The 55,343-nt window shown below is 64.4% G+C and carries 58 protein-coding genes and 2 pseudogenes (1 of these 60 running past the window's edge); 23 read left to right on the top strand and 37 right to left on the bottom strand.

Annotated features, from left to right (window positions below; translation table 11 throughout):
* On the top strand, positions 1-927 hold the 3' portion of the coding sequence (gene ald, locus CB0205_RS0105650) for an alanine dehydrogenase (RefSeq protein ID WP_010315330.1). 207 nt of this gene lie to the left of the window's left edge; the window shows 927 of its 1,134 coding nt (coding positions 208-1,134); the start codon falls outside the window, past its left edge; the stop codon is at positions 925-927.
* Here the strand turns inward: ald and CB0205_RS0105645 are convergent.
* From CB0205_RS0105645 to CB0205_RS0105580, 14 genes are all read right to left on the bottom strand, one after another.
* Positions 924-1,343, bottom strand: a complete 420-nt coding sequence (locus tag CB0205_RS0105645) for a YchJ family protein (RefSeq protein ID WP_010315329.1) — start codon at positions 1,341-1,343, stop codon at positions 924-926. The genes ald and CB0205_RS0105645 overlap by 4 nt on opposite strands.
* On the bottom strand, positions 1,343-2,389 hold the full coding sequence (locus CB0205_RS0105640) for a DUF3326 domain-containing protein (RefSeq protein ID WP_010315328.1): 1,047 nt from the start codon (positions 2,387-2,389) through the stop codon (positions 1,343-1,345). Before CB0205_RS0105640 ends, CB0205_RS0105645 begins: the two co-directional genes overlap by 1 nt.
* Positions 2,386-2,589, bottom strand: a complete 204-nt coding sequence (locus CB0205_RS14305) for a hypothetical protein (RefSeq protein WP_010315327.1) — start codon at positions 2,587-2,589, stop codon at positions 2,386-2,388. Before CB0205_RS14305 ends, CB0205_RS0105640 begins: the two co-directional genes overlap by 4 nt.
* Positions 2,586-2,909 carry a 2Fe-2S iron-sulfur cluster-binding protein gene (locus tag CB0205_RS0105630; protein ID WP_010315326.1) on the bottom strand — a complete coding sequence of 108 codons (324 nt, stop codon included), beginning with the start codon at positions 2,907-2,909 and terminating at the stop codon, positions 2,586-2,588. The genes CB0205_RS14305 and CB0205_RS0105630 overlap by 4 nt, the downstream gene beginning before the upstream one ends.
* Positions 2,910-2,950: 41 nt before the next feature.
* On the bottom strand, positions 2,951-3,664 hold the full coding sequence (locus CB0205_RS0105625; protein ID WP_029626144.1) for a putative 2OG-Fe(II) oxygenase: 714 nt from the start codon (positions 3,662-3,664) through the stop codon (positions 2,951-2,953).
* An 85-nt stretch (positions 3,665-3,749) separates the two neighbouring features.
* Positions 3,750-4,703 carry a F0F1 ATP synthase subunit gamma gene (locus CB0205_RS0105620; protein WP_010315324.1) on the bottom strand — a complete coding sequence of 318 codons (954 nt, stop codon included), beginning with the start codon at positions 4,701-4,703 and terminating at the stop codon, positions 3,750-3,752.
* A gap of 31 nt (positions 4,704-4,734) precedes the next feature.
* The gene (atpA, locus tag CB0205_RS0105615; RefSeq protein ID WP_010315323.1) at positions 4,735-6,252 is read right to left on the bottom strand and encodes a F0F1 ATP synthase subunit alpha; all 1,518 of its coding nucleotides are present in this window, start codon (positions 6,250-6,252) and stop codon (positions 4,735-4,737) included.
* Between the two features lie 52 nt (positions 6,253-6,304).
* Positions 6,305-6,853, bottom strand: a complete 549-nt coding sequence (gene atpH / locus CB0205_RS0105610) for an ATP synthase F1 subunit delta (protein WP_010315322.1) — start codon at positions 6,851-6,853, stop codon at positions 6,305-6,307.
* Positions 6,853-7,371: a F0F1 ATP synthase subunit B gene (locus CB0205_RS0105605; protein ID WP_010315321.1), complete on the bottom strand. Its 519-nt coding sequence runs from the start codon at positions 7,369-7,371 to the stop codon at positions 6,853-6,855. The genes atpH and CB0205_RS0105605 overlap by 1 nt, the downstream gene beginning before the upstream one ends.
* Positions 7,368-7,829: a F0F1 ATP synthase subunit B' gene (locus tag CB0205_RS0105600; protein ID WP_010315320.1), complete on the bottom strand. Its 462-nt coding sequence runs from the start codon at positions 7,827-7,829 to the stop codon at positions 7,368-7,370. The genes CB0205_RS0105605 and CB0205_RS0105600 overlap by 4 nt, the downstream gene beginning before the upstream one ends.
* 129 nt (positions 7,830-7,958) lie before the next feature.
* Positions 7,959-8,207 (bottom strand): ATP synthase F0 subunit C, encoded by a 249-nt coding sequence (atpE, locus tag CB0205_RS0105595; RefSeq protein ID WP_010315318.1) that lies wholly within the window; start codon positions 8,205-8,207, stop codon positions 7,959-7,961.
* A 170-nt stretch (positions 8,208-8,377) separates the two neighbouring features.
* A complete protein-coding gene (gene atpB, locus CB0205_RS0105590; RefSeq protein WP_010315316.1) occupies positions 8,378-9,106 on the bottom strand; it encodes a F0F1 ATP synthase subunit A in 729 nt (242 codons plus the stop codon).
* Positions 9,107-9,156: 50 nt separating this feature from the next.
* Positions 9,157-9,579, bottom strand: a complete 423-nt coding sequence (locus tag CB0205_RS0105585) for an ATP synthase (RefSeq protein ID WP_232197248.1) — start codon at positions 9,577-9,579, stop codon at positions 9,157-9,159.
* A gap of 119 nt (positions 9,580-9,698) precedes the next feature.
* Positions 9,699-10,919 (bottom strand): methyltransferase, encoded by a 1,221-nt coding sequence (locus tag CB0205_RS0105580; protein ID WP_029626142.1) that lies wholly within the window; start codon positions 10,917-10,919, stop codon positions 9,699-9,701.
* A 162-nt stretch (positions 10,920-11,081) separates the two neighbouring features.
* On the opposite strand from CB0205_RS0105580, the gene CB0205_RS0105575 reads away from it, so the two are divergent.
* The 7 genes from CB0205_RS0105575 (at position 11,082) to CB0205_RS0105545 (ending at position 18,997) form a co-directional block, all read left to right on the top strand.
* A complete protein-coding gene (locus CB0205_RS0105575; protein ID WP_010315310.1) occupies positions 11,082-14,009 on the top strand; it encodes a phycobilisome rod-core linker polypeptide in 2,928 nt (975 codons plus the stop codon).
* 404 nt (positions 14,010-14,413) lie between these two features.
* On the top strand, positions 14,414-14,899 hold the full coding sequence (locus CB0205_RS0105570; protein WP_010315308.1) for an allophycocyanin subunit alpha: 486 nt from the start codon (positions 14,414-14,416) through the stop codon (positions 14,897-14,899).
* 43 nt (positions 14,900-14,942) lie between these two features.
* Positions 14,943-15,431, top strand: a complete 489-nt coding sequence (gene apcB / locus CB0205_RS0105565; RefSeq protein ID WP_010315306.1) for an allophycocyanin subunit beta — start codon at positions 14,943-14,945, stop codon at positions 15,429-15,431.
* Positions 15,432-15,463: 32 nt separating this feature from the next.
* Positions 15,464-15,664, top strand: a complete 201-nt coding sequence (locus CB0205_RS0105560) for a phycobilisome linker polypeptide (RefSeq protein WP_010315303.1) — start codon at positions 15,464-15,466, stop codon at positions 15,662-15,664.
* A 105-nt stretch (positions 15,665-15,769) separates the two neighbouring features.
* Positions 15,770-16,951, top strand: a complete 1,182-nt coding sequence (locus tag CB0205_RS0105555) for an FtsW/RodA/SpoVE family cell cycle protein (RefSeq protein WP_156797827.1) — start codon at positions 15,770-15,772, stop codon at positions 16,949-16,951.
* A 23-nt stretch (positions 16,952-16,974) separates the two neighbouring features.
* A complete protein-coding gene (locus CB0205_RS0105550) occupies positions 16,975-17,691 on the top strand; it encodes a cytochrome c biogenesis CcdA family protein (RefSeq protein ID WP_010315299.1) in 717 nt (238 codons plus the stop codon).
* Positions 17,692-17,716: 25 nt separating this feature from the next.
* Positions 17,717-18,997 carry a cytochrome c biogenesis protein ResB gene (locus CB0205_RS0105545; protein WP_010315297.1) on the top strand — a complete coding sequence of 427 codons (1,281 nt, stop codon included), beginning with the start codon at positions 17,717-17,719 and terminating at the stop codon, positions 18,995-18,997.
* On the opposite strand, the gene queF is transcribed toward CB0205_RS0105545, so the two are convergent.
* Positions 18,985-19,389: a preQ(1) synthase gene (queF, locus tag CB0205_RS0105540; protein WP_010315295.1), complete on the bottom strand. Its 405-nt coding sequence runs from the start codon at positions 19,387-19,389 to the stop codon at positions 18,985-18,987. The genes CB0205_RS0105545 and queF overlap by 13 nt on opposite strands.
* Positions 19,390-19,561: 172 nt before the next feature.
* Between queF and CB0205_RS0105535 the strand changes: the two genes are divergently transcribed.
* Positions 19,562-19,900 carry a P-II family nitrogen regulator gene (locus CB0205_RS0105535; RefSeq protein ID WP_010315293.1) on the top strand — a complete coding sequence of 113 codons (339 nt, stop codon included), beginning with the start codon at positions 19,562-19,564 and terminating at the stop codon, positions 19,898-19,900.
* Position 19,901: 1 nt separating this feature from the next.
* Here CB0205_RS0105535 and CB0205_RS0105530 read toward each other — a convergent pair whose 3' ends face one another.
* Positions 19,902-20,735, bottom strand: coding sequence for a TlyA family RNA methyltransferase (locus CB0205_RS0105530; RefSeq protein ID WP_010315291.1), 834 nt, complete (start codon positions 20,733-20,735; stop codon positions 19,902-19,904).
* Between the two features lie 140 nt (positions 20,736-20,875).
* Between CB0205_RS0105530 and CB0205_RS0105525 the strand changes: the two genes are divergently transcribed.
* Positions 20,876-21,082 carry a hypothetical protein gene (locus CB0205_RS0105525; RefSeq protein ID WP_010315289.1) on the top strand — a complete coding sequence of 69 codons (207 nt, stop codon included), beginning with the start codon at positions 20,876-20,878 and terminating at the stop codon, positions 21,080-21,082.
* Between the two features lie 52 nt (positions 21,083-21,134).
* Complete coding sequence (gene purB, locus CB0205_RS0105520) at positions 21,135-22,430, top strand: adenylosuccinate lyase (protein WP_010315287.1); 1,296 nt, start codon at positions 21,135-21,137, stop codon at positions 22,428-22,430.
* A gap of 1 nt (position 22,431) precedes the next feature.
* Here the strand turns inward: purB and CB0205_RS0105515 are convergent, their stop codons facing one another.
* Both CB0205_RS0105515 and CB0205_RS0105505 read right to left on the bottom strand, forming a co-directional pair.
* The gene (locus tag CB0205_RS0105515) at positions 22,432-22,866 is read right to left on the bottom strand and encodes a 23S rRNA (pseudouridine(1915)-N(3))-methyltransferase RlmH (RefSeq protein WP_010315285.1); all 435 of its coding nucleotides are present in this window, start codon (positions 22,864-22,866) and stop codon (positions 22,432-22,434) included.
* A 109-nt stretch (positions 22,867-22,975) separates the two neighbouring features.
* A complete protein-coding gene (locus tag CB0205_RS0105505; protein WP_010315282.1) occupies positions 22,976-25,786 on the bottom strand; it encodes an RNA helicase in 2,811 nt (936 codons plus the stop codon).
* Positions 25,787-25,855: 69 nt separating this feature from the next.
* Here CB0205_RS0105505 and CB0205_RS0105500 point away from each other — a divergent pair, with 69 nt between their 5' ends.
* From CB0205_RS0105500 to CB0205_RS16290, 5 genes are read left to right on the top strand one after another with little or no spacing between them, the layout of a single operon-like run.
* On the top strand, positions 25,856-27,016 hold the full coding sequence (locus CB0205_RS0105500; RefSeq protein ID WP_010315279.1) for an 8-amino-7-oxononanoate synthase: 1,161 nt from the start codon (positions 25,856-25,858) through the stop codon (positions 27,014-27,016).
* A complete protein-coding gene (locus tag CB0205_RS0105495) occupies positions 27,013-27,708 on the top strand; it encodes an alpha/beta hydrolase (protein ID WP_010315278.1) in 696 nt (231 codons plus the stop codon). The genes CB0205_RS0105500 and CB0205_RS0105495 overlap by 4 nt, the downstream gene beginning before the upstream one ends.
* Positions 27,695-28,471, top strand: a complete 777-nt coding sequence (locus CB0205_RS0105490) for an SAM-dependent methyltransferase (RefSeq protein WP_010315276.1) — start codon at positions 27,695-27,697, stop codon at positions 28,469-28,471. Before CB0205_RS0105495 ends, CB0205_RS0105490 begins: the two co-directional genes overlap by 14 nt.
* Complete coding sequence (bioD, locus tag CB0205_RS0105485; protein ID WP_010315274.1) at positions 28,468-29,145, top strand: dethiobiotin synthase; 678 nt, start codon at positions 28,468-28,470, stop codon at positions 29,143-29,145. Before CB0205_RS0105490 ends, bioD begins: the two co-directional genes overlap by 4 nt.
* Complete coding sequence (locus tag CB0205_RS16290) at positions 29,142-29,306, top strand: hypothetical protein (RefSeq protein ID WP_010315271.1); 165 nt, start codon at positions 29,142-29,144, stop codon at positions 29,304-29,306. The genes bioD and CB0205_RS16290 overlap by 4 nt, the downstream gene beginning before the upstream one ends.
* Here CB0205_RS16290 and CB0205_RS0105475 read toward each other — a convergent pair.
* Together CB0205_RS0105475 and CB0205_RS14300 are read right to left on the bottom strand one after the other, a co-directional pair.
* Positions 29,303-29,569, bottom strand: coding sequence for a DUF3143 domain-containing protein (locus CB0205_RS0105475; protein WP_010315269.1), 267 nt, complete (start codon positions 29,567-29,569; stop codon positions 29,303-29,305). The two genes, CB0205_RS16290 and CB0205_RS0105475, sit on opposite strands and share 4 nt — an antisense overlap.
* On the bottom strand, positions 29,511-30,023 hold the full coding sequence (locus CB0205_RS14300; protein ID WP_010315267.1) for a J domain-containing protein: 513 nt from the start codon (positions 30,021-30,023) through the stop codon (positions 29,511-29,513). The genes CB0205_RS0105475 and CB0205_RS14300 overlap by 59 nt, the downstream gene beginning before the upstream one ends.
* Positions 30,024-30,078: 55 nt before the next feature.
* Here CB0205_RS14300 and rsmG point away from each other — a divergent pair, with 55 nt between their 5' ends.
* Positions 30,079-30,807, top strand: a complete 729-nt coding sequence (gene rsmG / locus CB0205_RS0105465) for a 16S rRNA (guanine(527)-N(7))-methyltransferase RsmG (RefSeq protein WP_010315265.1) — start codon at positions 30,079-30,081, stop codon at positions 30,805-30,807.
* Here rsmG and CB0205_RS0105460 read toward each other — a convergent pair.
* The 14 genes and pseudogenes from CB0205_RS0105460 to rpsT form a co-directional block, all read right to left on the bottom strand.
* Positions 30,804-32,003, bottom strand: a complete 1,200-nt coding sequence (locus CB0205_RS0105460; RefSeq protein ID WP_010315262.1) for an aldo/keto reductase — start codon at positions 32,001-32,003, stop codon at positions 30,804-30,806. The two genes, rsmG and CB0205_RS0105460, sit on opposite strands and share 4 nt — an antisense overlap.
* Positions 32,003-32,398, bottom strand: coding sequence for a ferredoxin (locus tag CB0205_RS0105455; RefSeq protein ID WP_010315260.1), 396 nt, complete (start codon positions 32,396-32,398; stop codon positions 32,003-32,005). Before CB0205_RS0105455 ends, CB0205_RS0105460 begins: the two co-directional genes overlap by 1 nt.
* A gap of 9 nt (positions 32,399-32,407) precedes the next feature.
* Positions 32,408-32,800: a DUF1257 domain-containing protein gene (locus tag CB0205_RS0105450; protein WP_010315259.1), complete on the bottom strand. Its 393-nt coding sequence runs from the start codon at positions 32,798-32,800 to the stop codon at positions 32,408-32,410.
* Positions 32,800-33,012 (bottom strand): DUF2997 domain-containing protein, encoded by a 213-nt coding sequence (locus CB0205_RS0105445; RefSeq protein ID WP_010315257.1) that lies wholly within the window; start codon positions 33,010-33,012, stop codon positions 32,800-32,802. The genes CB0205_RS0105450 and CB0205_RS0105445 overlap by 1 nt, the downstream gene beginning before the upstream one ends.
* 65 nt (positions 33,013-33,077) lie before the next feature.
* Positions 33,078-33,878, bottom strand: coding sequence for a HEAT repeat domain-containing protein (locus CB0205_RS0105440; protein WP_029626139.1), 801 nt, complete (start codon positions 33,876-33,878; stop codon positions 33,078-33,080).
* 38 nt (positions 33,879-33,916) lie between these two features.
* The gene (locus tag CB0205_RS16610) at positions 33,917-34,042 is read right to left on the bottom strand and encodes a hypothetical protein (protein ID WP_010315253.1); all 126 of its coding nucleotides are present in this window, start codon (positions 34,040-34,042) and stop codon (positions 33,917-33,919) included.
* A 24-nt stretch (positions 34,043-34,066) separates the two neighbouring features.
* Positions 34,067-35,808 (bottom strand): annotated as a pseudogene (locus CB0205_RS14295) (sodium:solute symporter family protein).
* A 47-nt stretch (positions 35,809-35,855) separates the two neighbouring features.
* The gene (rlmN, locus tag CB0205_RS0105425) at positions 35,856-36,953 is read right to left on the bottom strand and encodes a 23S rRNA (adenine(2503)-C(2))-methyltransferase RlmN (RefSeq protein ID WP_010315251.1); all 1,098 of its coding nucleotides are present in this window, start codon (positions 36,951-36,953) and stop codon (positions 35,856-35,858) included.
* On the bottom strand, positions 36,953-37,108 hold the full coding sequence (locus CB0205_RS0105420) for a high light inducible protein (protein ID WP_010315249.1): 156 nt from the start codon (positions 37,106-37,108) through the stop codon (positions 36,953-36,955). The genes rlmN and CB0205_RS0105420 overlap by 1 nt, the downstream gene beginning before the upstream one ends.
* A complete protein-coding gene (locus tag CB0205_RS0105415) occupies positions 37,105-41,211 on the bottom strand; it encodes a DNA-directed RNA polymerase subunit beta' (protein WP_010315247.1) in 4,107 nt (1,368 codons plus the stop codon). The genes CB0205_RS0105420 and CB0205_RS0105415 overlap by 4 nt, the downstream gene beginning before the upstream one ends.
* 47 nt (positions 41,212-41,258) lie before the next feature.
* Positions 41,259-43,163, bottom strand: coding sequence for a DNA-directed RNA polymerase subunit gamma (locus CB0205_RS0105410; RefSeq protein WP_010315245.1), 1,905 nt, complete (start codon positions 43,161-43,163; stop codon positions 41,259-41,261).
* A gap of 78 nt (positions 43,164-43,241) precedes the next feature.
* Positions 43,242-46,532 (bottom strand): DNA-directed RNA polymerase subunit beta, encoded by a 3,291-nt coding sequence (gene rpoB / locus CB0205_RS0105405; protein ID WP_010315244.1) that lies wholly within the window; start codon positions 46,530-46,532, stop codon positions 43,242-43,244.
* A gap of 314 nt (positions 46,533-46,846) precedes the next feature.
* Entirely contained in the window at positions 46,847-47,668 is an 822-nt protein-coding gene (locus tag CB0205_RS0105400; protein WP_010315242.1) for a TatD family hydrolase, read from the bottom strand.
* Positions 47,669-47,702: 34 nt separating this feature from the next.
* Positions 47,703-48,005 carry a 30S ribosomal protein S20 gene (gene rpsT / locus CB0205_RS0105395; protein WP_010315240.1) on the bottom strand — a complete coding sequence of 101 codons (303 nt, stop codon included), beginning with the start codon at positions 48,003-48,005 and terminating at the stop codon, positions 47,703-47,705.
* A 108-nt stretch (positions 48,006-48,113) separates the two neighbouring features.
* Here rpsT and hisD point away from each other — a divergent pair, with 108 nt between their 5' ends.
* A complete protein-coding gene (gene hisD, locus CB0205_RS0105390; RefSeq protein ID WP_010315238.1) occupies positions 48,114-49,448 on the top strand; it encodes a histidinol dehydrogenase in 1,335 nt (444 codons plus the stop codon).
* Between the two features lie 4 nt (positions 49,449-49,452).
* On the opposite strand, the gene rpiA is transcribed toward hisD, so the two are convergent.
* The 3 genes from rpiA to CB0205_RS0105375 are packed head-to-tail and all read right to left on the bottom strand — an operon-like array spanning position 49,453 to position 52,095.
* Positions 49,453-50,166 (bottom strand): ribose-5-phosphate isomerase RpiA, encoded by a 714-nt coding sequence (gene rpiA / locus CB0205_RS0105385; protein WP_010315237.1) that lies wholly within the window; start codon positions 50,164-50,166, stop codon positions 49,453-49,455.
* Positions 50,167-50,204: 38 nt separating this feature from the next.
* Positions 50,205-51,299, bottom strand: a complete 1,095-nt coding sequence (locus CB0205_RS0105380) for a trypsin-like peptidase domain-containing protein (RefSeq protein WP_156797826.1) — start codon at positions 51,297-51,299, stop codon at positions 50,205-50,207.
* A gap of 22 nt (positions 51,300-51,321) precedes the next feature.
* Positions 51,322-52,095, bottom strand: a complete 774-nt coding sequence (locus tag CB0205_RS0105375; RefSeq protein ID WP_232197247.1) for a metallophosphoesterase — start codon at positions 52,093-52,095, stop codon at positions 51,322-51,324.
* Positions 52,096-52,165: 70 nt separating this feature from the next.
* On the opposite strand from CB0205_RS0105375, the gene CB0205_RS0105370 reads away from it, so the two are divergent.
* From CB0205_RS0105370 to CB0205_RS14285, 5 genes and pseudogenes are all read left to right on the top strand, one after another.
* The gene (locus CB0205_RS0105370; RefSeq protein WP_010315231.1) at positions 52,166-52,435 is read left to right on the top strand and encodes a hypothetical protein; all 270 of its coding nucleotides are present in this window, start codon (positions 52,166-52,168) and stop codon (positions 52,433-52,435) included.
* Between the two features lie 151 nt (positions 52,436-52,586).
* Positions 52,587-53,060, top strand: a complete 474-nt coding sequence (rimP, locus tag CB0205_RS0105365; protein WP_029626137.1) for a ribosome maturation factor RimP — start codon at positions 52,587-52,589, stop codon at positions 53,058-53,060.
* 42 nt (positions 53,061-53,102) lie between these two features.
* Positions 53,103-54,550: pseudogene (nusA, locus tag CB0205_RS14290) on the top strand (transcription termination factor NusA).
* Complete coding sequence (locus tag CB0205_RS0105355) at positions 54,547-54,828, top strand: YlxR family protein (protein ID WP_029626136.1); 282 nt, start codon at positions 54,547-54,549, stop codon at positions 54,826-54,828. The pseudogene nusA and the gene CB0205_RS0105355 overlap by 4 nt, the downstream one beginning before the upstream one ends.
* A 25-nt stretch (positions 54,829-54,853) precedes the next feature.
* Positions 54,854-55,343: translation initiation factor IF-2 N-terminal domain-containing protein (locus CB0205_RS14285; protein ID WP_304412081.1), on the top strand; the 490-nt coding region annotated here is incomplete at its 3' end.

Below are 55,343 nucleotides of genomic sequence, written 5' to 3'. Positions count from 1 at the left end.
GAGGCCTGGGGCGCACACCTAGTCGTGAAGGTCAAGGAACCCCAGACAGAGGAATTCCCCTTCCTGCGCGCCGATCAGGTGCTCTTCACCTACCTGCACCTCGCCGCCTACCCCGCCGTCGGCGAGGCCCTGATCGAGGCCGGCACCACCGCCATCGCCTACGAAACGGTCCAGCTCTCCGACGGCAGCCTGCCGCTGCTGGCGCCCATGAGCGAGATCGCCGGCCGGCTCGCCGCCCAGGTCGGTGCCCATCTGCTGGAGAAACCCCACGGCGGGCGCGGCGTTCTCATGGGCGGCTGCACCGGGGTGCGGCCGGCCCGAGTGGTGGTCCTGGGGGCCGGCAGTGTCGGCTGGAACGCCGCCCGGGTCGCCGCCGCGATGGATGCGGAGGTGCTGCTGCTCGATCTCTCCCCCGAGAGACTGCGGCAACTGGAGCCGGCACGCCAAGGGCGGATGGTGAGCCTGGTCAGCAGCGTTGGCCGCCTGGAGCGGTTGATCCCCAGCGCCGACCTGGTGATCGGCGCGGTGCTGCGTCCGGGCGATCGCGCCCCGACCCTTGTGAGCGAGGACCTCGTCAAACAGATGCAACCGGGTTCGGTCATCGTCGATGTCGCCATCGACCAGGGGGGCTGCATCGCCACCAGCCGGGAGACGACCCACACCGATCCGGTGGTGACCATCCATGGCGTGCAGCACTACGCCGTCGGCAACATGCCCGGCGCCGTGCCCTACACCTCCACCGAAGCCCTGGTCAGCGTCACCCTGCCCTACATCCTGGCGATCGCCGGTCGGGGCCTGATCGAAGCGGTGACCGACCGCCCCGAACTGGTCTCAGGCCTGAACACCGTCGGCGGCTCCGTCTGCCACCCCGGCGTGGCCAAAGCGCTGGGGGTGGGCAATCGTCACCCGATGGCCTGCCTGAACTAGGCCTCGCCGTCGAGATAGAGCCAACGCCCCTCGAGCACCCCACCCTCGCGGCCAAAGCGGGAGCACTCCCGCAGGACGTGCATCTGCCCCGCCTGGCGGTAGTGGGCCTCGAAGCTCACACGGCCGCTGAGGTCACCCTCGCCTCCGGCCTCCCGTGCGCTGATCCTCAGCTGGGTCCAGCGCACGCCGCGGTTGCTGGCCTTGAGGGCTTGGCGCCGCTCGGCCAGGGGCTCAGGGGAGGGGTGGGTCTCGATCAAGTAGTCGATCAGGTTGCGGCTGAAGGCGCTGTAGCGCGAGCGCATCAACTGCTCAGCCGTGGCCGGCAGGGACTGGCCCAGGTGGAACGGCTCACAACAGTCGGCGTAGACCCCGCCGCCGCAGGGGCAGGGGTCCTTGCGCACGCCAAAGCCCGCCATCAGACCAGCCGCCGCAGCGGACGCTGCAGCGCCTCAGGGTTGATCCCCTCCCGCAGCGCCAGCACCAGCCCAGCGGCCTCGCTGTAGCTCTTAGCCCGGAGCACCTCGATCCCCAAGGCCTCGGCCGTCACTGAGAGAACGCAGGGGTTCTCCACGGCGATCACCGGAATGCCCCGCTCAGCGCAGGCCAAGACTGCCGCGCCCCCCAGGGCCCCGGCCGGGGCCACCACAGCTCCGATCTGCTCAGCGCGGATCGATTCGGCGGGGGCCTGATCCGCTGGCCAGAGGGCTGGGGCGCGGCTCAGGCCCACCAGCACGCAGGGCAGGAAGGTGTAACCCAGCTCCTCGCCCGCCGCCCGGGGGTCCAACTGGGGATCGATCTCCAGGGGGCTCAGCGCCGGCGCATGGGCACAGGGCAGATTCAGCTGACGGCTCAGCCAGTGGCTGATCACCGCCTCAGCTCCAGCCAGGGCATCGACGCCGCCCCCCTGGCGGTAGGCCGTCAGGGCCTCGCTATCGGGGTCATCCGGAAAGCGGGCGATCACGGCAATGGCCGTGGCACCGGCATCGCGCAGGCGCTCCCCGGCCTCCAGCAAGACGTCGGGGCGCGCCAGCTGGCCCCAGCTGGCACCGCTCTCCCCCTGGCTCAGGGTCACGCCGATCGGAGCCGTAGTGGTTTCCACCGGACCCAGGCTCAGCCCAAGGCTGGCCCGGCAACCGTCGGCCACCTGGAGGTGCCGCAGCCGCAGGTCCTCCTCGATACCGGCATCCAGCAGCAGGCCAATGCGCTGAGAGCGAACCGGCTGGAGTGCCAGTTCTGCAGCCGCGAAACGATCGAGACTTGATCCCTCGACGTAGTGAATGCGGGGGTCACTCCAATAGAGCGAGGCCCCATTCATCACATTGGGATGGGTGATCAGGCAGCCACTGGCGGCCGCCAACAGCCGCGCCGCGGGCACCGCATCACCCGCGTAGCCACCCACCTCACAGCCGATGCCCGTGGGCACCACCATCACGGTGGGCAAGGGATCGCCAGGGCGGGTCATACGAGCAGGGCCGGCTGGTAAACCATCGCTTCGAGGGTCAGCTGGCGCTGGCCATCGGACCGGCAGAACGCCTGGGTGATCGCCCAGCGCAACGGGACCCCGTGCTGACGCAGTTCAGCCTCGATCTGCGGCAGCAGTGGACCGGGCTGGGCCACCAGGGTGAGCGCCAGGGATCGAAAGCCAGAGAGCCCTGGACTCACTTTTGGTATTGACCGAACTGCGCCTCATAGAGCGCGTCTTCTTGGCCGGCGAGCACCTTGAGGTCGCTGCGGGGATAGGCCACACAGAGCAGCGCAAACCCCTGATCCCGCAGGTCAGCCTTGACGCCCATGGCGTCGGGCTGATGCACGGATCCCTCTTTCACCACGGCAGCGCAGGTGGTGCAGACACCGGAGCAGCAGGAGCTGGGGACAGCCACACCGGCGGCTTCCGCAGCAGCGAGAACGGTCTGATCGGCAGCGCAGCTGAAGCTGTGGCTGGTGCCGTCGAGTTCACAGACAACGGTGTAGGTCTCGCCCATGGAGGGAGCAGCTCAGTCCAGAAGCTCCCCATTGTCCAGGATCACGGCCCGGGCAGGGCGCCCCACTGCTGCGGGTGCGGCGCCAGGTATTCCGGTGGGGCCAGCCCAGGCTGCTCGCAGAGCGGTGCACTCAAGGCCAGATCAAAGGCCAGGGACACCCGCAGATCGCCCTCGTCCTCATTGGCCGTCACGGCGTGGTCGATCTGAGCGGGGAAGAGCACCAGCAGCCCAGCCCGGGGAGCCAGATCGAAGTGGGGGGCATTCCAGTACAGGGCACCCTCGAGGGGACCGCCATGGCCCACCGATAACCCTGGCACCAGTTCATTGCTCTGCCGGGCGGGGTAGAGCCGAAGGCAACCACTGCGGCCAGATCCATCGCCATTGAGGTAGACGATGGCGCTCAGATGGGCATTGGGATGGTGATGACGGCCCACCGCCTGGCCCGGTTCACTCACCACCGGCCAGGACCGCTGAATGTGCAGGGCCACCTGGTCGCAGTGGAAGCCCAGTTGCTCCAGGTACGCCCAGGCATGCCGGCGCACCTGATCGCTAATGGCCGCAAAAGCCGGAAGCTGATGAACCCGCCAGACACCGTTGATGTCGCCGGTCCAGGCGCAACCGGGATGGGGGTTGCCGCTGTCCTCGCCCCGCAGAGCCAGGACATCTTGGAGCAGTAACACCGCATCCATCGGATCCAGGGCCAGATCTACGGTGCCCAGGGCCAAAGGGAAGAGCGGTTGCAGGGAAAGCGTCATGGCGCGCCGGCGCTTCCCTCATCCTGGAACAAGGCACAAAAAAAGCCCTCCACAAGGGAGGGCTTTGAGCGTCTGAGCAGCGTGCTCAGGCCATGGCAGAAGCACCGCCAACCACTTCCAGGATCTCCTGGGTAATGGCGGCCTGGCGGGCCTTGTTGTAGTCCAGGGTCAGGGACTTCGCGAGCGCCTTGGCGTTGTCGCTGGCGTTGTTCATGGCGGTCATCCGGCTGGCGAGTTCGGAGGCGGCCGCCTCCTGCAGGGAGCGCAGCAGCTGGTTCTGCAGATACAGAGGCAGCAGTGCATTCAGCAGCTGATCGGGGCTCTGCTCGAACACCAGATCAGAAGGCAGAGAAGGCTGGTCGTTGTTGACCGTGCCCGTTTCGACGCCCAGCTGACCGTCACGGGTGGTGAGACGGAAAATCTCGTCATCCGCGCTGGCGATGCCCTGGGGATCCAGGGGCAGCAAGGTCTGGGAAACAGGCTTCGAGCTCACCAGGTTGATGAACTTGGTGAAGATGATCTCGACACGATCCGTGGTGCCGGAGAGGAACTCGGCGAGCACCTCGTCGGCGATCTTGCCGGCCTCAGCAGCGCTGGGGACCTGCTCGAGCCCCATGAAGGTGGCGCGGATCGTGTACTGGCTGGCGCGGTTCTGGAAGTAGGTGGCGACCTTGCGGCCGATCAACACCAGATCCACGTCATAGCCCTGAGACTTCAGCTCAGCGTGACGCTGTTCCGTGCGCTTGATGATGTTGGCGTTGTAGCCACCGCACAGACCCCGGTCGCCAGTCACGGCAAGCAGGGTGATGGTGCGGACGTCGCGGTTCTCGAGCAGCGGCGCGTCAGCGGTCTCGAACTGCATCCGGGTCTGGAGATTCTCCAGAACGCGGGCAAGACGATCAGCAAACGGACGGCTGCGCAGAACCTGTTCCTGTGCCCGGCGGACCTTGGCGGCTGCCACGAGGCGCATGGCCTCGGTGATCTTCCGGGTGTTTTTAACGGAACTGATCCTGTCGCGGATCTCCTTCAGGTTGGCCATGGATTGGACTCTCCGGGGTAACCGTCAGGGATCAGGCCGCAGCCAGCATCGAAGACTTCACTTCGTTGATGGCTGCCTTGAGCATGGCCTCAGCGTCTTCGCTGAGCTGCTTCTCGGTCTGGATCTTGTTGATGAACTCGGGCTTGTTGGTCTTCAGGTACTCGCGGAGCTCGCGGCAGAACTGAACGACGGACTCGACGGGAACTTCGTCGATCAGGCCCTTGACGCCGGCGTAAACCACGGCGACCTGCTCAGCCAGGATCAGGGGGCTGAACTGGGGCTGCTTGAGGATCTCGCGGAGACGCTTACCGCGGGCCAGCTGCTGCTGAGTCGCAGCATCCAGGTCGGAGGCGAACTGGGAGAAGGCGGCCAGTTCATCGAACTGAGCCAGCTCAAGCTTGAGGGTACCGGCGATCTTCTTGATGGCCTTGGTCTGGGCAGCACCACCCACACGGCTCACGGAGATACCCACGTTGATGGCGGGGCGGAGACCGGAGTTGAAGAGGTCGGAGCTCAGGAAGACCTGACCGTCGGTGATGGAGATCACGTTGGTCGGGATGTACGCCGAGACGTCACCAGCCTGGGTTTCGATGATCGGCAGGGCGGTCATGGAGCCCTTGCCCATGGCGTCGCTCAGCTTGGCGGCGCGCTCGAGCAGGCGGCTGTGGCAATAGAACACGTCGCCGGGGTAGGCCTCACGACCGGGGGGACGACGGAGCAGCAGGGACATCTGACGGTAGGCCTGGGCCTGCTTGGTCAGGTCGTCATAGATGACCAGGGTGGCCTTGCCCTTGTACATGAAGGACTCAGCGATGGCTGCGCCGGTGTAGGGAGCCAGGTACTGCAGAGCAGCGGACTCGGAGGCGTTCGCAGCCACGATCACGGTGTAATCGAGGGCGCCCTTCTCGCGGAGCACCTCAACAACGTTGGCCACAGAGGCAGCCTTCTGGCCGACAGCGACGTAGACGCAGACGACGTCTTCGCCCTTCTGGTTGATGATCGTGTCGATCGCGATGGCGGTCTTGCCGGTCTGGCGGTCGCCAATGATCAGCTCGCGCTGGCCACGACCGATGGGGATCATCGCGTCGATGGCGGTGATGCCGGTCTGCATGGGCTCATGCACCGACTTGCGCTGGATGATGCCAGGCGCCATCGATTCGATCAGGCGGGTCTCGCTGGTGGGGATATCACCCTTGCCATCGATGGCCTGACCCAGGGGGTTCACCACACGGCCGAGCATGGCGTCGCCGACGGGCACCGAGGCGATCTTGCCGGTGGCCTTGACGGTGCTGCCCTCTTGGATGCCGCGACCCTCACCCATCAACACCGCGCCGACGTTGTCGTCTTCGAGGTTGAGAGCAATGCCTTCGGTGCCGTCTTCGAACTGGATCAGCTCACCGGCCATGACCTGCTCGAGGCCATAGACGCGGGCGATGCCGTCGCCGACCTGCAGCACGGTGCCGACGTTGCTGACGGAAACCGACTTGTCGTAATCAGCGATCTGTTGCTTGAGGATCGCGCTGATCTCGTCGGGGCGGATGGAAACCATGGGAGGCGTTGGGGTTGAGGACGAGGGGTGAGAAAGGGGTTCGGGTGCGGAGCTAGCTCACCTTGGCCAGCGCCAGTCCGAGGCGACGCACCTGACCCGCGAGGCTGGCGTCAATCACCTTGGAGCCGACCTTGACGACGAAACCGCCGATCAAAGTGGGGTCGACACTCAGATTGATCTCCAGCTTGTCGGTACCGGCCACGGCCTGAACCTTCTTGCTGAGCTCAGCCTGTTGCTCCTCAGTGAGAGCAGAGGCAGAGGTGACAGAGGCGAGAGCGATATTGCGCTGCTCGCGGTAGAGCTCGAGGGTGCGATCCAGCACCGCGTCGAGCATGCCGATGCGCTGGCGATCAGCCAGGAGCTTCAGCAGATTGAGGAAAGAGGGCTTGAGTTGCTCAGCGAACAGCTTCTCAAGGGCCGCCTTTTTGGCGTCAACCTCGATCACAGGAGAGCCCATGGCTTCCCGGAAATCAGCCGACTCATTCCAGAGGCCGAGAACGGCCTTGGCCTGATCCACCACCTCGTCGGTTTCCTTGCGGCTGTCAGCAACCTGCAGGAACGCTTCGGCGTAGGGGGTCGTAATGGTGTTGAGCAGCGGCATCAGGCGTTCCCCAACGTTTTGATGGACTGATCCACCAACCGCGCCTGGGCTTCAGCATTGAGCTTGCCGGGCAGGGTGGCGAGAGCCTTCTCAATGGCCAAGCGAGCCGCCTCACGGCGGAGCTGGTTGCTGACGCGGGACGCCTCAGCGTCGAGATCAGCGGCAGCACCTTGCTTGAGACGAGCCATCTCATCGATGGTGCGCTTCTCAGAATCAAGGCGGATCGCTTCAGCGCGAGCCTTGCCGTCAACACGAATCTGTTCGGCCTTCTGCTGAGCAGCGGCCAGATCCTGCTGGGCTTGAGAGAGGGCAGCGGTGGCTGAGCTGAGGCGCTCTTCAGCGTCCTTCAGGTCGGCCAGGATGATCGCGCGACGGCGCTCAAGGATGCTGCCCAGGAAGTTGGGCAGAAACTTGTAGAGGCCGAAGAGCACGATCGCCAGGTTGACGATGTTGGTCTCGAACACGTTGAGGTTCAGACCAAAGCCACCGTGGCTGGCGAAGAGGGAAGGAATGGTCATCGGGCGGCCAGCAGACGGTCGACGATCAGGTCACCGAGCTTGTCGGCGTCAGTCTTGAGTTGGCCCAAGGCCGACTCGCGCTGGGCATCGATCTCGCGGCGTGCCTGCTCACGGGAGGCGTTGGCGTCAGCGGTTGCTGCAGCCAGAGCCTCGCGATAAAGCTTGTCGGAATCAGCTTCCGCTTCTTGGATCAGCTTCGAGGCGGACAGACGTGCGTCCTTGAGCTGTTCCTTGAGGTCAGCTTCCAAGCGTTCGGCTTGGGCCAGCTTCTGCTTGGCCTCCGCACGGCTGGTGGTCACGTAACCCTCCCGCTCTTCCACGACCCGTCCAACGGGGCTGAAGAACAGGGAATTGAGGATGAAGGTGAGGAGAACCACCTGAACTGCCATGAGAGGCAGGGTGGCGTCGAGGTCAAAGAGACCTCCCTCCGTTGCACCTAGCAAAAGCCAGCTGGTCATGAGGCAGGGGTGCGGGCGGTTGAAGCGGGCCGCAAAACGGCGGCGGAAGCGAAAGGCTGAGGCAAAGGTTGAGGGGATGGGCGGTTCAGCGAACTGAAGGCCGCCCTTCCCTCGTCACCTCAAGCGCGATCAGCCAGCGAAGGGGTTGGCGAACAGCAGCACCAGAGCGACCACAAGGCCGTAGATGGTGAGAGCTTCCATGAAGGCCAGGGACAGCAGCAGGGTGCCGCGGATCTTGCCTTCAGCTTCGGGCTGACGAGCAATGCCTTCGACAGCGCCGCCTGCAGCGGTGCCCTGACCGATACCAGGGCCAATGGCGCCGAGGCCGACGGCCAGACCAGCAGCGACAACAGACGCGGCGGAGGTGATGGAATCCATGGTGGAACGAAGGATGTAGGGCGCTGGGAGAGCGCGGATTGGGACCGGGACGTTATCCCTGCGCCTGGGACATCTGGACTGAACCGAGATGGGCCCGGATTGAACCGGACCTGCGCGCAAGGAGTTTGCCAGAGCGGGTGACCCCGATCAGGCAGGGGGACTGATGAGTATCAGTGGTGTTCTTCGTGCACCGCTTCACCGATGTAGTAGGCGGCGAGGGTGGCGAAGATCAGCGCCTGAATGGCACTGGTGAACAGGCCGAGGAACATCGCAGGCAGGGGCACCACGAGAGGCACGAGGAAGGCCAGCACTGCAACGACGAGTTCGTCGGCAAGGATGTTTCCGAACAGACGGAAGGAGAGCGAGAGGGGCTTGGTGAAGTCCTCAACGATCTTGAACGGGAGCATGATCGGAGTCGGCTCCACGTAGTACTCGAAGTAGCGGAAGCCCTTCCGGCTCAGGCCTGCATAGAAGTAGGCCAGGGACACCAGCAGCGCCAGGGCAACGGTGGTGTTGATATCAGCGGTCGGAGCACCAAGCTCGCCACTGGGCAGATGAATCAGCTTCCAGGGCACCAGAGCGCCGCCCCAGTTGCTCACAAAGATGAACAGGAAGAGGGTGCCGATGAACGGAAGCCAATCGCGATAGGCCTTCTCGCCGATCTGCTCGCGGGCCATGTCGCGGATGTAGTCCCAGAGGAACTCCAGAAGGTTCTGGACACCACGGGGATCGCGCTCCATCTTGCGCGTGCCCACCACGACAAAGGCGAGCAAGGCTCCGATCACAACCCAGGAGCTCAGAAACACCTGGCCGTGAATCTTGAGATTCCCCAGCTGCCAATAGAGGTGTTGACCCACCTCCAGTTCGGCAAAGGGAAGAACGAGTGGCAAGGAACCCATCGGGTCGACGTTCGGGGTCGCAAATGCGACGTTGAAAAGGTTTTTGGCGCTCAGCGATCTGTGAGTGCCTGAAGAATCACCGCGGGCTTGTAGAGCAGGAAACCAAGCAGAGCTGGTAACAACTCGAGCTGGGGCAGGCGAGCTGCAGCCAGAACAAGAACCACAGGGACGAGAAGCTGGAACTTGCCCACCTTCTTGGAACCGTTGCCGAGCTTCGCAACACTTCGGGCGAGAAGCCTGAGGTAGAGAGCGCCGGCGAGGCCACCGACCAGCAAGCTGCTGGCGATGTGAAGGTCGTAGATCAGGGCCGTGGCCGGGACCGCAATGGCGGACACCAGCAAGGTGGCGAGGATCAGGCGACGTTGAAGCCTCTCAAAGTCAGCCAGGTCAGGACTATCAGCGGGAACCGATTCGGTTTCAGCGACAGCAGAGGACCCAGAGGACTCTGTTTCCAGAGGGGGAGAAGGAACCATCTCTTGGCTCGCCGTGTCATCCAGTGCGTCCAGCCCCTCGCGGTGAGAGTCCGGATCTGACTGGGGTGATGAAGCAGCCAACAAAGGCGCCTTTGCTCTGAAAAGGCGCGCGGAATCTATCACGCGCTGACGCCTGGTCCTGAGCGAAGCAGAAGAACGCGCTGCAGCTGCAGTTCCCTTGTCACAGAAGCGATCTGGGCATCAGACCAGTCCAATGGCAGCTGACCGATGGCCGTCTCAGGCTCCGCCTGCTCCAGAACTTCCAGCAAGTTCATTCCCTCGGCACTCAGATCCAAGGGGGCCATATCGGAATCCAACAGGGAGCGGCCCGGCCAGCCCCAGAGACAACGGTTCCGGCAGCCCCTGGCTGCGAGCACAGCGCTGTCCTCATCCCAGCGCTGCACCTGAACCGGGCCCTTACTCAAGAAGAACTCGAAGTGGCTGATGTCAGGGTCTAGGTCTTCCACCAAGCGCCATTGCGCCTCCGCAGGAAGAGCCTGAGCCCGCTCCAACAATTCTCCAGTCAGGAGCCGAGCGGGATCCCAGACCGCTGGATTGGAAAAGCCTGCAAATTGCAGATCAGCCGAGGCCACAAAGGCCATTAGCCGTTCCAGGTTGTAACTGGTCTCTTGGGGATGCAGGTACATGTCGGCGAAGTTCGCGTCGGCTGCACAGTCGATGGCCCAGCGTTGTTCGTAATTGAGACGGAGCCGGTTCTGCGCGGGGAGATCAGCCATCAACTGGCGTCCCAAGCGAAGGCCCTCGGCCCCCGTACCAGCACCCATTGCATTTAAAGCGCGCTGGGTGCGATGGATCTCCCAGCGACCACCATCGGCGTACAAGAACAGGTGGAGGAGTGCACCGGGTTTCAGCAACTGGGCTAAGGCCCGAAGTCCGGCCTCCGGTTGCCTGAGGTGGTGCAAGACCCCGACTGAATTGATGTAGTCGAAGGGACCCTCTCCTGCCAGGTCCAGCAGGCTCCGGTTCTCGATGCGCAGCTGGGCCTGCTCGAACGCACCGGAGCGGCGACAGCGCTCCCGAGCCACCTCCAACGTTCCAGGTGAGATATCCACAGCCAGGATCTCGGCCCCTGGATTCAGGTGAGCGAGGTAGTCGGTGCTAACGCCGGTCCCACACCCCGCATCCAGGATTCGCAAGGGCTCTCCATTGACAGGCGCTTGGGGTAGCGATCCGGTGGCTGCCGAATAAGCCGCATCTACAAACCAGCGCCAGTTGTATCCAGGAGGGGGGCCATCTTGAAGCGGGTCTCCTGGGTAGGGGAAGCGGTCATAAAAGTCGCTCACCACAGGAGTGGCGGCATCAGCAGGGCCCTGAGTCATGGCTGGGAGCGAATCGGATAGGGAATGCGCAGAGGCCGAGCATTTCATGGCTTGCCCTCCGCTTGAGGGGAAACCGACAACGGGCTGCAAACATTTGTTCATGGCCCGCCGGGAGGCCAGAGGGGCAGCCGTAACGTGCCCAGGCCAGGTTCGCTTTCGTCCATGACTGTGACCGCCAGCAGCGGCAGCAGCAGGGTTGCTCCTCAGCGCTTCGACACCCTGCCGCTCTCCAGCGTTCGTCAGGCGGAGCAGCAAGACCGCTTCCCGGATGGGGGCGAGCTCAGCAACCTCACAACTTTTTTCCAAAGCGGTCAGCTGCGTGTTGAGGCAGCCCGTCGCGTGTCGGCAAATGCCGAAGCGATCGTGGCTCGGGCAGCAAGCCGGATCTTTGCCGGTGGCACGCCGCTGTCCTATCTCGACGCGCCACTGACACCCGCGGCGGCAAGCTCGGCAACTCCGCTGGCCTCCGACCAGGCGGCATTCCAGCGCTCGGTTCAAACCTTCTCTGGCACCAGCGACAATTCGAAACGCGGCAATCTTCTGACCCGACTGCTGGAGGGCGGCGGCGGCGATGCGGATGTCCGCGTGATCCTGCCGACAGGCTTCAACCCGATTTCAGTCGCCATCTACGGGACTGAGCGGATGCGCAAGTCAGTCCGCGACATGGCTTGGTTCCTCCGCTATGTCGGGTATGCGGTCATTGCAGGCGATCCGAGCATCCTTCGCGTGAACACCCGCGGATTGAGAGATGTCCTCGAAAAGGGCTGCTCCCTAGCCGCCACCAACGTCGCGCTGCAGGAGATGCGCGCCGGTGCCGCCGAACTACTGAAGGACCTGCCCGAAGCGCGCCAGCTCTTGATTGGCTGCTTCAACGTCCTTCTCGAAGAACTGGCCGTTCCGACCCCCTCCGCTCGCCAGCGCCTCGGCAGCCCAGAGAATCAGGGCCTCCAGCTCCCAGCCATCTACGCACTGGCAGCCCAAGGCAACGTCCAGCGCTTCAACATGAAGCCCGCCATGAGCGGCGGTCAAAAAGCCGAGGTCATTCGGGCCGCCTACCGACAGGTGTTCGAACGGGACATCGCAAAGGCCTACAGCCAAGACCCCTGCTCGGTCGAGACCTCGCAGGTCACCAAGGGCGACATCAGCATGCGTGAATACATTCGCGCACTCGGTAAGAGCAAGGAGTACCGCGCCCAGTTTTTTGGCCCCTTCTCAAACAGCCGCGCTGTTGAGCTGGCCTTCCGCCACTTCCTCGGACGGGGCATTAGCTCACGGGAAGAATTCAACCGCTACTTCAGCATCGTCAGCGAGCAAGGCCTGAATGGCCTCGTTGATTCCCTGGTCAACTCAATGGAGTACGCCCAGGTCTTCGGTGAGGAGACAGTCCCCTACCTGCGCGATCTTGGCGAAGAAGCGCAAGAAAGTGCTGGCTGGGGTTCCAACCGCAAGCTGTTCCGCTTTAGTGCACCGTTCGAGGGTGCTCCTCAATACATCACCCTTTACGCCAGCTATCGCCAGCCCTACGCCGACCAACATCCCTACGGCGGCGGTAACGATCCCTTAGGACTTAGCTACGGCGCAATCTTCCCCTCAGGTACGGCCAACGTCGCAACGCGTCCTGCACCACTGAGCTACGACACCCGGCGCCTGCTCATCGGCAACGGCATGGCACAACCAGGGCAGATGAATAGCCCTCAGTTCAGAAGCGCCACACCAAGGCGGGTTGGTCCAAAGACCCGCCGCCTAACCCAAATCGCAACCGGCGGTAATTCGGTTCCTCGCCGCGGCCTTCAAACCCGTCCGAGCGTGCGGTTCACGGAATCGAGCACCCAATCCGTCATCAAGGCTGTCTACGTCCAGATCCTGGGCAATGCGGGCTACGCCGGTGAACGGGTTGAGACAGCCGAAACCCGACTCGAAAACGGCGACATCGCTCTGAAGGATTTTGTACGTGAGGTCGCGCGCAGCGATGCCTTCCGCCGCCGCTATTGGAGTGGTCTCTACATCTGCAAGGCCATTGAAGTGATGCACCGCCGAATTCTCGGCCGACCGACCTTCGGACGCTGGGAAATCGACAGCTACTTCGACGTCGCAGCGCGCCACGGTTTCTATGGCGTCGTCGATGCCATGGTCAACAGCCGGGAATATCAGGAAGCCTTCGGTCTGGACACCGTCCCCTACGAACGATTCATCACTCCGACTGATGTCAACCAACGGCGCGTCCCGTCCTTCGCAACACCGTTTGAGGAGATCGTCCAGCCTGATCTGAGCCTCGGACGAAGACCCATTGCACGGGTCAAAGACAGTTTGAGAACCACGGCGGACATCACAGCTCGCAACCTGGTCAACAAGCAGACCGTGCGCGGCAGCTGGAACGCGGAGGTCAGCACAAACGCTCCCGACTCTCGCTGGGCTGGCTTGCTGCGGACGCAAGGCACCCGCACACCGTTCTCCGTCTCGACGCCTTCGGCACCAGAAGACCCGCAGAGCACTCCTGCACAGGTCTCCTGGAAGCCGGCTGTGTCCGCTGCCAGTGCAGCACCCATCTCCCGGATGGCCAATGCTCTGCGCACCAGCGACGCCAGCGGCTATCTCAAGCGCGGTGGCATCCCTGCCATCACCAAACTCGATGCGAAGAGCACCGAGTCCGAACTAACCGCGGCCATCAACGCCACCTACAAGCAGCTGCTCAACAAAGTCCCCCTGGAGTCCGAACGCCTGGCAAGCGCCGAGTCGAAACTGCGCAACAGAGACATTGATCTCAAGGGCTTTATCGAAGCCGTAGCCATGGGCGAAGCCTTCCAGAGCCGACTCTCGAAGATGGCGCCCCTCCGGGCGGCATCCGCCGCTGGTCTTGCACTGCTGGGCCGCGCGACAACACCTGAGGAAACGACCTCATTCCTGCAGCTACGGGCGACCTCGGGTCAACCTGCTGCTGTCAAAGCGCTACTGGCTGATCGTGACCAATCGGTCCCCAGGTTTGGTGGAATGGAAACCACGGCTGGCACAACGCAGGCCACGATGCAGCGCACAGCAGCCCTCTATCGAGGCAATGCAGGAATGAACCCGCCCACGACGGAGAAGATCTAAACCGGCCAGTACATCCAAAAGCCTCTGTACAAGGCCTGGGAATAGACAACAGGTGCCGCCCTCGCTGATAGCAAGGGCGGCTTTTTCATGGAGAAAAGAACAACAAATAATCCCGGGAAAACCTCTGCCCCGCAGGGAGTCCCAGGAAAAGGGGTTCGGAGTGAAGAACTGTTACCCGAGGCGGATTCAGAGTCGCGTTGAGCCTGAGAATCTTGTGCGTCTCCAGAGCGGGCACACCACTTGCAAGGGTCAGTGTTGACCGTTGTAAACCTGGTCGCCCAACCGACTCCGCGAGTCACCCTCAGCTCTTAGCCTGAGGCACGATCCAACTCGGATCACCCCCTTAACCCACCCACCGGATACCGGTCTCCGCAAGGCGGCCGCTTGTTTCGAGGCAGAACTGCATGAGCATCGTCTCCAACTCGATCATCAACGCGGACGCCGAAGCCCGCTACCTCAGCCCTGGCGAACTTGACCAAATCAAGTCGTTCGTCAGCGGTGGTCAGCGCCGTCTTCGCGTCGCTCAGGTCCTGAGCGAGAGCCGTGAGCGCATCGTCAAGACCGCTGGCGGCGCCCTCTTCCAGAAGCGTCCTGATGTCATCTCCCCCGGCGGCAACGCTTATGGCGAGGACATGACCGCGACCTGCCTGCGCGACATGGACTACTACCTGCGCCTGGTGACCTACGGCCTGATCGCAGGCGACGTCACCCCGATTGAAGAGATCGGCATCATCGGCGCCAAGGAGATGTATCGCTCCCTCGGCACCCCCCTGGAGGCTCTTGCTGAGTCCGTTCGGGAAATGAAGATTGCCGCCATGGGCCTTCTGACCGGCGAAGACGCCGCAGAAGCAGGCTTCTACTTCGACTACGTCGTTGGCGCCCTCTCCTGAGGCTTCTCTCTCCCTGACATAACCGCCCCTCAGACAAGATTCCATGCAAGACGCAATCACCAACGTCATCAACCAAGCTGACGTTCAGGGCATGTATCTGGACAGCGCCTCCATGGGCCGTCTGGAGCAGTACTTCGCCAGCGGTGAGCTGCGCGTTCGTGCCGCTGCCACCATCAGCGCCAATGCCTCCGCCATCATCAAGGAAGCCGTCGCCAAAGCTCTGCTTTATTCCGACATCACCCGTCCCGGCGGCAACATGTACACCACCCGTCGCTATGCAGCCTGCATCCGCGACCTGGACTACTACCTGCGCTACGCCACCTACGCCATGCTGGCTGGTGACACTTCGATCCTCGACGAGCGCGTTCTCAACGGCCTCAAGGAGACCTACAACTCCCTGGGCGTGCCGATCGGTGCAACCGTCCAGTCCATCCAGGCCATGAAGGAAGCGACCGCTTCCCTGGTCGGCCCCGACGCTGGTCGTGAAATGGGCGTGTACTTCGACTACATCAGCTCCGGCCTGGGTAATTGATCCCTGCCTCTGGCATACCTGAGGATCAAGACATGCGCCTTTTCAAAATCACCGCCTGCATCCCTTCTCCCGAGAAGACCCGTACTCAGCGCGAGCTGCAGAACACCTTCTTCACCAAGTGGGTGCCCTATGAAAGCTGGTTCGCTGAACAGCAGCGGATCATGAAGCAAGGGGGCAAAATCCTGAAAGTTGAACTCGTTGCTGGTCGCCGTCAGGTGAACCTGGGCAACTGATTCCTTCAGGCCGAAACCTTCTTCAAAAGCCCGGCACTGCCGGGCTTTTTTGTTGGCAAGCGCCAGAGAAATACGGGATAGTCAGTGTCTGATTTGCGCACCCCCTTGCCCGCTAAGCGACCGTGGCTCCCCGTGCCGTTTGAGCACTGGCCCGCAGAGGCACGCTTGCTCCTCGGGATGATCGCGATCTGGTGCCTCCTGGGCCTGGCTGTCCTGGGATCCGCCAGTTGGTGGGTCGCCGCCCGGGAGATGGGGGATGCCAGCTACTACCTCAAGCGCCAGGCCATCTGGATGCTGGTGAGCTGGGGCCTGCTCTATGCCGGCATCAGCATCAACCTCAGGCGCTGGCTGCGCATGGCCGGTCCAGCCCTACTGGCCGGAAGCGTTCTCGTCGCCCTCACCCTGGTGATCGGCAGCACGGTGAATGGCGCCAGCCGTTGGCTGGTGATCGGCCCGATTCAGATCCAGCCGACCGAACTGATCAAGCCCTTTCTCGTCCTCCAGGGAGCTGCCCTGTTCTCCCATTGGAGACGCATTTCCATCGATCAAAAGGTGCTCTGGCTCGGGGTCTTTGTGGTGACCCTCGGACTGATCCTCAAACAGCCAAACCTGAGTACCGCATCCCTCTGCGGAATCCTGCTCTGGTTGATGGCACTCGGGTCGGGTCTGCCGCTTTGGGCCATGCTCGGCACCGCCGGCGCTGGCCTGGCGGTGGCGGTTGGAAGCATCTCGATCAACGAATACCAGCGCATTCGCGTCACCTCCTTCCTCAACCCTTGGAAAGATGCCCAGGGGGATGGCTATCAGCTGGTTCAGAGCCTCTTGGCCATCGGCTCCGGTGGTCTCTGGGGTGAGGGCTATGGCCTGTCCACACAGAAGCTGCAGTACCTCCCGATCCAAACCACCGACTTCATCTTCGCGGTCTTCGCTGAGGAGTTCGGCTACGTCGGCTCCCTGCTGCTGCTGGTCTTCCTGCTGCTCTTTGGCTTTGTCGGCCTGCGCATTGCCCTGAGCTGCAGAAGCAACCAACAGCGACTGGTGGCCATCGGCTGCACCACCCTGCTGGTGGGCCAGTCAATCCTGAACATTGCCGTGGCCAGTGGTGCCATGCCCACCACGGGATTACCGCTGCCGATGATCAGCTATGGCGGCAACTCCCTCCTCTCCAGCCTGCTCACCGCAGGCCTCCTGCTGCGCTGCTCCCTGGAGGGGGCCGGCCTGGAGCCCGGCAAGCCCCACCGCAAGCGCCGGATCCAAGCCAAGCGGCAGAGCATGCCGATAGGCTGACCCCTCGCGCTGCGTACCGTTTGATGCTGGCTCAGGCCCTAGCGGATTGGGCCCGCAGTGGTGAGCAGCTGCTGAGCAGTTCCTTGGCCCATCCCGGGCCCCTGACCGTGGGGCTGGTGTTTGCTGGCGGCTTGATCACCAGCCTGGGCCCCTGCTCCCTCTCGCTGCTGCCTGTGACGCTGGCTTACCTGGCGGGATTTGACCGCGGTGGCCAGCGGCCCTGGGCCCGCAGCCTCAGTTTTTGCAGCGGCATCGTCGGCTCCCTGGTTCTCCTGGGCCTGGGTAGCGGCGCCCTAGGCCGCATCTATGGCCAGGTCCCTGGTGTTGTGCCGACCCTGGTGGCCCTCCTGGCGGTGGTGATGGGTCTGAACCTGCTGGGCCTGGTGCCCCTGCAGCTGCCGGCAGGGCCCGATCCGGAGCAGTGGCGGCAGCGGGTGCCACCCGCGCTGGCCCCACTGGCCGCAGGCCTGGCCTTTGGCCTGGCGGCCTCCCCCTGCACCACCCCTGTGCTGGCGGTCCTGCTGGCCTGGATCGCCCAGTCGGGGACCCCCCTGACCGGCGCCCTCCTGCTGACCGCCTTCGCCGCTGGGCAGGTGATGCCTCTGCTGCTGGCGGGCACCGCTGCGGCCTGGGCCCCCCGACTCCTGGCCCTGCGCTCCCTCGGGCAATGGGTACCGCCCATCAGCGGGGCCGTGCTCCTTCTGACCGGCTGCCTGACCCTGCTGGCCCGCTGGACCTAAACCCAGCTTTCCTTCCACCCCACCGATGAAGCGACTGATCGCCTGGATCTCTGACCTGCGGGTGGCCATTGGCCTGTTGATCCTGATCGCCGCAGCCAGCGGACTGGGGACCTTTGTGCCGCAGAAGGAAGCCGCCGCGCTGTACCACCGTGTCTATGACCCAGAACCCTGGCTGGGACTGCTCAATGGTGACGCGATCCTCTCGCTGCAGCTGGATCATGTGTATTCGAGCAGCTGGTTCCTCGCCCTGCTGGCCTGGCTCGGGCTCGCCCTGATCCTCTGCAGCTGGCGTCGCCAGTGGCCGGCCCTACAGGCCGCCCTGCGCTGGATCGACTACCAAACCCCCCGTCAGCTCAGCAAGCTCACCCTGGCGGAGACCATCGCCGTTCCCGACCCCAAGGCCAGCCTGACGCGGCTTGAGACCTTGCTTCAGAGCCGTGGCTGGGAACTCCAACCCCAGGGGGATCGCCTGGCGGCCCGCAAAGGCGTATTGGGACGGGTCGGCCCACTGCTTGTTCACGCCGGTCTGGTGGTCCTGATGGTGGGGGCCGCCTGGGGATCCCTCGGCGGCCAACGTCTGGAGCGGTTTCTCGCCCCTGGCAACGAGCTGGAGCTGCTGAACAGCCGCGGTGAAACCCAGGTCAGCGTCAGCTTGGAGCGCTTCGGCGTCGAGCGGGACCCGGCGGGACGCCCGGAACAATTCCGCTCCCAGTTGACCTTGACCCCAAGCCAAGGCCAGGAGGTCTCCCAGGCGGAGATCAGCGTCAACCATCCGCTGCGTTACCGCGGCATGACCCTGTATCAGGCGGACTGGGCCCTCTCCGCCATCAAGGTGCAACTCGGGAAGAGCCCAATCCTGGAGCTGCCGCTTCAAAGCTTTCCCCAGCTCGGAGAACAGGTCTGGGGGATCGTCCTACCCACCCGGCCCGATGGCAGCAACCCGGTGCTTCTGGCTCTCTCCAGTGAGGAAGGTCCGGTGACGGCCTACTCCGCCGACGCTGAAATCCTGGCCACCCTGATCCCCGGGGGGGACGCCGCTGAGGTCGAGGGAATTCCGCTGCGGGTGGCCGGTGTGGTCCCAGCCAGCGGCATCCTGCTCAAACGGGACCCCGGGGTGCCCCTGGTCTACGGCGGATTTGCCATCGCCCTGGCCGGCGGTGCCCTCAGCCTGATCGCAACCCGTCAGATCTGGGCGATCGCCGAGGCCGGTGGCCAGAAGCTCCACGTTGCCGGTCTCTGCAACCGCAACCTGACGGCCCTGGCCAATGAATTACCGCTGCTGATCGCGGAGGTTCAGCAGGGCTGACGGGTGCCGTGGCAGGCCCGAATCACCGTGTGGACATTGCCCCGCGGATTGAAATCGGCCTCCAGTTGCATCCAGACTGGAGCGCAGGCCGCGACGAAGTCATCGAGGATGCGGTTGGTCACCTCCTCATGGGAGATCGACTGATCGCGGTAGCTGTTGACGTAGAGCTTGATCGCCTTGAGCTCCATCACCCGGGGACCGGGTTGATAGATCAGGCGCAGGGTGGCGAAATCGGGGTAACCCGAAAACGGGCACTTGCAGGTGAATTCCGGCAGGGTGATCGACACCTCGTAGGGGCGCTCAGGCCGGGGGTTGTCGAAACAGATCAGCTCCGCCTCGGCAATGGCGCGCTCTCCGTAGAGGGGAGTACGGGTTGTTGCGGTCGCAGTCATCCAAGCGCTCGTCCTGACTTCGGATGCTACGCATCGCAGCCCGTCAACCAAGGCGGTATCAACGGTCACATCACCCGCCGAAAGACTGCGCCCTAATGGCTTCAGAAGGTCCGCAAAGACCTTTCCTCGCCGGATTTTCCTGAGAGAATTCCCCCATCTCCAGCCCTGAGCCATGAAAAAAATCGAGGCCATCATTCGCCCCTTCAAGCTCGAAGACGTGAAGCTGGCCCTGGTCAACGCCGGCATCGTCGGCATGACCGTCAGCGAGGTTCGCGGCTTTGGTCGCCAGAAGGGCCAAGTCGAGCGCTACCGCGGTTCTGAGTTCACCGTGGAGTTCCTGCAGAAGCTCAAGCTGGAAATCGTGGTGGATGACGCCCGCGTCGACACCGTGGTGAATGCCATCCAAGACGCCGCCCGCACCGGCGAGATCGGCGACGGCAAGATCTTCATCAGCCCCGTGGAGTCTGTGGTCCGGATCCGCACCGGCGACAAGGACAACAGCGCGATCTGAGCTAGCTGGCCAAGGTCAGCTCCACCAACCTCCGAATGTGTTCCTCTGTGGGGGGCACTTCGGAGGTTTTCTCTTGCTCACTCCAGTCCCCTGAACGCAACCACAGAAGATATTCGTGGTTGCCCGCGGGCCCGGTGATTGGAGACGCCACCACCCCACAACCGCGCCAGCCCTCCCGCTCCGCCGCTTCGATCACCCCCGCAATGGCGTCGGCATGGGCCAGGGGGTCTCGCACCACTCCCCCTTTACCGACCCGCTCTTTCCCGACCTCAAACTGCGGTTTGACCAACAGCACCGCCTCGCGGCGCTCGCCCTTGAGCAGGCGGCCCAAGGCCGGCAGCACCAAGGCCAAGCGAATAAACGAGACGTCCGCCACGGCCAGATCAGGCCAGGGGTCATCGCCGCCATAGAGATCCTCCGGCTGCAGGTGGCGCAGGTTGGTGCGCTCCTTCAGCACCAGGCGCTCGTCGGTGCGCAGGCTCCAGGCTGTTTGGCCGTAGCCCACATCCACGCCATAGACCCGGGATGCCCCGTGCTGCAGCAGGCAATCGGTGAAGCCACCGGTGGAGATCCCACCATCGAGGCAGACGCGCTGATCCAGGCCTAAGGGGAAGGCCTCAACGGCCGCCATCAGCTTCTCGCCACCCCGGGAGACAAACCGTTGGGGCTGCTCCACCTGCAGCTCCAGCTCCGGCAGCACCTCAAGTCCAGGCTTATCCAGGATGCGATCACCGCTGCGGACCTTGCCTGCACGGATCAACTGCTGCGCCTGCTGACGGGAGCTGACCAGACCCAGCTCCACCAGCTGCAGATCCAAGCGTCGCTTTCGACCCATCGGGCAGCGGCCCAGCACCTCTGCATCGTGCCGTACGCCCGTTTAATCACAAAGCTCGAAGCGAAACCGAATAAAAACCGGTGCTGAATGGGTTTCCCTGGGAACACTCCTGAGGATGTTCCAAACCAAGGGGTACCACCGTGGCCCGCACTCCCAAACCCCACAGCGCGAAGGTGGTTGAACTGCTCCAACCCGGCAGCTTCGTGAAGCTGCGCAATCAGCCATCGGACCTGCCCCCCTTCCAAGTGCTGCGCTGCCGTGGAGGGCGCTGCTGGGTTCAACAACAGGCTTGGGGCCCACTGGTGCAGTGGGAGGTGGAGCACCACAAGCTCACCAGCGTCGCCTAGGGCCCCGAAAGGCCATTCCATACATTGGTCTTGATGTGAGCCAGGCGCGGCCTTGATCGAGCGTTACACCCTGCCCGAGATGGGCGCTATCTGGAGCGAGCAGGCCAAGTTCCAGAGCTGGCTGGACGTGGAGATTGCAGCCACCGAAGCCAACTGCGAACTGGGACGCGTCCCGGCTGAGGCCGTCGCGACGATCAAAGAGAAAGCCAGCTTCAGCGTCGAGCGGATCCTCGAGATCGAAGCCGAGGTCCGTCACGACGTCATCGCCTTTCTGACCAACGTCAACGAGCACGTGGGTGACGCCGGTCGCCACATCCACGTGGGCATGACCAGCTCCGATGTCCTCGACACCGGTGTGGCCCTGCAGATGAAGGCCTCCGTCAAGCTGCTGCGCCAGGAGCTGGACTTGCTCGCGGACGCCCTGCGGGCCCTCGCGCGCGAGCACAAGGCCACGGTGATGATCGGCCGCTCCCACGCCATCCACGGTGAACCCATCACCTTCGGCTTCAAGGTGGCTGGCTGGCTCGCCGAAGTGGTGCGCAACCAGCAGCGCCTGGAGCACCTGGAAACCGCCGTCAGCGTCGGCCAGATCTCCGGTGCCATGGGCACCTACGCCAACACCGACCCCCGGGTGGAGGAGATCGCCTGCGCCAAGCTCGGCCTGGTGCCCGACACCGCCAGCACCCAGGTGATCTCCCGCGATCGCCACGCGGAGTACATCCAGACCCTGGCCCTGGTGGGTGCCGCCCTCGAGCGCTTCTCCACCGAGATCCGCAACCTGCAGCGCACCGACGTGCTGGAGGTCGAGGAGAACTTCGCCAAGGGACAGAAGGGCAGCTCCGCCATGCCCCACAAGCGCAACCCCATCCGCAGCGAACGGATCAGTGGCCTGGCCAGGGTGCTGCGCAGCTACGTCGTGGCAGCGCTGGAGAATTGCGCCCTTTGGCACGAGCGGGACATCAGCCACAGCTCCGTGGAGCGCATGATGCTGCCCGACTGCTCGGTCACCCTCCACTTCATGCTGCGGGAGATGACCTCCGTGGTGAAGGGTCTCGGGGTCTACCCCGGCAACATGGCCCGCAACATGAACGTCTACGGCGGCGTGGTCTTCAGCCAGCGGGTGCTGCTGGCCCTGGTGGAAGCCGGCATCAGCCGTGAAGACGCCTACCGGATCGTGCAGCGCAACGCCCACACCGCCTGGAACACCGAGGGCGGCAACTTCCGGGCCAACCTGGAGGCCGATGGTGAGGTGACCTCACGCCTCACTGCCGAGCAGCTGGCGGAGTGCTTCTCTACCGATCTGCACCAGGCCAACCTGGATGTGATCTGGAAGCGCCTCGCGATCTGATTTAGGGCTTGTGATACGGCCCGCCCTGCTGAATGGTCATCGCCCGGTAGAGCTGCTCCAGCAGCAATAACCGGGCCAGTTCATGGGGGAAGGTCATCGGCGAGAGGCTCAGGCGCCAGCTCGCGCGGGCCTTCAAGGCCGGGTCAATGCCCTCGGCGCCGCCGATCACAAAGGCCAAGCGCTCTGACCCCGAGCCCTCAAGACGCTGGGCCAGAGCCACCGAGTCCAAGGTCTGGCCTTCCTCGGTGAGGATCACCAAGCGCTCGTCGGGCTTCAGGGCCGCCAGGATCGCTTCGGCCTCCTTGGCCATGCCGGCATCGCGGAGCTCCAGGACCTGCAATCCCGGCAGGCGCTTGAGGAAGGTGGAGGCTCCCTCGAGCACCCAGCTCTTGCGCAACTTGCCCACCGCCAGGATGCGGATGCGGGACGGATTCATCACGCGCTCACGCTACCCATGCCCCTTGCCCTCTTCTGGACGCCCTACGCCGACTGGCTTTACACCGTGGGCAGTACGGCCGGATTGCTGCTGATCGTCTGGCTGGTGCTTAGGCCGCGGGATTAAGCGCCGAAGGATCGGCCTGGCGGGCGGTGGCGGGATTGGAGTCCTCCCCTGAAGCCTGGCCGCCATCGATCGGCTCCCGCACGGGGAAGCGGTTGATCGCCTTGAGGGCCGCCCGGGCGTTGGTGCGCAACTGCTCGCTGATGGCTTCGCAGTAGGGGATCTGCGCCAAAAGATCGACGGTGCGGCGCATGATCCGCACCACATCGCCCTCATCCAACGAGGTGTTCGCGATCAGGTCGCTCCAGCTGACGCCCTTGGCCCAGGCATGGACCAAGCCCATCAGCTCCCCTTCAAACCAGACCGGCATCACGACCTTGCCGGCCTCCTGTTGCCGCTGCAGTTCGCGGCGAATGCCGCGCAGGTCATGCATCGCCTCATCGGCCGCTGGCGGCGGTGGATAGCCACTCCAGAGATCCGGGCGATTCACCTCCGTTGAGATCGCCTCCAGCAAGGCGGCGAGGTCGGCGGGATCCAGCTCATCGAGGTGACCGCTCATCAGCGCCAATCCCAGCCAGAGCTCGTTGTCCCCCCGCAGGGCGGCCACGGTGCGGCCCACTTCGCTCGGATCCAGGCCCTCGTCCCCCTCGAGGCAGCCGAAGAAGCGCAGGATCTCGATCAGTGCCAGGAAGGTTTCCCAGTGGCGATTGGCGCGGAAGTGCAGCACGCGCTGGCGCTCGGCAATCTCCGCCTCCAACTCCTCCATGCGGAAGCGCTGCTTGCGCAGCTTCTTGCGGTCGCCGGCGCCGTGGGCCGGATGCAATTCCAGGGCCAGCTCCAGCTCACGCACCAGATGGGCCTGGGCCTGAACCTCTCCGGCCAGGTCGTACTGGGGCGTGACCATGTCGTGGCGCCGGGCCATGTGTCCGACGGCCAGGGCCAGGCCACCGCTGGCCTGATCGCCATGGCGCAGCTCGCCGGGGCGGTGCAGCTCGGGAACGACCACATCCTTGACCTGGAGGCAGGTGAGCTCGGCATGGAGGCTGACCACCGCACTGCAGGGCACCAGCACCCAAACGTTCTCGTCGGTGAGGCAGCACAGCAGCGGGAACTGACCTGAGCCCTGGTGCTTCTCAACGATCACCGCCGGTGTGACCCGGCCCCGCAGAACCGGAGCCTTCAGGCTCACCAGCGTTCCCTCGCTGGCAAAACGCAGGGCCAAGGTGAGTTCATGGGCCAGGGTTTCCTCGGCCTGCTGCTGCAGGATTCGCAGCAGTCGGCGCTCTTCCCGCAGGCGGCCGCGCTGCTTCTCATAGTCCTCAAAGTCCTCCCAATCGACCTCCTGAACGGTGCCGCTGAGGTCCCCCAACTGCTCGCGCAGCTCACTGATGCGGGCCTCATCCTCCGTGAGATCAAGGGTCGCCAGGTAGCGACCGAAGCTGCGCTCCACCAACTCCTTGGCCTTGGAGAGCTCATAGCGCTGCAGCAGGTTCAGGACCATGCCGTAGCTCGGGGTGAACTGACTCACCAGCGGGTCAGCCGGGCTGGTGGCCAGCTGACCCGCCTCCCGGACACCCTCAAAGCGGCTCTGCACGGTGACGACGTAGCCCTGGGAATCCAGTCCACGGCGACCCGCCCGGCCGGCCATCTGCAGGAACTCGCTGCCCATCAGGGGGCGGTGGCCCCGCTCCGTGCGCTTGGAGAGGGCTGAAATCACGGTGCTGCGGGCGGGCATGTTGATGCCGGCCGCCAGGGTCTCGGTGGCAAACACCACCTTCACCAGCCCCTGCTGGAAGAGCTCCTCGATCAGTTCCTTCCAAGCCGGCAACACCCCGGCGTGGTGGGCCGCGATCCCCCGCAGCAAGGCATCGTCATGGCCGCCATCTCGTACGGCTTCGGGGGTGGCCGCCATGAAGACATCCAGGCGCGCCTGAATGCGGGCCTGCTCCTGGGGGCTGACCAGGCAGACCTTGCCCAGGTCCCGAACGGCCTTGTCGCAGCCGCGTCTGCTGAAGATGAAATAGATGGCCGGCAGCATCTCCCGCTCCGCCATCTGGGCCACGACGAAGCCCAGCGGTGGCGCCTCCGGCTGCGGCGGCCTCGGGGTTTTCGGCCCGCGGCGGTTACGCCCCCCCTTGGGGGCACGCCAGACCTTGCAGTTGGGGTGGAGGCCCGTGCCCTCGTCGTTGAGCAGGGGATGCAGGCCCTTGGCACTGCAAAAACTGAACTGCAGCGGCACCGGCCGGAAGTCGCTCATCACCAAGCGGGTCGGCCCATGGACCTGCTCAATCCAGTCGGTGAGCTGCCCGGCGTTGGCCACCGTCGCCGAGAGGGCCACCAGCTGCACCACCGGAGGGCAGTGAATGATCGACTCCTCCCAGACCGTGCCGCGCTGGGAGTCATTCATGTAGTGGCACTCATCGAGCACCACGGCCTCCACGTCGGCCAAGGGGTCATCCCCCTGCTCGGCCTCGGCGTAGAGCATGTTCCGGAAGATCTCCGTGGTCATGACCACGATCGAGGCCTCCCGGTTCACGGTGAGGTCGCCAGTCATCAGGCCGACGCGCTCGGCCCCGAACTGCTCGCGGAAATCCCTCAGTTTTTGGTTCGAGAGGGCCTTGAGCGGCGTTGTGTAGAAGACCTTCTGACCGTGGGCCAGGGCGCGATGGATCGCGTACTCACCGATCAAGGTCTTGCCCGATCCGGTGGGGGCGCTGACCACCACCGAATGGCCCTGATTCAGGGCTTCAATCGCCTCCAGCTGAAAGTCATCGAGGCTGAAGGGGAAGAGTTGCTCCAGGGGCGGCACGTCCGTGGACTGGGCCGGGGTGCCGGGGACCGAAGCGCTACTGGGCATTAGTAGATCCTATGGGCTCCAGCCAAACGGGCAAACTGAGGGCATTCAGCCGAGGGTGCAGCTGGGGCGATGGAGGCAGCCGATCCATTGGCACCCCTGGCCGCCGATCTGGCCGCCCTGGCTCCGGAACGCCGCCGCCGTCTGCGCAGCCTGCAGCCGGGGGGCCAGGCCGCCTTTGTCGCAGAGGGATCTCCCCTGCTGGATCTCGCCAGCAACGACTACCTGGGGCTGAGCCGCGATCCGGCCCTCCAGCGGGCAGCGACTGAAGCCATCCAGAGCGAAGGGGTAGGGGCTGGGGCCTCTCGGCTGATCAGCGGAACACGCCCCCTGCACGAGACCCTCGAGCGGGCCCTGGGCGCCTGGCTGGGGCGCGAGCGGGTCCTGCTCTACCCCAGCGGATTTCAGGCGAACATTGCTGCGGTTCAGGCCCTGGCGGACCGGCACACCTGGGTGCTGGCCGATCGGTTGATTCACCACTCGCTGCTGGTGGGGATCCAAGCGACGGGGGCCAAGCTGCGGCGCTTTCAGCACAACGACCTCAGTGACCTGGAGGCGCAGCTGCAACGCGCCCGCCGCGACGCCCCCCAACGCCGGCTGCTGGTGCTCAGTGAAAGCCTGTTTTCGATGGAGGGCAGCTCCCCCGATGTCGCCGCCTTAGCCGAGCTCTGCCGCGGCCATGGCGCGGCCCTGCTGCTGGATGAGGCCCACGCCCTTGGGGTGCTGGGGGAGGGGGGCCGAGGCCTGGGCTACCGCATCCAGGACATCAGCCTGATCAGCGGCACCTTCGGCAAGGCCTTTGGCAGTGGTGGAGCCTTTCTGGCGGGGAATGCCACGGTGGGGGACTGGTTGCTGCAGCACTCCGGTCCGTTCCGCTACAGCACGGCCCTGGCGCCACCGCTCGTGGCGGCGGCGGCCGCCGGTCTTACGGCGATTCAGGAGCGGGAACCCGAGCGCCTGGCCCTGTTGCAGCGGTCCCAGCGCTGGCGTGACGCCCTCGAGGCAGCGGGCTGGCCGAGGCCCTGCGGGAGCGGGCCGATCCTGCCGCTGCTGGTGGGGGACGATCACCGCGCCTTGGCACTGCAGCAGCAACTTGAGCAGGCAGGACTGCTGAGCGTGGCGATCCGCCCCCCGACCGTCCCTGTGGGAACGGCACGGCTGCGGCTCGTGCTTCGGCACGATTGCCCCGCCGGGACTTTGGACCGGTTGATTGAGGCTCTGGGGGAACCATGAGCGCGATCCAGCTCATCGGAATGCATGGCTGGGCTGGGGACCACCGCAGCTGGGCCCCCTGGGCGGCGGGCGCTGCGGCACGGGGTTGGTCCATGGACTGCGGGGAACGGGGCTATGGCCAGGAATCCCCCCTGCAACCCCGCTGGGAGAGCAGCGCCCAGCGGCGCGTTGTCCTGGCCCATTCCTTCGGCCCGCACCTGCTGAGCGAGGAGCTCTGGCAGGGAGCCACAGCGGCTGTACTGCTGGCGAGCTTCACCCGCTTTGTCCCGGAAGGCCGAGAGGGGCGGGCCATCAGTACGGCCCTGCGGGCCATGGGGCGCAGGATCAAGCTCGGAGAGGAGCAGGAGCAACTGCGGGACTTCCTGCGGCAAGCCGCTGCACCGCAATCCAGGTCGCTGCTGCCCGCTGGCCCCCTGGAACAGGGAATCAGCGATGCGGGCCGGGAACGACTGCTCGAGGACCTCGAGCACCTGGGAGCCACCAGCGGTCTCCCAGCGGGCTTCCCCAGCGGAATCCCCGTGCTGCTGGTCCAGGCTGGCCAGGACCAGATCGTGACGGCCAGTAGTCGCCTGGAACTGCAGCAAGCCCTGCCCCAGGCCACGGTCTGGACACGCGACGACCTGGGGCACTCCCTGATCGATCCGGCCTTACCGGACGCCGTGCTCGATTGGATTGCCGATGTCCAGGCCTGAACCACCGGCAGAGGGTTTCAGCGAGGCCGTCCGCGGCTGCTTCAGCGAGGGTGCCCGCCTGTACCCCAGCCGGGCGCGCCTTCAGGCCGCTGTTGCTCAACGGCTCGCCGGCCTCACTGCCCGCCAGGGGGTGCGATTCCCCCCCGGTCCCCTGGCTGATCTGGGGGCAGGCAGTGGGCTGCTGAGTCGCTCCCTGGAGGCGGCCCTCGGCCAAAGCCCCTGGCTACGGATCGACGCCTGCAGCGCCCTCCTCGAACAGGGTGCTGGAGAGAACGCTGCGCTGATCCACTGGGATCTCAATCAGGGCCTGCCGGCGAGCCTGCAGCAACCGGCGGCCCTGGCCTCGAGCTTCGCCCTGCAATGGCTGGAGCAACCCGAACAGCAGCTGGGGACCTGGTGTGAGCAACTCCAACCAGGAGGCTGGCTGATCCTGGGGGTCCCCACCTCCGGCAGCTTCCCGCTCTGGCACCAGGCCGCAGCCCAGGCAGGGGTTCCCTGCACCGCCCTGGAGCTGCCTTGCGCCCAACGGCTGATCGAGTGCGCCCAGCACCGGCTGCAGTTGCATCACGCTCAGGTGCTGCGGTTCAGCCGTCCGAACCGGGGCGGTCTCTGGTTCCTGCAGCAGATCAAGGCGATCGGCGCCCAGGCCAGCCGCAGTCCCAAGCTCAATGCGGGACAACTCCGCCGCCTGCTGCGGGCCTGGCCGGGCCCGCAGCAGGCGATCGTTTGGGAGGTGCTGGTGCTCCTAGGACAGAAGCGATGACAGACACACCGGTTGGCGCCAACCAACGCCTCGTGATCTGCGGCACCGACACCGATGTCGGCAAAACCGTGGTCAGCGCCCTAGTGGTGCAGGGCCTGAAGGCCCACTACTGGAAACCGGTGCAGTGCGGGCTGGAGAACGGCGAAGGGGATCGTGAGCGGGTGCAGCGCTGGCTCGGCCTCCCGGAGGCGCGGGCCCTGCCTGAGGCCTATCGCTTCACCGCTCCTGTCTCGCCCCATTGGGCCGCCGAACTGGAACCTGGGGATCAGCCCCCGATTGACTGCGAGCAGCTCTGCCTCCCGGACGTGGAGGGTCCCCTGGTGGTGGAGACCGCCGGTGGGCTGCTCGTGCCCCTACGCCTGGACTGGTTGCAGATTGAGCAGTTGCAACGCTGGAACCTGCCGGTGCTGCTGGTGGCCCGCTCGGGGCTGGGCACCTTGAACCACACCCTGCTCTCGATCGAGGCCCTGCACAGCCGCCATCTGCCGCTGCTGGGGATCCTGCTGAACGGGGAGCCCCATCCCAACAATGCGAGCACCCTCGAGAGCATCTCAGGGGTTCCGGTGCTGGGCTGTCTGCCGCCGCTCCCGAGCCTCGATGCCGTCAGCCTGCAACAGCAGTGGCAGGCCTTGGATCTCGTTCATAAGCTCAAGGGGGTCACGAGCCGCCCATGAAACCCTCCTCAGTCGCGGTCATCGCTGCTGTCACAGCCCTCTGCGCTGGGATCCTGGTGCTGTTCACCGACATCGAACTCTCGTTCGTGCGCTGGGTGAACTGTGGCCCGTTCTCCACCCTCAACGAAGAGCAGAGCGAGGTCTGCAAACGCCAGCTCTAGGGGCCCGCCAGGATCGCAGCCTGCACGTCCGCGCGGGTGAGGCCGTAGGGGAAGTGGCGCTCGACTGAGCCCGCACCCTGCCCCCAGCGCACCGTCAGTTCTTCTGAACCCAAGACCATCTCGGCGCTCCAGGCGACGGTGGTCAGGTCCCATTCACAGGAGTGATGGCCGCGCTGGATGCCGCCGAGCTCAGCGAGCCAACGCTCAAGAACCGGCAGCGGGTGGTTGTACAGCGGGGTCTGAGGCGACGGCAGATCCGACATCCACAAGCAGCGGGCTTGAACCATCAGTTTGCCCACCGGCCTCCAGCCAGCTGGGGGGCTTGAGGAATTCGGCGCCGCGGGACCAGGCCAGGCCGACCCCCAACACCAGGCTGAAGGCGACCGCCACGGCCAGCAGCAGCAGCGCGAACCACTCACCACCGGAGAGGGCGCGACGGACCGGAACCGGTTTCGGTGCGGTCCGTAGTGACGGTTCGGAGGTCCGCCGCGGCAGCGGAGCCCGCAGGGTCGCGTCGTAGCTGCGCCGGCGCTCGGGATCGCTGAGGGTGAGGTAGGCCTGCTGGAGACGGCGAAAGGCCTCCCGGGCCTCGGCCTCGGGCAAGTCGGTGGTGTCCGGGTGGTAGCGCTTGCTCAGGCTGCGAAAGGCCTGCCTTAACTCCTGACTGGAGGCCTCACTGGGCACCTCCAGCAGCTCGTAGTGATTGGCAGCCGCCAACGCAGGACACCGGTTGGGGAGGATCCTAGAGAGTGTGACGAGATCAGCCCAGGGGATGCCAGCGCCAGCAGACGCACTATGGGAGGCCTTGCACTGGAGACCCAGCGACGATCAGCTCCAGCGCTTCCTCCAACTCCAGGAGGAGCTGCGCCAGTGGAATAGCCGGGTCAACCTGACCCGCTTGGTGGAGGGCGATGACTTCTGGATCGCCCAGATCTTCGACAGCCTTTGGCCCCTGGTGCCGCAGTTGCAGGCGAACCCCGAAGCCGCCCTGCGCTGCATCGATGTCGGCACCGGGGGGGGCTTCCCGGGGCTGGCCGTCGCCATTGCCTTCCCCCAGGCGCAGCTGACCCTGGTGGATTCCGTGGGGCGCAAAACCCAGGCCGTCGAAGCGATGGCCCAGAGCCTGGGGTTGGGGGAGCGCGTGGAGCTGCGCTGCGAGCGTATTGAACTCACCGGGCGGCAAAAACGCTGCCGCGGCCAGTTCGACCTGGCCATGGCCCGCGCCGTGGCCGCCGCACCGGTGGTGGCGGAGTATCTCGTGCCCCTGCTCGCCCCTGGTGGCGAGGCCCTGCTCTACCGCGGGCAGTGGGGCGCGGAGGACCAAGCCCAGCTGGAGAAGGCGGCCACGCAGCTCAAGGCCCAGATCCTGTCCTGCCGTCAACAGGAGCTGCCGGGGGAGCGGGGGCAACGCACCGCGATCGTGCTGCAGCCGAAGGAACCCTGCCCGAAGACCTACCCCCGGGCCGTTGGACTTCCTAGCAAATTCCCGCTGGGGAGTTAGTCCTCCTGCATCAGGCGCTTGCTGGGGGTCCCCCCCACGCGCTCCCGCAGGCGGCGCAGGATGCCGGGGATCTGCTCAACCCAGGGACTGGCCTGAAGCACCGCCTTGAGCTCGGCCTCGCTCACGCTCTCGTCCAAGGCGTCAGCATTGGCACCAGGGAACCAATGGCTCGCCGCACCCAGCAGGCCGTAGCGGGCCTTGGCATAACTCTGGAGATCCCAGGCCTCCAGGAGGTTGTGCAGCCAGAGCAGGGTGGGCAGGTTGATCTGTCCAGGGGTGTCCTGCCATCTGGGCAGCCCCTGCTGCCAACTGCCCAGCCAGGCATCGCCGAGGGCGGAGAGCCGTGCCCCCTCGAGACGACTCACAATCGGAGGCAACAGCTCAGCGGCCTGGGGAAGCAAAGCGACGGCCTCCAGATGCAAGGCCAAGTCCTGCGGCCCTGAGGCTCCGACACTGATGGTCTGAATCCCGGGGTGGCTCAGGCAGAACAGATCGTTGAAGACGATCGGATGCAGCGGAGCGCAGAGTTCCAGCAGCCGCTCTGACGGGCTATGGAGATGCCCCCCCTTGTCGGTGGGACTGATCACAAACACCCCCATGTCCCGGGCGCGGGCCGCCGCAATGGCGGGGCCGTTGTCCTGGCGGATGTAATACCAGTGGAGGTTGACGTAGTCGAAGGCATCGCTGGCAATGGCCGCCTCGATCAGCTCCAGGGGGCCATGGGTCGAGAAGCCCACGCAGCCGATGCGGCCGTCCTGCTGCCAGCGCCGGGCCACCTCCATGCAGCCCCCTGGCTTGAGAGTGGCCTGAAGATGCTCCGGCAGGTTGATGCCGTGGATCGCCAAGCAGTCCACCCGATCGACCGCCAAGCGATCGAAGCTCAGCTGGAGCTCTGCCTCGAAGGCCTGGGCATCGTCCTGGGGAGGGACCTTGGTCTGCAGAATCCTCTGGGGATCAGGAATCTGGGGTAGCAACCAACCCAGCTGACGCTCGGAACTGCCGTAGTGCCGGGCCGTCTCGACGTGGTGAAAGCCGTGCTGCACGGCCGCTGCCAGCGTGGCCCGCAGGTTGTCCTGGCTCTCGGCCGTGATGCGATCGGCAGGCAGGTCAGACCAGCTCTGCTGAAAGCGCATCCCGCCGAGGGAGAGCAGCGGCATTGCCAGCTCGGTGCGGCCAAAGCGCCGTGTGGGCAGCATCAATGGGGCTCCCGCCTCGGGAAGGTGCGCCGGGAGCGAACCGGCGTCGGCAAACCCAGGGGCTGGAGTTCCTGGTGACGAGTTTGTTCTTGGAGCTCGGGCAGCTCCTCGTAACTCACCCAGTGAATGCAATCGACCGGGCAGGTGTCGATGGCCTCTTGAATCGTCTCGGTGCTGTCGCCGTCCTGACGGATGGCCCGCGAACGGCCCCAGTCGGCTTCCACCACAAAGGTGTTGCCAGCCACGTGGGCGCAGTAGCGGCAGCCGATACAGACGGCCTCATCGACCCAGACCGCCTTCTGGCGCAGGGCTCCTCCGAGTACGGGCTCGAGACCGCTGCGCTCGGTGGCCGGGGCCGCTGGTGCCGAGAAGGCAACGGAGGGATCAATCCCCACGCCGAGGACCTAGCCGTCCCAGCGGGTCACGACGAGCTCAATCGTGCCGTCCTGCTCTTGGCGCTCTTCCGCCACCTGGAAGCCTTCCTGGGCCGAGGCCGCCAGGATGCTGCGCAGGGCATAGCGCTGGGTGAGCTTGGAGAGGAAGCGCTCGACGGGGATCGGCTCACTCCAGAGATCGAGATCAGTCACGAGCTCGTAGCTGGCAGAGGCGGCATTCCAACGGAAGCCCAGATCACCGGCACCCTCGGTGGGGATGGACAGCTCAGCGGTCACGGTCTGGCCGCGGTATCCACGCACCTGGCACTCGCCCTCCATGGGGGAGTGACCCAGATCTTTCAGGGCATCAATCAGAGCGGAGCGATCGCGCAGTTCTGTTTTGACGGTGCTGAAGTGCGACATCAGGAGACCTGGGACGAAAGAGTCTGCTCGGGCTGAACTGTGGTGGTTTGGCCCTGGAAGGCTTCAGAGGTGGGCTGGCGTTGTTGAACAACGCCCAACTTCTCCTCGATCCGCTCGGTGAGCTGCTCGCAGCCGTGGCCTGTGATGCCCTCAACGACCTCTTCGACGCGACCGTCAGGCCGAATGCGAAAGCGGATCGTTTGCTGAGCCATCCCGAGACACGGGCGGTGTCACGCGATGCTAGCCGCGAGAGCCGGTTGCTGAGTGGAGCGGCGCCTTATGCCAGCAGTCCCTCATCCACCAGGGTCTGCAGGCGCTCCAGGACCAGGGGGTTCTCCAGTTGTTCGAGGGCCATTCGGGCCTCGTCGCGAACGGCCAAATCAGCGTCATTGAGCATGGCGTTCAAGAGCGCCTCCTCCACCTCTTTCTGGCGGGGCTCCACCAAATCGGCATACAGGCGCCCCAAGGACCAGGCGCTATTGCTCCGAACCACGGGCTCGCTATCGATTTTGAGAGCCAACAGGAGCTGGCCGGCAGCCTGATCAGCCTTCGCCAAGCCGGTGGAGCCCGCATCTGCCAAGGAGCTGGCCGCCCAAAGCCGAACGGCAGAGATATCGGTCTCCAGCGCCTTGATCAACGGATTCATGATTGGAGCATCGGGATAGCTGCTCAGGCTCCAGGCGACGGCCTTACGCACGTAGCCATTGCTGTCGTTTTGCAGCAGCTGCAGCAGAGGCGTCAGCGCTTGCACAGCAGGGTTCCGCCCGAGGGCGTAGACGACGCTCATCCGAAGAATCGGACAACTGGCATCCAGGAGCGGCAGAAGCTTCGCGGGGGCTCGAGGGTCTCGGTGCTCGCAGAAGATTCGTAGACCCTGCATCTGCTCATCGTGGCCACCCTCCAGCAGACGCAACCCCAAGTCACATTCGGCAGCGGCATCAGCTGGTGAGGCCTCTCCAGAATCAAGCTCATCGAGAGGATCGCCAAGATCCTCTTCAGCGAGTTCCCGCTCCAGCAACTCGGAGTCGAAATCCAGGTCTGACGAGCCTTTAGGAGACTCGTAAGGGGAGGCTGCCATGGACCAATCGTAGTGGCCCCTGTTCCCAGCTCAGTCGTTCAACCAACCGGCGCGGGGGCTGCCATATCGCCGGGCAGCCAGATACGTGCACTCACCGCAAACAGGGCCAAACCAAAGAGCAACACGATCGCGGCGGGAAGCAGGGTGGAGCGGAGAAATTGCACGGTTGGGCCTAAGCGATCAGGCCATCATCCCTCCGCCGGCACGCGACCGCTGCCGCGGCGCAGCAACAGGCCCCCGACCACCGCCAAGACCAGACCACCCCATCCCCAAAGCTGCAGCTTCAAAAGGAAGCCGCCGATGCCGAGCAGGGCACCAAAGAGCAGGGCGCAGCCAGCCAGCAACAAGAGCAACAGGCCTGGGAGCGTCTCGTCGGCCTGCACGGCCGTCCGCTGGCGCCAGCGGGTCCAGCCGGGACCCGGGGGGCGGACCTGACGGACAAAGCGCTCGAGCACCTCGGGCGACTCCGGCGGGGTCGCCAACATCGCCAGCAACCAGAGCCCCGCCGTCAGCAGGGTGGTCACCAAGAGGCGCACGCCGTAGTCATCGATCCGCAACAGGGGCACCACGGAGGTGGAGAAGCCAATCAGGAAGCCGCCGAGTAGGGCCGCCAGCTCAGCAGCGGCATTGACGCGCCACCAGAACCAGCGCAGGACAAGAACGACCCCGGGCCCGGTCCCCATGGCAATCACCAACCGGAAGACCGTGCCGATACTGGTGCTCATCAAGGCGGTGAGCACCCCCAAGACCACCAGCAGCACCGACGCCAGCTGACCGACCAGGAGCAACTCCTTCTCCTTGGCCTGAGGCCGAATAAAGCGCTGGTAGAGGTCATGGGTGAGGTAGCTGGCTCCCCAGTTGACCGAGGTGCTGACGGTGCTCATGAAGGCGGCCACCAGGGAAACAACGACCAGTCCCAAGGCCACAGGGGGAGCAGTTGGACCGCCAACAGTGGGTAGCTCTGCTCCCAGTCGGTCTGATCCGGCAGCAGGACCACCGCGGCCAGGGCCACCACGATCCAGGGCCAGCTGCGGAGGACGTAGTTGACGCCCAGGAAGACCCAACCGGCGGTGCGTGCTTCGCGCTCGTCGCGGGTGGCGAGCAGGCGCTGGATGAATTCGCCACCACCATCGCTGCGGCGGAAGCTCCACCACTGGAGGGCCAGGTAGGAGCTGAAGGTGGCAATGGAGATGCCTGCCCCATCCAGCCACTGCAGCCGTCCGCCCTCGACCTGCCAGGGCACCAACGACAACAGCTCTGGCCGCTCGAGACCGCGGATGCTCTCCAGCAGGGCATCCATCCCGCCCGCGGCATGGACCGCTGCCACCGAGACAGCGATCGCCCCCAGCAGTGCCAGCACCAGCTGAAGCATGTCCGTGACGACCACGGCCCAGAGGCCACCAGCCGCGGTGTAGACCAAAACCAGCAGGCCAACGATGGCCAGCAGGGTGACCCTGGCCTGGGGCGTGGGCGCCAAGCCAAGGGCCTCACTCACCTTGGCCATGGCCAAGAAGGCATAGCCCAGACCGATGCAGTTGATCGGCAGGGCAAACAGAAAGGCCTTGATGCCCCGCAACCAAGCGGCCGTGGGCCCGCCGTAACGCAACTCCGTCAGGGCCGCATCGGTCAGGACACCGCTACGTCTCCAGAGCGGAGCAAAGACCACCGCCATGGCGACATGGGCCACACCAAAGCTCCACCACTCCCAGTTGCCGGCAAGGCCGCGCACGCCCACCAGACCCGCCACATAGAGGGGCGTATCGATCGAGAAGGTGGTGGCCGCCATCGAGGCCCCGGCCAGCCAACCCTTGAGCTGACGACCCGCAACGAAGTAGTCCTCCTCGCTGCGATTGCGGCGGGCCAGCCAGAGGCCAACGACGAGGCTTGCCACCAGATAGGCGATGACAATCGCCCAATCGATGCTGGTCATGGCCGCCCTTCACTGGAGGGCAGTCTCCCTCAGTTCAGCAGCAACGGCTACGCGGGCTCCAGGCTTCCTTCGAGGCGGCGGCGCAGCTGACCACAGGCCGCATCCGCGTCCAAACCGCGGCTGGCGCGAACACTGACGGCCACATGCCGGTCCATCAGCGCTCGCCGGAAGGCTTCGACGGCCTGGGGGGTGGGGCGCTGGAACTCCTCTTCCTGGATCGGGTTGTAAGGAATCAGGTTCACGTGGCTTTGGAAGCCCCGCAGCAACTGAGCCAGCGCCGCCGCATGGCGCGGCTGATCATTCAGGCCACCCAGCAGGATGTATTCGAAACTGACTCGGCGGCCGGTGATCTCCACGTACCGGCGGCAGTCCTCGAGCAACGCCTCAATCGGGTAGGCATGGGCGGTGGGGATCAGCTCCTCGCGAAGCCGCTGATCCGGAGCGTGCAAACTCACCGCCAGGGTGAATTGGGCACGGCCCAGGCGCTCGAGGGCCAACTCCGCCAATCGCGGCAAGGTGCGCGGAACCCCGACGGTGCTGACCGTGATCTGACGCTGGGCCATGCCCAGATCCGTGCAGAGGCAATCAATGGCCGAGAGCACGGACTCCACGTTCAGGAGCGGCTCACCCATCCCCATGAAGACCACATGACTGGGGCGTTGGTCCATGACCTCACGCACACTCAGCACCTGATCCACGATTTCGTGAACCGCCAGGGAGCGTTGCAGCCCCCCCTTGCCGGTGGCGCAAAAACGGCAGGCCATCGGGCAGCCCACCTGGCTGCTGACGCAGACCGTCAGGCGACCTTCCGCCGGGATGCCGACGGTTTCAATGCTGAGCTGATCGTGGGTCCCCAACAGCAACTTGGTCGTGCCATCACTGGCGATGCTGCGGTGGAGCTCCCGCGAGCGTCCCATCCAGTCGAACGCAGCGGCAGGGGGTTGGGCTGCGAGCTCCTCGCGGAAGGCCTTGGGCAAGACCGAGACCTGATCCAGGGAGCGCGCTCCCTTGGCATAGAGCCAGTCATGGAGTTGACGGCCGCGGAAGGCGGCCTGCCCGTGCTGCTTGGCCCACTGCTCCAAAGCAGAGAGGCCCATCCCCAACAGGGGACGGGCCTCGTCGAGTGGCGGGCTGGCCTGGGGCATCAACCCCAAGCCAACAGCGCATGCCCCAGCTTGTACTCCACCGCCAGCAGGGCGATGAAGCCCAGCATTGCGACACGACCGTTCAGTCGTTCGGTATGGGTGTGGAAGCCGTAGCGCGGCAAACGGCGCTGGGGAACGAGCTTGGGCTGGATCATGACTCGTCGGCCAACAGACCCTCATTCTGGAGACCCTGAACGGCCTCCGGGTCGGCGATCAGCTCCTCCTCAAGTCCTTCTTCCACCGTGGGGCGGGTGAAGGCTGCGGTGGTGCTGGCGCTGGCCTCGATGCCGTGGCGGGTGCGGGTGGCATCCAGGTCGGCATCGGAGGGATCGTCGAGGATCGCGCCGGCATTGGCCACAGAGGGAGCTGCGGGCATATCGACGGTGTAATCCGGGCGCAGGTTCTGCAGACGGCGGTAGTTCATCGCATCCTCATCAAGGATGTCGGGATGGGGACCCGCCTCAGCGCGGAGCTCCTCTTCGAAGCCGCTGAAGCCGGTACCTGCAGGGATCAGGCGACCAATGATCACGTTCTCCTTGAGGCCGCGCAGCCAGTCGCTCTTGCCCTCGATGGCGGCTTCGGTCAGCACGCGGGTGGTCTCCTGGAAGGAGGCCGCGGAGATGAAGCTGTCGGTGTTGAGGGAGGCCTTGGTGATGCCGAGCAGCACCGGAGTGAACTCAGAGGGAGCACCACCGGTGATGGCCATGGCGCTGTTGACCTGCTCCACCTGACGCAGTTCGATCAGCTCACCAGGCAGCAGGGTGGTGTCGCCGGCGTCCTCGATCCGGACCTTGCTGGTCATCTGACGAACAATCACCTCGATGTGCTTGTCGTCGATGGTCACGCCCTGGGACTTGTAGACGTTCTGGACTTCCTGCACCAGGCGGAACTGGAGCTTGGAGATCGCCTCCATGGCCGCTTCCAGGGTCGGCTTGCGGCTGCGCAGATCTTCGAAGAAGCACTCCAGCAGCTCGTGGGGGTTGATCGGACCGTCGGTCAGCAGCTCACCGGCGGTGACTTGCTGGCTGTCGCTGACCATCACGTTCCGGCCCAGGAGGATCGGGTACTCGGTGATGGAGTCATCGCCTTCGATGACCGTCACGGTGACGGAGTCGTCGTCGTCGCCCTGCTTGATCTCAACGGTGCCGGCCTTGCGGCAGAGCACAGCCGATTCCCGCGGACGGCGGGCCTCGAGCAGTTCCTCAATACGAGGCAGACCCTGCACGATGTCACCGGTCTTCTGGCGCTCGAACACCAGCAGGGCCAGGGAGTCACCGCGCTGCACCAGTTCACCATCGCGAACGTGCAGGACGGAGTCGGGCGAGACCATGTAGGGACGGCCCAAGCGGATGGTGAGGGTGTTGCCATCCACGGACTGAACCTGACCGCAACAGGGGGCAGGAACGCCCTTGGCCAAGAGATCGCCATCGACGAAGCGCTGACCGGGCTTGACCTCGGACTTCGCAGAGCCCAGGTCAATGCTGCGGGTGTCGCTTGCGCGCTCAACGATCAGACGGCGCACAGGCTCACCGTCGATCACATCGGGGACCTGGACCACACCATCTTCCTTGCAGAGGATTTGGGTGGTTGCGACCACATCACCGGCCTTGACGCTGTCGCCGTCATTGACGGAGAGGTCGGTATGGGTGGAACCGTGGCTGGCGTCAGACAGGGTGTCGCGACGGACAAGCAGGCTCTCAAGGATCACGAGCTGGAGGCGCTCGATGGTCTTGGCGCGCTTGTCGGGAACAGCCTCGACATCCACCGTCATTTGAGGGGTGGTGTCAAAGGTTTCGAGGATCAGCTGCGTGCGCAGCAGTTCGACGCCCTCAACGCTCTTGATCAGCTCGCCGTCCTTGAAGGCCAAACGCTGGGTGGCCTTGAGGCCCAGGCTGGGACCGTTCTTCTGGGTGACGCTACCGAGATCAGGCAGGTGAGCCTCATCGGGGATGCGGTACTCCTCAACGGGACGCAGCAGCAGGGCGCCGCCCTCGGAGGTCTCGACGGCTTCAACGAAGACCATGGCGTCGGCCTTGAGACCCTTGGCGATCTCCTCGCCGGGGTTGACCATCTTGCCGTCGCTGTAGCGAGCCACGACCTTGGCGTCGGAGACGTGGTGCAGCTGGCCAGAGCGAACGATGATCTCGCGAAGAATGTCGTTCTTCTGGGTGACGGTGACGATGCCCGCGGTCTGGCTGAAGATGTCCTTCACCACCTCGGTGCCGGCTTCAATCCACTGACCGTCTTCGATCATCAACAGGGAGATGTCCTTGTTGATCTCGTGGGTCTCCTGGGGGATCCAGAGCAGGGTGCCGCCCTTGTTGACCTCGTAGCCATTCTTGGCGCTACGGGCTTTCTTGATGGCCAGGCCAGGGGCGAACTTGACGATGCCACCGGTCTGGGTGCGGAAGCGATCATCGGCGAGTTCCGCGATCACCTCACCGTTACCGATCTTGGTGCCGGGGTGGGTGTTGAGGCGATAGCGGATGTTGTCCTTGCCCTCCAGGTGCCAGAGCTCACCAGCATGGGTGGATTCACCCAGCAGCTTGCAGTCCTTCAGGGTGAGGCTGGTGGTGACGATCTGGACCTCACGGGAGTCGCCAGCGCTCTCGCGCAGGCGCACGGCACCGCCGTACTCACTGACCAGACGGCTCTCGGCCAGAACCTCTCCAGTGGTGACCTTGGTGTTGCCAGCAATCACGGGCTGGGCGTTGGGCGGCAGGTTGTAGACATCGCCGCTGTAGACCCACATCCGGCCAAGACGCTGGGCCTTGAAGGTGCTGTTGCCCTGGCGGTCGGTGACCTCACGGGGCTGGATGGCGTCCTCGTAGCGCACCTGGCCAGCCAGGTCACAGATGACGTCTTTGGTGGCCTTCTCAACGCTCTTCTTGACGGAGGAGCCAGAAGAGATCTGAGCCAGCATCATGTCGGCCGGCACCTCAGCGGCATCGGTGACGAACAGCAGGGAACCGGCGGTGATCGAGAGCTTCTGGGCCTTGCCGCTGCCGCTGGGCTTTAGGGTCAGGGGGAAATCGTTCTCGGCGATCTGAGCCTCCACACCGTGGGGGGTGCGGAAGGGGCGCACGCGAGCCTTGGCTCCAAACTCGATCGTGCCCGCGATTTGCGAGCGAACCACACCCGTTTCTGCGGTGGACACACCACCGGTGTGGAAGGTCCGCATGGTGAGCTGGGTACCGGGCTCACCGATGGACTGGGCAGCGACGATGCCGACGGCTTCGCCCAGGTCAACCAGTTGGTTGTGGGCCAGGGCCCAGCCGTAGCACTTGCGGCAAACCGAACGGGCGGCTTCGCAGGTCAGCGGTGAACGAACCACCACGGTCTGAACGCCGGCGGCTTCGATCTGGGCGGTGATGACGGCATCGATCTCACCATCGCGGTCGACGATCAGATTGCCTTCGCCGTCCAGAACGGGTTCAGCAGCAAGACGGCCGACGAGTTTGGCGGCGTAACGACCCCTGTCATCAGCGTTGATGGGAATACCGCGGGTGGTGCCGCAGTCGTCCTCGCGCACGATCACGTCCTGGGCGACGTCCACCAGACGACGGGTCAGGTAACCGGAGTCGGCGGTACGCAGTGCCGTGTCCACCAGACCCTTACGGGCGCCGTAGGAGGAGATGACGTACTCAGTAACCGTCAGGCCTTCACGGAAGTTGGTCCGGATCGGAAGGTCAATAATTTCCCCTTGGGGGTTGGCCATCAGGCCGCGCATGCCCACCAGCTGACGCACCTGGGACATGTTTCCCCGGGCCCCGGAGTTGGCCATCATCCAGACCGAGTTCAGCGGGTCGTTCTCGTTGAAGTTCTTCTTGACTTCTTCAACCAGACGCTCGTTGGTTTCAGTCCAGGTGTCGATCACCTTGGTGTGCCGCTCCACCTCGGTGATTTCACCCAGGCGATAGCGCTCCTCGGTGTCGGTGATCTGCTGCTCTGCTTCTTCCAGCAGACGGGCCTTTTCACCGGGGATCCGCAGGTCATCCACGGAGATGGAGACGGCGGCCTGGGTGGCGTAATGGAAGCCCAGATCCTTCAGCTCATCGGCCAGGGAAGCCGTCGCCGCGGTGCCGTGGTTCTTGTAAGCCCACGCCATCAAGTTGCGCAGCTGCTTCTTATCGATCGTCCGATTACGGAAGGTCGGGGCCGCCTTGCTCAAGGGTGCGTTAGCGGGAGCAGGAGCTTCGGCCTTGGCCGACTTCTTGCTGGTCTTCTTGCTGGTCTTCTTAGAGGGAGTGGCGGTCATGGCTGCGCGCGATGAAGGGGAGTTAGGGGTTGAAAACGTCCGGGATCTCAGGCGGCTGCCACCGCATCGATGATCGTGCTGTTCATCACCACGCGTCCGACGGTGGTCAACAGATAACGGCTGATCAGAGCACCGTCCTCATCGAGACGATCACGACGGAACCTCCACTGTTCAATCCGAGTCCCATCGCTGAGGGTCTCCTGCTGCACCGGCTCCTTGGCTTCACCTTCGGTATCGACTTCACCGTTGAAGCGCACCCAGACCCAGTCGTGCATGGTCAGGTGCTTGTCTTCAAAGGCATTCAGCACGTCACGCAGGCCAGCGAAGGTGCGGCTGCGGTCACCGAACTCAGGCTTGATGCCAGCCGGCTGCTCGGCGGTGAGGTAGTAGGCACCCAACACCATGTCCTGAGACGGCGTGATGATCGGATCGCCCGTTGCCGGAGAAAGGATGTTGTTGCTGGCCAGCATCAACATGCGGGCTTCGGTCTGTGCCTCGATGGCCAGGGGCACGTGGACGGCCATCTGGTCACCGTCAAAGTCAGCGTTGAAGGCCGGGCAAACCAGGGGGTGGAGCTGAATGGCGCGGCCATCAACCAGCTTCGGCTCAAAGGCCTGAATGCCGAGACGGTGCAGGGTTGGTGCTCGGTTCAGCATGATCGGGTGACCGTCGATCACCTCCTGCAGCACCTGCATCACCTCATCGTCGGCACGTTGAATCAGCTTCTTCGCAGCCTTGATGTTGTTGACGATGTTCTGACGAATCAGACGGTGAATGACGAAGGGCTGGAACAGCTCGATCGCCATCTCCTTGGGCAGACCGCACTGGTGCATCTTCAGCTTCGGACCCACCACGATCACGGAACGACCGGAGTAGTCGACGCGCTTACCGAGCAGGTTCTGACGGAAGCGGCCCTGCTTGCCCTCAATGATGTCGCTCAGTGATTTGAGCGGACGGTTGTTGGCACCCACCACGGTGCGACCGCGACGGCCGTTATCGATCAGGGCGTCAACCGCCTCCTGCAGCATCCGCTTCTCGTTGCGGACGATGATTTCAGGGGCGAGGATTTCCTGCAAACGGGCCAACCGGTTGTTCCGGTTGATCACACGGCGGTAGAGGTCGTTGAGGTCAGAGGTTGCGAAACGGCCACCATCGAGCTGCACCATAGGGCGCAGGTCGGGGGGAATCACCGGAATCACGTCCAGGACCATCCACTCAGGACGGGCGCCGGTGGCGATGAAGTTGTCGATCACGCGCAGGCGCTTGATCAACTTGGCGCGCTTCTGACCTTTCGAGCCAGCGATCTCTTCGCGGAGCTGTTCAGCAACGACCGGAAGATCCAGGTCTTCGAGCAGCTGCTTGAGAGCCTCAGCGCCGATACCAACGGTGGGCTCGTTCTCGATCTCCGAATCTTCTGCGTAGATCTCGTCTTCGATCTCCAGCCACTCGTCTTCGGTGAGCAGCTGCTTGTAGGTCAGATCCTTGTGGTCGCCCTGGTCGAGCACCACATAGCAGTTGAAATAAACAATCTGCTCAACATCCCGCAGGGGCATGTCCAGCAGGATGGCCACGTAGCTGGGGATGCCCTTCAGGTACCAAACGTGGGACACCGGAGCGGCAAGCTTGATGAAGCCCATCCGGTGACGGCGCACCCGGCTTTCCGTGACCTCCACACCGCAGCGCTCGCAGACGATGCCGCGGTGGCGCACCCGCTTGTACTTACCGCAGTGGCATTCCCAGTCTTTGGAGGGGCCAAAGATCTTCTCGCAGAAGAGCCCGTCCATTTCGGGCTTCAGGGTGCGGTAGTTGATGGTTTCGGGCTTGGTGACCTCGCCCACCACCTGACCGTTAGGCAGCGTGCGCTGCCCCCACTGCATGACCCGCTCGGGTGAGGCGAGCGTGATCTTGACGTAATCGAAGTGGTTTTCGGTGCGGAGATTGCTGTTGGTCATGACCTAAGAGCGCGCGGAGATCGGAAGGAAGAAGGGATCTGACGGTCACCCCAAAGGGTGGGCCGAGTTGATCAGCAATCAGTCGTCGTCGTAATCCGCGACGCCGAGGGATTCGTAGGTGGGTCGGTTGGGGGTGCTGCGGCGTGGATTCACGTCCTGCATGAGGTCGACTTCCTCACCCGCATCGGTGTAGACCGCGATGTCGAGACCCAGGGACTGAAGCTCGCGCATCAGCACCTTGAAGGACTCGGGGGTGCCAGGACGAGGAATCGGCTTGCCCTTGACGATGGCATTGAGCGCCTCGTTGCGGCCCTGCATGTCGTCGGACTTGACGGTGAGCAGTTCCTGCAGGGTGTAGGCGGCGCCGTAGGCCTCGAGGGCCCAGACCTCCATCTCACCCAGACGCTGGCCGCCCTGCTGGGCCTTACCACCCAGGGGCTGCTGGGTGACCAGGGAGTAGGGACCCGTGGAGCGAGCGTGAATCTTGTCGTCCACCAGGTGAACCAGCTTGAGGATGTGGGCGTAGCCCACGGTCACGGGCTGGTCAAAGGCCTCGCCGGTCCGGCCATCGATCAACTGGATCTTGCCGGGGTTATCAGGGTTGTAGACCCAGTCCTTACCGGGCTGGGACTTAGCTGCCTCGAGATAGGCCTGAACGGTGTTCTTCGAGGTCTCAGGGCCGTGCATTTCGTCGAAGGGCACCACCTTGACGCGGCAGTCCAGGTGGGATGCAGCCCAGCCCATCAAGCACTCGAAGACCTGTCCGACGTTCATCCGGCTCGGCACACCCAGGGGGTTGAGCACGATGTCGATCGGGGTGCCGTCGGGCAGATAGGGCATGTCCTCCAGGGGAAGGATGCGGCTGATGATGCCCTTGTTGCCGTGGCGGCCAGCCATCTTGTCGCCGACCTGGATCTTGCGGCGCTGGGCCACGTAGACCCGAACCACCATGTTTGCGCCGGGCGGCAGCTCATCGCCCTGCTCGCGGGTATAGATCCGGACGTCGACCACACGGCCACGCTCGGTGCTGGGAACGCGCAGGGAGTTGTCGCGGACATCGCGAGCCTTCTCACCGAAGATCGCGCGCAGCAGCTTCTCTTCCGGGGGCTGGTCCGACTCACCCTTGGGGGTCACCTTGCCGACCAGGATGTCGCCGCTTTCGACATAGGCACCAATGCGGATGATGCCCATCTCGTCCAGGTTGCCCAGGCTCTCCTCGGCAACGTTGGGGATCTCGCGGGTGATCTCCTCAGGTCCAAGCTTGGTCTGACGGGCTTCGATCTCGTACTTCTCGATGTGCACCGAGGTGTAGAGGTCGTCGCGCACCAGGCGCTCGGAAACGAGAATCGCGTCCTCGTAGTTGTAGCCCTCCCAGGGCATGTAGGCGATCAGAACGTTCTGACCCAGGGCGATTTCACCACCCTCACAGGCCGAACCGTTGGCCAGGACCTGACCGGCAATCACCTGATCGCCAAGTTTGACGATCGGACGATGGTTGAGGCAGGTGTCCTGGTTGGAGCGCTGGTACTTCTGGAGGTAGTGGGTGTGGTCGTTGCCCTCTTCATCGCGAATGACGATCGCGGTGGCATCGACAAAGCTGACCGTGCCGTTGACGGTGGTGATGGGGACCATGCCCGAGTCACGGGCGACCTGGGTCTCTAGACCGGTGCCGACCAGGGGACGCTCAGGGCGCAGCAGAGGCACAGCCTGACGTTGCATGTTCGAACCCATCAGGGCCCGGTTGGCGTCGTCGTGCTCGAGGAAGGGGATCAGCGAGGTTGCAACCGAGATCACCTGAACCGGTGAGAGCTGCACGTAGTCGACCTGCTCGGGGGGCACGGTCTCAAAGTCCTGGCGGTAGCGCACGGGAACCAGTTCGGCCTTGATCCGGCCATCGGCGTCGGTGGCGACGTCGCCAGGAGCCACACGGCACTCGTCCTCGAGATCCGCCGAGAGGTAGAGGGGGTCACCCTGCTTGAGGACGATGCCGTCCTCCACCTTCCAGAAGGGGGTCTCGATGAAGCCGTACTCGTTCACCCGGGCGTGGGTGGCCAAGGAGCCAATCAGACCGGCATTCGGACCTTCAGGGGTCTCGATCGGGCAAATCCGGCCGTAGTGGGAAGGGTGGATGTCGCGCACGGCAAAGCCAGCGCGCTCGCGGGTCAGACCGCCTGGCCCCAGGGCGCTGATGCGGCGCTTGTGGGTCAGCTCAGCCAGGGGATTCGTCTGATCCATGAACTGGCTCAGCTGGCTGGAGCCGAAGAACTCCTTGATCGCAGCCACCAGGGGCTTGGGGTTCACCAGCTGGGCCGGGGTCAGACTCTCGGTCTCACCAACGGTCATCCGCTCTTTGATGATCCGCTCGAGGCGATTCAGACCAACGCGGACCTGGTTCTGTAGCAATTCGCCCACGGAGCGAACGCGGCGGTTACCGAGGTGGTCGATGTCATCGAGGGTGGCGCCACCCACATCGAGCTCAAGGTTGATCAGGTAATCGATCGTGCTGAGGACGTCCTCAGGGGTGAGGGTGCGCGTCGCATCGGGAATGGTCAGGCGCAGCTTCTTGTTGATCTTGTAGCGACCAACCCGGCCGAGGTCGTAGCGCTTGGGATCAAAGAAGCGGCTGTGCAGCAGGGTCTGACCACCGCTCACCGAGGGGGGTTCACCCGGACGCAGCTTCTTGTAGAGCTCAAGCAGAGCCTGGTCTTCTGAAGCGATGCCTTCGTCGTTCGCCGCCTCGATGGACTTTTGGTAGTACTCGGGGTGGCGCAGCTTGTCGAGGACGTCGTTGTCGGACAGGCCGATGGCCCGCATCAACACGTGGGCGTTGATCTTGCGGGTCTTGTCGACGCGAACGTGCAGCAGGTCGTTCTTGTCGGTTTCAAACTTCAGCCAGGCGCCACGGTTGGGGATCAGGCTGGCGTTAAAGGTCTTACGGCCGTTTTTGTCCTGCTCGTCTTTAAAATAGACGCCGGGTGAACGCACGATCTGGTTCACGATCACGCGCTCGGCGCCGTTGATGATGAACGTGCCGCGCTCGGTCATCAGGGGCAGTTCCCCGATGAACACTTCCTGCTCCTTGATTTCGCCGGTCTCCTTGTTGACCAGGCGGCAGGTCACATACATCTGGGACGCGAAGGTCGCGTCACGGCGCTTGGCCTCTTCCACGTCGTGGCGAGGGCGCTTCAGGCGGTACTCGCTACCGATGAAGTGCAGCTCAAGCTTGCCGGTGTAGTCGGTGATCGGGGAGAAGCTCTCCAGCTCCTCGATCAGGCCCTTCTCCAGAAACCATTTGAAGCTCGCGCGCTGCACCTCCACCAGGTCGGGGAGGTAAGTGGCGGTCTTGGCGACCTGAATCGCGCTGCTCATGCGGTGAACCTGCAGGAACGGGTGAAACGGAACGGAGGGCCTGGACAGCAGTTTCAGAACCAGGCGGAGATCAAGACGAAGGGGGATGCCAGCGCGACATCACCACACAGACGACAGAGCCAGCCGTCCCTCTCGGGAGCGACTGGCCAGCTGGGGCGCCTATTCAGATCGCTTGAACACCGCTGGGAACGACAACTCGCACCGGAAAGACAACGCACCACTGGTCATGGGCTAACTCACCAGATCGCTGGCGAGCGCTTTCGGGCTGCAACGAGCACGGATAAATCACGACTCGCTGCCAGGCCAATGAAACATCATACATTGTGAAGAGCGGGTCCAAACAGTGCACAGGCGTTGCGGGTGCTCTGTAAGGCAACGGTCTGCAGCGGCTCCTGGCGCAGGACTGCCACTCGCTCCGCCACAGCCATCACATAGGAAGGCTCGTTGCGCTTGCCCCGTCGCGGCACGGGCGCCAAGAACGGGCAGTCGGTCTCCACGAGGTATCGATCCGCGGGAACCGTTTGGGCGCAGGCATGGGTGTCGGTGGCCTTCGGGAAGGTCACATTGCCGCTAAAGCTGATGTAGAGCCCCAACTCGAGGAACCCCTGCATTTCCTCGGGAGTGCCGCTCCAGCAGTGCATCACGCCCTTAGGGCAGGCACCCCGCTCAGCACGCTCGCGCAACTCGGCAAGCATCGGTTCGGCGGCATCGCGGCAGTGAATGATCACGGGCAGATCCAGCTCCACCGCCAGGTCCAACTGGGGCCGGAGCATCGCCAGCTGTTGCTCGAGATTGTTGTCGCGGAACAGATCCAGGCCGAGCTCGCCGATCGCCACGACCCTGGGGTCAGCTTGAGCCGCCTCGCGCAACACCTGCTGCGTGTTGGACGCCCAATGCTCCGGATCCAGAGGATGAACGCCAACGGAGTAGCGAAGCTCGGGGAAGCGATCGGCCAGCGCTCGAATCGCCGGAATCTCAGAAGGCTCCACACATGCGTGAAGGAGGCGCCCCACACCGGCATCACGCCAGCGTTGAGCAACCTCCTCCAAGTCTTCGTCGAAATTTCGAAAGACGATGTGGCAGTGGCTGTCAATCAAAGGAGCCGGAAGGCTCTCGAGAGCGACGGCAGCTGCCATGGATCCAAGGTTCACCTGGATCCAACCTAAAAAATCAGGCCTTCGCTGCGGGCTCGATGGCGCTCTTGACAGCAGCGCTCAGGCGAGATTTCTGGTGGGCACCGTTGTTGCGGTGCAGCACGCCGACCTTGACGGCCTTGTCGATCTTGCTGAAGGCAGCGCTCAGGCTCGACTGGACAGCCTGCTTGGCTGCATCGCCGGGCTCCTGGCTGTAGGCGGTGCAAGCGGCGAAGCAACGCTTCATCAGGGTGCGGACCGCAGACTTGTAGGTGCGGTTGTGCAGACGATTGCGCTCGGCAACCTCAATGCGTTTCTTCGACGACTTGTTATTGGCCACAGACGGAAAAGGCGCTGATTCGGCAGTCGACAAGCTTACCCCCTGGCTTGCGACCCTCCCCAAAGGCTGAGCAACTAGCTTGAACAATCACCGCCGCACCACGGTTTCGTGACCGCCAGCTCCCCTCCAAGCCGTGCCGAGTCGATCGCACCGCTGCAGATCGAGCTGCTGCGCGATGCCGAGCAGGCCGGTCTTCGGCTCGAGGCCATCGCCGAGCGCACCGGTAGCGGCCAAAGCCGAGAGGTCGCCCAACGGGTTGAGGGAATCCTCGAGCAGGTGCAACAGCAGGGCGATGCCGCCCTCTTTGAACTGACCGAGCGTTTTGATGGGGTCCGCCCGGATCCTTTGCGCGTTCCCAAGGAGGAGATCGAAGCGGCCTGGGCCGCCACCTCCCCTGAGCTGCAGGAGGCCCTGGCCCTGGCCCACCGCCGGATCCTGGACTTCCACCAGCGCCAACTGCCCAACGACCTGGCCATCACCGGAGAGCACGGAGAGCGACTGGGCCGCCGCTGGCGCCCGGTGGAGCGGGCCGGTCTCTATGTCCCAGGGGGCCGCGCCAGCTACCCCAGCACCGTTTTGATGAATGCAGTGCCCGCCAAGGTTGCGGGGGTCAAGCGGGTGGTCATGGTGACCCCTCCCGGACCCGACGGCCGCATCAACAGCACCGTGCTGGCGGCAGCCCACCTAGCGGGAATCGATGAGATCTATCGGGTCGGAGGTGCCCAAGCCGTGGGAGCTCTGGCCTACGGCACGGAATCCATCCCCCGGGTGGATGTCATCAGCGGTCCAGGCAACCTCTATGTAACCCTGGCCAAAAAAGCGGTCTACGGCCGGGTCGCCATTGACTCACTAGCTGGCCCGAGTGAAGTGCTGGTGATCGCCGATGCCAGCGCCAACCCTGACCACGTCGCGGCCGATCTCCTGGCGCAGGCGGAGCACGACCCCCTCGCTGCAGCAATCCTTCTGACCACCAGCGAGGAACTGGCACGGGCCATCCCCGCCGCGATTGAGCAGCAACTGGAGGGACACCCCCGTGCCGCCATCACCCGTCAGGCCCTCAACGACTGGGGCTTGATCGTGGTCTGCTCAGACCTGGATGAGGCGGCACAGCTCAGTGATCGCTTTGCCCCCGAACACCTGGAACTGCAGGTGGAGCAGCCTGAGCCCCTGGCCGAACAGATCCAACAGGCCGGGGCGATCTTCATGGGGGCCTGGACCCCGGAGGCTGTTGGCGATTACCTGGCCGGCCCAAACCACACCCTGCCGACCTCGGGTACGGCCCGATTCGCCGGAGCGCTGTGCGTGGAGACCTTCATGCGCCACACCAGCTTGATTCAATTCAACCGGCAAGCACTGGAAGCCACCGGCGCTGCCGTTGGCACCCTGGCTGACAGCGAGGGACTTCACAGCCACGCAGAGTCCGTTCGCCGGCGCCTGGCCTAAGCACTCAGCGCTTGACCAGATCCCGGACGCCGGCAACACCGTCGTTGATCTCGCCCACCAGCACCTGGTCGGTGATGTTCACGAACAGACCGTTCTCGAGGACGCCGGGGAGATTGTTGATCTCCTTCTCCAGGCTGACGGGATCGCCGATGCCACCGCTGAACTTGACGTCCAGCACGAGGTTGCCCTGGTCCGTCACGACGGGACCAGCCTTTTTGACTGCCATACGGAGCTGGGCGTCACCCCCCATCTCCTTGAGCTGGCCCTGGACCTGACGCCAAGCACCGGGCATCACCTCCACGGGCAGCAGAAAGCCCAGGTTGAGGGTGTCCACGAGCTTGGTGGAATCCACCACCACCACGAAGCGCTTGGCACGAACCGCCACCAGCTTCTCCTGGACATGGCAGGCGCCACCGCCCTTGATCAACTGGAACGAAGGATCCACCTCATCGGCGCCATCGATGGCCAGATCGATCCGATCCACGGCATTCAGGCTCTGCAGCGGGATACCCAGCTCGGCAGCAAGCACCTCACCTTGGAAGGAGGTGGTCACCCCAACGATGTCCCGCAGCTCTCCGCTTTTGAGCTTGGCGCCGAGGGCCTGAATCATCAGGGCAGCGGTTGAACCGGAGCCCAAGCCCACCACCATTCCGCTCTGGATCTGCTCGGTGGCTGCAGCCGCCACCGCCTGTTTCATCTGGTCCTGCAGATCCGCCATCACGCCGTTTTCACTGGCCAGTGACCGTAGCTCAGGCCTCAGGAATGCGGCAGCGCCTCAGGCCGGATCGAGAGATCGATCTGTTCCTCGCCCCGCAACACGCGGATCGCCAGAACATCACCAACCTGGGAGGCCTCCACCAAACGCAGCAGCTCCCCGGGATCGCTGACCTCTTGATCCGCCGCCTGGACCACCAGATCTCCCCGGCGCAAGCCAGCCCGTTCGGCAGGGCTATCCGGGATCACCCGTTGCACCAGTGCCCCGTCCCGCTCGGGCAGTTGGAGCAGGGCATTGGGGTCAGCGTTGTTGTCGCGAGCCAGCCTCGGATTGAGGGGAACTAGCTGTAGGCCCAGGTAGGGGTGCACCACGGAGTCCCCTTGGCTCAGTTGGGCCGCAACACCCTTGGCCAGGTTGATCGGGATCGCGAAACCCAATCCGGCTCCCGGACCCGAACGCACCAGGGTGTTGATCCCAATCACCTCGCCGCTGGCATTAATCAGTGGGCCTCCGGAATTGCCCGGATTGATCGCCGCATCGGTCTGAATCAATTCCAGACGCTTGTCCGAGAAGCCCAGGCTGGTGATGTTGCGGTGCAGGCTGCTGACGATGCCCAGGGTGACGGTGCGCTCCAAGCCATAGGGGGTCCCTAAGGCGATGGCCCAATCCCCCACCTCCAGGGCACTGGAGTCCCCCAGTGGCGCGGACTTCAACCCCTGGGTTTTGGCAATGCGCACCACCGCCAGATCGGTCACGGGATCGATTCCGAGCACCGAGCCCTCCAGCTCTTGACCACTGGCCAGCGTCACCTCAACCCGGTCAGCGCCATCCACGACGTGAGCGTTCGTGAGAACCATGCCTTGACCATCAATCACGATTCCGGATCCCTGCCCGCGCTCACGGCTATTGGGGATCTGATCGCCAAACATCTCCCGCAGGAGCGGGTCACTAAAGGAAGGGTCCAGACCAATCCGTGGGACGGTCCTCTCGGTGTCGATCCGCACGACCGCCGGCCCAACCCGTTTCACCGCCGCAGAGACAAAACTGTGGTTGGTGTTGCTTCCAAAGTCCGCCCAGGCTGGAGCCGCCGGGAACCAAGCGGCCAGCAACAACACCAGGGCCAGCAGAACGCGCACCAAGATCCGCAAAAACCGAAGGCTAGGCAGATTCCACGGGAGACCAACGCAGAAGGGTCGAGGCCACCTCGCCCGAGGGCTGCAAGGTCAGCCAACGCCCCCCCGGCCAGTCAGGCCGCCCCAAGGGACAGGGTTGAACAGCCGCAAAGGACGCCAACGACGAGGGACAGGCCCAAAGGGGTATGGGAGACCCAGCGCCGCTGCGGGGCAGTTCGCCCTGCCAATGCTGGTGGACATGGCCGAAGAGAACGGCTTTGAGGGCTGGGGCCCGCTGGAGGCAGCGAAGAAACGGGCCTGGATCCTGCAGAGCGATCGGATCCAAGCCTGAATCACCAATGGGCACCGGGGGATGGTGCAAAGCCAGCACCACGGGCTGATCGGCCAGCTCCAGCTGGCGCTCGAGCCAGGCCAGCTGCCTGGGGTCAAGGAAGCCAGCAACGGCGCCACTGCGGTGACTCGAGAGCAACAGCAGCGTCCAGTCGCCGAGGTCCAGGGCCGCCGGGGCAATCACAGCGCGACGTCCCAAGGCCGATCGCATCAGGGCCGGATGGTCGTGGTTGCCCGGGGTCAAGGCCAGGGGGACCTCCCTCAGGGGTTCAACGTCCTCCAGGACCTCCTTCAGGCGGCGATACCCACCCCAGCTTTCGTCCTGGCAGAGGTCCCCTGTGATCAGCAGCAGATCCGGGGGCTGATCGATCTGGGAGAGGGCCTGCCGCAGGCCGTGGCGCAAGGACGCCATGGAGGGACGACCTCGGCAGTGCCCCCGAGGGTCTGCCAGGAGGTGCGGATCACTCAACTGAAGGAGGCCAGGCACACCAACCGAGCAGATCAATGGCCCTAAGTTGCCCGTTCTTGACCGAGCTGGCATGGCCGCTATCCCCCCGGGCACCCGTCAACGCTGTGCTCTCTGCCAAGTGGAGATTCAGGGCTTAGTCGGCGGCCTGGATCAGGTGCACTTCAGCCAAGGCAAGCCCTCCACCCGCTCCAAGCTCTACGCCCGGGTTTGCCAGTTCCTGCGCACAGACGAACAAAAGTCGCAGTGCCTCAACCAGGACCCCAGCTTGCGGGGCGAGGCCCAACCTGGGGATGCCTACATGGAGCCACCTGCTGTCGATCTCGGCAGCATGGGGGCCTGACGCTCCAAGGCCGATCACGTACTGTTGTGTTGTGCCCGGCGGGCACCTCTGACTGAACAGCGCTGACTCCTCGGGAGCAGCTGGACAGCCAGACAGCAGATCACTGCAGGTGCCGGACGGGTCGCCCGTTCCCCTGTTCACGATCCAGGCTTTGCCGCATCCCCTGCACCCTGACCTCCAAACCCTGGCTAGCCAGGCGGCGGAGGGCGCTGGATTCCAGGTCTGCGGCCTTGAACTGCTCACCCATCGAATTCCGATGACGTTGCTGGTCCAGCTGCGTCTGGCCGATGGCGGAGACGTGAGCCTGGACAACTGCGCCAGCTTCAGCGGAGTGCTGGGCGACGCCATCGAGAACAGCGGGCTGCTGCAGGACCCCTATGTCCTGGAAGTCAGCAGTCCGGGCGTCAGCGAGCAGCTGAGCGACGACCGAGACTTCCGCAGCTTCCGCGGATTCCCGGTTTCGATCCGCTACCGCGACACCAAATCCGGGGGCGACAACGAGCGTGAGGGCCTCTTGCTCGAACGCGATGAGGAGAACGTTCTCCTCAACGTCCGGGGACGCACGGTTCGAATCCCGCGCCCCGATGTGATCAGCGTGAAGCTGGTGACTCCCAAAGAGGCCTAACCCCTCCGTTCCCCTCTCCAATCCCGCACCCAACCACCTGCCATGGCACTGGTCCTGCTCCCCGGTCTCTCCAATCTGATCGAGGACATCAGCGAAGAGAAAAAACTGCCCCCTGCGGTGGTGGAAGCGGCCCTGCGTGAAGCCCTGCTCAAGGGCTATGAGCGCTACCGCCGCACCCTTTATCTGGGGATTAGCGAGGACCCCTTCGAGGAGGACTACTTCTCCAACTTCGATGTCGCCCTGGATCTCGACGAAGAGGGCTACCGGGTACTGGCCTCCAAAATCATCGTTGAAGAGGTCGAGAGCGAAGACCACCAAATCTCACTGGCCGAAGTGATGCAGGTGGCGGAAGACGCCCAGGCCGGTGACACCGTGGTGCTGGACGTCACCCCCGAGAAGGAAGACTTCGGCCGCATGGCCGCCGCCACCACCAAACAGGTGCTGGCCCAGAAGCTGCGCGACCAGCAGCGCCGCATGATCCAGGAGGAGTTCGCCGACCTGGAAGATCCCGTCCTGACCGCTCGCGTGATTCGCTTCGAGCGACAGAGCGTGATCATGGCCGTCAGCAGCGGACTGGGTCGCCCCGAAGTGGAGGCCGAACTCCCCCGCCGCGACCAGCTGCCCAATGACAACTACCGGGCCAACGCCACCTTCAAGGTCTTCCTGAAGGAAGTCAGTGAGATTCCTCGCCGCGGACCTCAACTGTTTGTCAGCCGCGCCAACGCCGGTCTGGTCGTCTATCTCTTCGAGAACGAAGTGCCCGAGATCCAGGAGGGGTCGGTCCGCATCGTTGCCGTCGCCCGTGAGGCCAACCCCCCTCCCGCTCGGTCGGTCCCCGCACCAAGGTGGCCGTGGACAGCGTGGAGCGCGAAGTGGACCCTGTCGGCGCCTGCATTGGCGCCCGCGGCTCTCGCATCCAGCAGGTCGTGAACGAACTGCGTGGCGAAAAAATCGATGTCATCCGCTGGTCCCATGACCCTGGCCAGTACATCGCCAACTCCCTGAGCCCCGCCCGCGTGGAAGCGGTTCGACTGGTGGATCCCGAAGGGCAGCATGCCCACGTCCTGGTGCCCCCCGATCAGCTCAGCCTGGCCATCGGCCGTGAGGGTCAAAACGTCCGTCTCGCCGCTCGCCTGACCGGCTGGAAGATCGACATCAAGAACAGCACCGAGTACGACCAGGCCTCTGAGGACGAGAAGGTCGCGGAACTGATCTCCATGCGCCAGGAAGAGGAAGCGCTTCAGGCGGAAGCTGAAGCCCGGATGGAGGCAGAACACGCCCTGCGTGCCGAGGAAGACGCCCGTCTGCGGGAGCTCTATCCCCTGCCCGAGGACGAAGAGGAGTACGGCGAGCAGGCCCAGTACGACGAAGCGGCCTACGAGCAAGAGCCTGTGGCTGAGGCTGAGGCTGAGTCCACCGAAGCCGTGGCAACGGAAGACGCAGTCGAAGAGGCTGTCGAAGAGACGACCGACGAGGAAGGAGCCCGGTGAAGCAACAGCCCGTCCTCAGGCGTTGTGTGACCTGCCGTGCACTGCTGGATCGCCAGCACCTGCTACGGGTCATCCGCCTTGCCGAGGGCGGCATGGCTCTGGACCAAGGGATGGGCCGATCGGCCTATCTCTGTCCGACCGAGAGCTGTTTTGAGGAAGCCAAGCGCCGCAAACGTCTGCAGAAGGCACTCCGGTGCCAAGTGTCAGATTCCATCTACGCGGCCTTGGCGCAGCGCCTGAATGCCACCTCTTATCAGGCGCTGAGGCAAGATAAATAGTGGCCTCACTGTGGGTGATGGCCCGGTGGCACGTGTTGCCCCCGACCACTTGGAGCACTTGATGACCAGCAGCGGCAAAGTCAGGATTTACGAGCTGTCCAAGGACTTGGGCCTTGAGAACAAGGACGTGCTCGATGCCGCCGAGAAACTGTCGATCGCAGCGAAGAGCCATAGCAGCTCCATCAGCGATGACGAGGCAGCAAAAATCCGCAGCCTGATCAAAGGTGGCGGGAATGGCAGCAAGGCCGCTCCGACGGTGGACGAGCCCAAGAAAGCCATCCTCTCGGTCAAGAAGGCCGCTCCTGCTGCAGCGGCAGCGCCTGCGAAACCCGCAGCGGCTAAACCCGTAGCAGCCAGCCCTGCTCCGGCGAAACCTGCTGCTGCGGCCCCTGCTCCTCGGCCCCAGCCCCAGGCCAAGCCCGCCGCTCCGTCCGCTCCAGCTCGCCCGGCCGCACCAACCGCTCCCCCAGCCCGCCCTGGGGCAGCGGCCAAGCCCGCAGCCAAACCTGCGGCCA

It is taken from the genome of Synechococcus sp. CB0205 (assembly GCF_000179255.1).
GTDB lineage: Bacteria > Cyanobacteriota > Cyanobacteriia > PCC-6307 > Cyanobiaceae > Vulcanococcus.
The sequence above is the reverse complement of the archived record's forward strand: the minus strand, read 5'-3'. Positions and strand labels throughout refer to the sequence as shown.

Bases quoted from the DNA above. Each gene is read 5' to 3' on its own strand.
- CB0205_RS0105505 (WP_010315282.1), bottom strand. From the start codon at position 25,786: ATGCCCAGTAGCGCTTCGGTCCCCGGCACCCCGGCCCAGTCCACGGAC.
- atpE (WP_010315318.1), bottom strand. From the start codon at position 8,207: ATGGATTCCATCACCTCCGCCGCGTCTGTTGTCGCTGCTGGTCTGGCC.
- rsmG (WP_010315265.1), top strand. From the start codon at position 30,079: ATGCCAGCGCCAGCAGACGCACTATGGGAGGCCTTGCACTGGAGACCC.
- CB0205_RS0105585 (WP_232197248.1), bottom strand. From the start codon at position 9,579: ATGGTTCCTTCTCCCCCTCTGGAAACAGAGTCCTCTGGGTCCTCTGCT.
- CB0205_RS0105630 (WP_010315326.1), bottom strand. From the start codon at position 2,909: ATGGGCGAGACCTACACCGTTGTCTGTGAACTCGACGGCACCAGCCAC.
- CB0205_RS0105420 (WP_010315249.1), bottom strand. From the start codon at position 37,108: ATGATCCAGCCCAAGCTCGTTCCCCAGCGCCGTTTGCCGCGCTACGGC.
- CB0205_RS0105500 (WP_010315279.1), top strand. From the start codon at position 25,856: ATGGAGGCAGCCGATCCATTGGCACCCCTGGCCGCCGATCTGGCCGCC.
- CB0205_RS0105515 (WP_010315285.1), bottom strand. From the start codon at position 22,866: ATGAATCCGTCCCGCATCCGCATCCTGGCGGTGGGCAAGTTGCGCAAG.
- rlmN (WP_010315251.1), bottom strand. From the start codon at position 36,953: ATGCCCCAGGCCAGCCCGCCACTCGACGAGGCCCGTCCCCTGTTGGGG.
- CB0205_RS0105550 (WP_010315299.1), top strand. From the start codon at position 16,975: ATGCTGGCTCAGGCCCTAGCGGATTGGGCCCGCAGTGGTGAGCAGCTG.
- CB0205_RS0105415 (WP_010315247.1), bottom strand. From the start codon at position 41,211: ATGACCGCCACTCCCTCTAAGAAGACCAGCAAGAAGACCAGCAAGAAG.
- bioD (WP_010315274.1), top strand. From the start codon at position 28,468: ATGACAGACACACCGGTTGGCGCCAACCAACGCCTCGTGATCTGCGGC.
- CB0205_RS0105625 (WP_029626144.1), bottom strand. From the start codon at position 3,664: ATGACGCTTTCCCTGCAACCGCTCTTCCCTTTGGCCCTGGGCACCGTA.
- CB0205_RS0105495 (WP_010315278.1), top strand. From the start codon at position 27,013: ATGAGCGCGATCCAGCTCATCGGAATGCATGGCTGGGCTGGGGACCAC.
- CB0205_RS0105530 (WP_010315291.1), bottom strand. From the start codon at position 20,735: ATGGGTCGAAAGCGACGCTTGGATCTGCAGCTGGTGGAGCTGGGTCTG.
- rpoB (WP_010315244.1), bottom strand. From the start codon at position 46,532: ATGAGCAGCGCGATTCAGGTCGCCAAGACCGCCACTTACCTCCCCGAC.
- CB0205_RS0105445 (WP_010315257.1), bottom strand. From the start codon at position 33,012: ATGGCTCAGCAAACGATCCGCTTTCGCATTCGGCCTGACGGTCGCGTC.
- CB0205_RS0105600 (WP_010315320.1), bottom strand. From the start codon at position 7,829: ATGACCAGCTGGCTTTTGCTAGGTGCAACGGAGGGAGGTCTCTTTGAC.
- atpH (WP_010315322.1), bottom strand. From the start codon at position 6,853: ATGCCGCTGCTCAACACCATTACGACCCCCTACGCCGAAGCGTTCCTG.
- CB0205_RS0105605 (WP_010315321.1), bottom strand. From the start codon at position 7,371: ATGACCATTCCTTCCCTCTTCGCCAGCCACGGTGGCTTTGGTCTGAAC.
- CB0205_RS0105475 (WP_010315269.1), bottom strand. From the start codon at position 29,569: ATGTCGGATCTGCCGTCGCCTCAGACCCCGCTGTACAACCACCCGCTG.
- CB0205_RS0105580 (WP_029626142.1), bottom strand. From the start codon at position 10,919: ATGACTCAGGGCCCTGCTGATGCCGCCACTCCTGTGGTGAGCGACTTT.
- CB0205_RS0105440 (WP_029626139.1), bottom strand. From the start codon at position 33,878: ATGGCAGCCTCCCCTTACGAGTCTCCTAAAGGCTCGTCAGACCTGGAT.
- rpiA (WP_010315237.1), bottom strand. From the start codon at position 50,166: ATGGCGGATCTGCAGGACCAGATGAAACAGGCGGTGGCGGCTGCAGCC.
- CB0205_RS0105400 (WP_010315242.1), bottom strand. From the start codon at position 47,668: ATGGCAGCTGCCGTCGCTCTCGAGAGCCTTCCGGCTCCTTTGATTGAC.
- CB0205_RS0105370 (WP_010315231.1), top strand. From the start codon at position 52,166: ATGGCCGCTATCCCCCCGGGCACCCGTCAACGCTGTGCTCTCTGCCAA.
- CB0205_RS16290 (WP_010315271.1), top strand. From the start codon at position 29,142: ATGAAACCCTCCTCAGTCGCGGTCATCGCTGCTGTCACAGCCCTCTGC.
- atpA (WP_010315323.1), bottom strand. From the start codon at position 6,252: ATGGTTTCCATCCGCCCCGACGAGATCAGCGCGATCCTCAAGCAACAG.
- CB0205_RS0105570 (WP_010315308.1), top strand. From the start codon at position 14,414: ATGAGCATCGTCTCCAACTCGATCATCAACGCGGACGCCGAAGCCCGC.
- CB0205_RS0105640 (WP_010315328.1), bottom strand. From the start codon at position 2,389: ATGACCCGCCCTGGCGATCCCTTGCCCACCGTGATGGTGGTGCCCACG.
- CB0205_RS0105410 (WP_010315245.1), bottom strand. From the start codon at position 43,163: ATGACCAACAGCAATCTCCGCACCGAAAACCACTTCGATTACGTCAAG.
- apcB (WP_010315306.1), top strand. From the start codon at position 14,943: ATGCAAGACGCAATCACCAACGTCATCAACCAAGCTGACGTTCAGGGC.
- CB0205_RS0105560 (WP_010315303.1), top strand. From the start codon at position 15,464: ATGCGCCTTTTCAAAATCACCGCCTGCATCCCTTCTCCCGAGAAGACC.
- atpB (WP_010315316.1), bottom strand. From the start codon at position 9,106: ATGGGTTCCTTGCCACTCGTTCTTCCCTTTGCCGAACTGGAGGTGGGT.
- CB0205_RS0105620 (WP_010315324.1), bottom strand. From the start codon at position 4,703: ATGGCCAACCTGAAGGAGATCCGCGACAGGATCAGTTCCGTTAAAAAC.
- queF (WP_010315295.1), bottom strand. From the start codon at position 19,389: ATGACTGCGACCGCAACAACCCGTACTCCCCTCTACGGAGAGCGCGCC.
- CB0205_RS0105535 (WP_010315293.1), top strand. From the start codon at position 19,562: ATGAAAAAAATCGAGGCCATCATTCGCCCCTTCAAGCTCGAAGACGTG.
- CB0205_RS0105645 (WP_010315329.1), bottom strand. From the start codon at position 1,343: ATGGCGGGCTTTGGCGTGCGCAAGGACCCCTGCCCCTGCGGCGGCGGG.
- CB0205_RS0105490 (WP_010315276.1), top strand. From the start codon at position 27,695: ATGTCCAGGCCTGAACCACCGGCAGAGGGTTTCAGCGAGGCCGTCCGC.
- CB0205_RS0105575 (WP_010315310.1), top strand. From the start codon at position 11,082: ATGACTGTGACCGCCAGCAGCGGCAGCAGCAGGGTTGCTCCTCAGCGC.
- CB0205_RS0105460 (WP_010315262.1), bottom strand. From the start codon at position 32,003: ATGCTGCCCACACGGCGCTTTGGCCGCACCGAGCTGGCAATGCCGCTG.
- CB0205_RS0105450 (WP_010315259.1), bottom strand. From the start codon at position 32,800: ATGTCGCACTTCAGCACCGTCAAAACAGAACTGCGCGATCGCTCCGCT.
- CB0205_RS0105545 (WP_010315297.1), top strand. From the start codon at position 17,717: ATGAAGCGACTGATCGCCTGGATCTCTGACCTGCGGGTGGCCATTGGC.